The organism is Blastococcus tunisiensis, assembly GCF_900112815.1.
Classification (GTDB): Bacteria; Actinomycetota; Actinomycetes; order Mycobacteriales; family Geodermatophilaceae; genus Blastococcus_B; species Blastococcus_B tunisiensis.
Genome location: NZ_FOND01000022.1, coordinates 1 through 55,859 on the forward strand (window position 1 = coordinate 1; position 55,859 = coordinate 55,859).

56 protein-coding genes (1 of these 56 running past the window's edge) are annotated in these 55,859 nt (G+C 72.7%); 25 read left to right on the forward strand and 31 right to left on the reverse strand.

The features are described 5' to 3' along the window. Positions 1–4: 4 nt before the first annotated feature. From BM142_RS20525 to BM142_RS20535, 3 genes are all read right to left on the reverse strand, one after another. Positions 5–862, reverse strand: a complete 858-nt coding sequence (locus BM142_RS20525) for a restriction endonuclease (RefSeq protein ID WP_092202757.1) — start codon at positions 860–862, stop codon at positions 5–7. Positions 863–992: 130 nt separating this feature from the next. Next, positions 993–1,394: a hypothetical protein gene (locus BM142_RS20530; protein WP_092202759.1), complete on the reverse strand. Its 402-nt coding sequence runs from the start codon at positions 1,392–1,394 to the stop codon at positions 993–995. A 192-nt stretch (positions 1,395–1,586) separates the two neighbouring features. Continuing rightward, the gene (locus BM142_RS20535) at positions 1,587–1,952 is read right to left on the reverse strand and encodes a hypothetical protein (protein WP_092202761.1); all 366 of its coding nucleotides are present in this window, start codon (positions 1,950–1,952) and stop codon (positions 1,587–1,589) included. A gap of 305 nt (positions 1,953–2,257) precedes the next feature. Between BM142_RS20535 and BM142_RS20540 the strand changes: the two genes are divergently transcribed. After that, complete coding sequence (locus BM142_RS20540; RefSeq protein ID WP_092202763.1) at positions 2,258–2,761, forward strand: hypothetical protein; 504 nt, start codon at positions 2,258–2,260, stop codon at positions 2,759–2,761. A gap of 33 nt (positions 2,762–2,794) precedes the next feature. On the opposite strand, the gene BM142_RS20545 is transcribed toward BM142_RS20540, so the two are convergent. Then, positions 2,795–3,256 carry a hypothetical protein gene (locus BM142_RS20545; protein WP_092202765.1) on the reverse strand — a complete coding sequence of 154 codons (462 nt, stop codon included), beginning with the start codon at positions 3,254–3,256 and terminating at the stop codon, positions 2,795–2,797. A gap of 731 nt (positions 3,257–3,987) precedes the next feature. On the opposite strand from BM142_RS20545, the gene BM142_RS20555 reads away from it, so the two are divergent. The 3 genes from BM142_RS20555 (at position 3,988) to BM142_RS20565 (ending at position 5,352) form a co-directional block, all read left to right on the forward strand. Continuing rightward, positions 3,988–4,242, forward strand: coding sequence for a hypothetical protein (locus BM142_RS20555; protein WP_092202769.1), 255 nt, complete (start codon positions 3,988–3,990; stop codon positions 4,240–4,242). After that, positions 4,239–4,649, forward strand: coding sequence for a hypothetical protein (locus BM142_RS20560; protein ID WP_092202771.1), 411 nt, complete (start codon positions 4,239–4,241; stop codon positions 4,647–4,649). Before BM142_RS20555 ends, BM142_RS20560 begins: the two co-directional genes overlap by 4 nt. Positions 4,650–4,935: 286 nt before the next feature. Further along, positions 4,936–5,352 carry a PaaI family thioesterase gene (locus BM142_RS20565; protein WP_092202773.1) on the forward strand — a complete coding sequence of 139 codons (417 nt, stop codon included), beginning with the start codon at positions 4,936–4,938 and terminating at the stop codon, positions 5,350–5,352. A 117-nt stretch (positions 5,353–5,469) separates the two neighbouring features. Here BM142_RS20565 and BM142_RS20570 read toward each other — a convergent pair whose 3' ends face one another. Next, positions 5,470–6,753 (reverse strand): hydroxyacid-oxoacid transhydrogenase, encoded by a 1,284-nt coding sequence (locus tag BM142_RS20570; RefSeq protein WP_092202775.1) that lies wholly within the window; start codon positions 6,751–6,753, stop codon positions 5,470–5,472. Positions 6,754–6,878: 125 nt separating this feature from the next. Here BM142_RS20570 and BM142_RS20575 point away from each other — a divergent pair, with 125 nt between their 5' ends. Next, positions 6,879–8,570: an AMP-binding protein gene (locus BM142_RS20575; RefSeq protein ID WP_254791109.1), complete on the forward strand. Its 1,692-nt coding sequence runs from the start codon at positions 6,879–6,881 to the stop codon at positions 8,568–8,570. Positions 8,571–8,633: 63 nt separating this feature from the next. Here the strand turns inward: BM142_RS20575 and BM142_RS20580 are convergent, their stop codons facing one another. From BM142_RS20580 to BM142_RS20590, 3 genes are all read right to left on the reverse strand, one after another. Further along, positions 8,634–11,441, reverse strand: coding sequence for a hypothetical protein (locus tag BM142_RS20580; protein ID WP_139228972.1), 2,808 nt, complete (start codon positions 11,439–11,441; stop codon positions 8,634–8,636). After that, complete coding sequence (locus tag BM142_RS20585; RefSeq protein ID WP_092202781.1) at positions 11,431–13,212, reverse strand: HSP90 family protein; 1,782 nt, start codon at positions 13,210–13,212, stop codon at positions 11,431–11,433. Before BM142_RS20585 ends, BM142_RS20580 begins: the two co-directional genes overlap by 11 nt. Positions 13,213–13,588: 376 nt before the next feature. Beyond that, a complete protein-coding gene (locus BM142_RS20590; RefSeq protein WP_092202783.1) occupies positions 13,589–14,620 on the reverse strand; it encodes an ion channel in 1,032 nt (343 codons plus the stop codon). A gap of 133 nt (positions 14,621–14,753) precedes the next feature. On the opposite strand from BM142_RS20590, the gene BM142_RS20595 reads away from it, so the two are divergent. Beyond that, positions 14,754–15,938: an acyl-CoA dehydrogenase family protein gene (locus BM142_RS20595; RefSeq protein ID WP_092202872.1), complete on the forward strand. Its 1,185-nt coding sequence runs from the start codon at positions 14,754–14,756 to the stop codon at positions 15,936–15,938. Between the two features lie 12 nt (positions 15,939–15,950). On the opposite strand, the gene BM142_RS20600 is transcribed toward BM142_RS20595, so the two are convergent. After that, on the reverse strand, positions 15,951–16,196 hold the full coding sequence (locus BM142_RS20600) for a hypothetical protein (RefSeq protein WP_254791110.1): 246 nt from the start codon (positions 16,194–16,196) through the stop codon (positions 15,951–15,953). A gap of 149 nt (positions 16,197–16,345) precedes the next feature. Between BM142_RS20600 and BM142_RS20605 the strand changes: the two genes are divergently transcribed. The 6 genes from BM142_RS20605 (at position 16,346) to BM142_RS20630 (ending at position 20,172) form a co-directional block, all read left to right on the forward strand. Beyond that, positions 16,346–16,651: a hypothetical protein gene (locus tag BM142_RS20605; protein WP_092202787.1), complete on the forward strand. Its 306-nt coding sequence runs from the start codon at positions 16,346–16,348 to the stop codon at positions 16,649–16,651. A gap of 29 nt (positions 16,652–16,680) precedes the next feature. Beyond that, positions 16,681–17,424 (forward strand): esterase/lipase family protein, encoded by a 744-nt coding sequence (locus BM142_RS20610; protein WP_092202789.1) that lies wholly within the window; start codon positions 16,681–16,683, stop codon positions 17,422–17,424. A gap of 75 nt (positions 17,425–17,499) precedes the next feature. Then, complete coding sequence (locus BM142_RS20615) at positions 17,500–18,579, forward strand: sigma-70 family RNA polymerase sigma factor (protein WP_254791111.1); 1,080 nt, start codon at positions 17,500–17,502, stop codon at positions 18,577–18,579. After that, on the forward strand, positions 18,576–19,478 hold the full coding sequence (locus BM142_RS20620) for an STAS domain-containing protein (protein ID WP_254791112.1): 903 nt from the start codon (positions 18,576–18,578) through the stop codon (positions 19,476–19,478). The genes BM142_RS20615 and BM142_RS20620 overlap by 4 nt, the downstream gene beginning before the upstream one ends. After that, entirely contained in the window at positions 19,475–19,885 is a 411-nt protein-coding gene (locus BM142_RS20625; RefSeq protein WP_092202793.1) for an STAS domain-containing protein, read from the forward strand. The genes BM142_RS20620 and BM142_RS20625 overlap by 4 nt, the downstream gene beginning before the upstream one ends. Continuing rightward, positions 19,882–20,172, forward strand: a complete 291-nt coding sequence (locus BM142_RS20630) for a phosphatase RsbU N-terminal domain-containing protein (RefSeq protein WP_092202795.1) — start codon at positions 19,882–19,884, stop codon at positions 20,170–20,172. Before BM142_RS20625 ends, BM142_RS20630 begins: the two co-directional genes overlap by 4 nt. A gap of 627 nt (positions 20,173–20,799) precedes the next feature. On the opposite strand, the gene BM142_RS20635 is transcribed toward BM142_RS20630, so the two are convergent. Next, positions 20,800–21,783, reverse strand: a complete 984-nt coding sequence (locus BM142_RS20635; protein WP_092202797.1) for an NAD(P)/FAD-dependent oxidoreductase — start codon at positions 21,781–21,783, stop codon at positions 20,800–20,802. A 77-nt stretch (positions 21,784–21,860) separates the two neighbouring features. On the opposite strand from BM142_RS20635, the gene BM142_RS20640 reads away from it, so the two are divergent. Together BM142_RS20640 and BM142_RS20645 are read left to right on the forward strand one after the other, a co-directional pair. Further along, positions 21,861–22,460 (forward strand): helix-turn-helix domain-containing protein, encoded by a 600-nt coding sequence (locus BM142_RS20640; RefSeq protein WP_092202799.1) that lies wholly within the window; start codon positions 21,861–21,863, stop codon positions 22,458–22,460. A 91-nt stretch (positions 22,461–22,551) separates the two neighbouring features. Then, positions 22,552–23,451, forward strand: coding sequence for a siderophore-interacting protein (locus BM142_RS20645; protein WP_092202801.1), 900 nt, complete (start codon positions 22,552–22,554; stop codon positions 23,449–23,451). 37 nt (positions 23,452–23,488) lie between these two features. Here the strand turns inward: BM142_RS20645 and purU are convergent, their stop codons facing one another. The 13 genes from purU to BM142_RS20710 all read right to left on the reverse strand — a co-directional run bounded on the left by purU (position 23,489) and on the right by BM142_RS20710 (position 36,126). Beyond that, the gene (gene purU / locus BM142_RS20650) at positions 23,489–24,361 is read right to left on the reverse strand and encodes a formyltetrahydrofolate deformylase (RefSeq protein WP_092202803.1); all 873 of its coding nucleotides are present in this window, start codon (positions 24,359–24,361) and stop codon (positions 23,489–23,491) included. A gap of 226 nt (positions 24,362–24,587) precedes the next feature. Next, on the reverse strand, positions 24,588–25,610 hold the full coding sequence (locus tag BM142_RS20655; protein ID WP_092202805.1) for an amidohydrolase family protein: 1,023 nt from the start codon (positions 25,608–25,610) through the stop codon (positions 24,588–24,590). Beyond that, positions 25,607–26,404 (reverse strand): DUF1932 domain-containing protein, encoded by a 798-nt coding sequence (locus BM142_RS20660; RefSeq protein WP_092202807.1) that lies wholly within the window; start codon positions 26,402–26,404, stop codon positions 25,607–25,609. The genes BM142_RS20655 and BM142_RS20660 overlap by 4 nt, the downstream gene beginning before the upstream one ends. Then, positions 26,401–27,357: a VOC family protein gene (locus BM142_RS20665; protein WP_092202809.1), complete on the reverse strand. Its 957-nt coding sequence runs from the start codon at positions 27,355–27,357 to the stop codon at positions 26,401–26,403. Before BM142_RS20665 ends, BM142_RS20660 begins: the two co-directional genes overlap by 4 nt. Before the next feature lie 37 nt (positions 27,358–27,394). Further along, a complete protein-coding gene (locus BM142_RS20670; RefSeq protein ID WP_092202811.1) occupies positions 27,395–28,474 on the reverse strand; it encodes a 4-oxalomesaconate tautomerase in 1,080 nt (359 codons plus the stop codon). After that, positions 28,471–29,175: a 4-carboxy-4-hydroxy-2-oxoadipate aldolase/oxaloacetate decarboxylase gene (locus BM142_RS20675; protein WP_092202813.1), complete on the reverse strand. Its 705-nt coding sequence runs from the start codon at positions 29,173–29,175 to the stop codon at positions 28,471–28,473. The genes BM142_RS20670 and BM142_RS20675 overlap by 4 nt, the downstream gene beginning before the upstream one ends. Beyond that, entirely contained in the window at positions 29,172–29,825 is a 654-nt protein-coding gene (locus BM142_RS20680) for a GntR family transcriptional regulator (RefSeq protein ID WP_092202815.1), read from the reverse strand. The genes BM142_RS20675 and BM142_RS20680 overlap by 4 nt, the downstream gene beginning before the upstream one ends. A 123-nt stretch (positions 29,826–29,948) precedes the next feature. Beyond that, positions 29,949–31,208: an ABC transporter substrate-binding protein gene (locus BM142_RS20685; RefSeq protein ID WP_092202817.1), complete on the reverse strand. Its 1,260-nt coding sequence runs from the start codon at positions 31,206–31,208 to the stop codon at positions 29,949–29,951. Next, positions 31,205–32,332, reverse strand: a complete 1,128-nt coding sequence (locus BM142_RS20690; protein ID WP_092202819.1) for a branched-chain amino acid ABC transporter permease — start codon at positions 32,330–32,332, stop codon at positions 31,205–31,207. Before BM142_RS20690 ends, BM142_RS20685 begins: the two co-directional genes overlap by 4 nt. Then, positions 32,332–33,213: a branched-chain amino acid ABC transporter permease gene (locus tag BM142_RS20695; RefSeq protein WP_092202821.1), complete on the reverse strand. Its 882-nt coding sequence runs from the start codon at positions 33,211–33,213 to the stop codon at positions 32,332–32,334. The genes BM142_RS20690 and BM142_RS20695 overlap by 1 nt, the downstream gene beginning before the upstream one ends. Position 33,214: 1 nt before the next feature. Further along, a complete protein-coding gene (locus tag BM142_RS20700) occupies positions 33,215–33,925 on the reverse strand; it encodes an ABC transporter ATP-binding protein (protein WP_092202823.1) in 711 nt (236 codons plus the stop codon). Continuing rightward, positions 33,912–34,694: an ABC transporter ATP-binding protein gene (locus tag BM142_RS20705; protein ID WP_092202825.1), complete on the reverse strand. Its 783-nt coding sequence runs from the start codon at positions 34,692–34,694 to the stop codon at positions 33,912–33,914. The genes BM142_RS20700 and BM142_RS20705 overlap by 14 nt, the downstream gene beginning before the upstream one ends. A gap of 211 nt (positions 34,695–34,905) precedes the next feature. Continuing rightward, positions 34,906–36,126, reverse strand: a complete 1,221-nt coding sequence (locus BM142_RS20710) for an MFS transporter (RefSeq protein ID WP_092202827.1) — start codon at positions 36,124–36,126, stop codon at positions 34,906–34,908. 320 nt (positions 36,127–36,446) lie between these two features. On the opposite strand from BM142_RS20710, the gene ligM reads away from it, so the two are divergent. Both ligM and BM142_RS20720 read left to right on the forward strand, forming a co-directional pair. Continuing rightward, entirely contained in the window at positions 36,447–37,847 is a 1,401-nt protein-coding gene (gene ligM / locus BM142_RS20715; protein ID WP_092202829.1) for a vanillate/3-O-methylgallate O-demethylase, read from the forward strand. A 265-nt stretch (positions 37,848–38,112) separates the two neighbouring features. Further along, positions 38,113–39,474 (forward strand): aminomethyltransferase family protein, encoded by a 1,362-nt coding sequence (locus BM142_RS20720; protein WP_092202831.1) that lies wholly within the window; start codon positions 38,113–38,115, stop codon positions 39,472–39,474. 133 nt (positions 39,475–39,607) lie between these two features. Here BM142_RS20720 and BM142_RS20725 read toward each other — a convergent pair whose 3' ends face one another. The 7 genes from BM142_RS20725 to BM142_RS20755 all read right to left on the reverse strand — a co-directional run bounded on the left by BM142_RS20725 (position 39,608) and on the right by BM142_RS20755 (position 44,770). Further along, positions 39,608–40,465, reverse strand: coding sequence for a class III extradiol dioxygenase family protein (locus BM142_RS20725; RefSeq protein WP_092202833.1), 858 nt, complete (start codon positions 40,463–40,465; stop codon positions 39,608–39,610). Next, a complete protein-coding gene (ligA, locus tag BM142_RS20730) occupies positions 40,458–40,826 on the reverse strand; it encodes a protocatechuate 4,5-dioxygenase subunit alpha (RefSeq protein ID WP_092202835.1) in 369 nt (122 codons plus the stop codon). The genes BM142_RS20725 and ligA overlap by 8 nt, the downstream gene beginning before the upstream one ends. 56 nt (positions 40,827–40,882) lie before the next feature. Beyond that, positions 40,883–41,161: a muconolactone Delta-isomerase family protein gene (locus tag BM142_RS20735; protein ID WP_092202837.1), complete on the reverse strand. Its 279-nt coding sequence runs from the start codon at positions 41,159–41,161 to the stop codon at positions 40,883–40,885. A gap of 1 nt (position 41,162) precedes the next feature. After that, a complete protein-coding gene (locus BM142_RS20740; protein ID WP_092202839.1) occupies positions 41,163–41,876 on the reverse strand; it encodes an alpha/beta hydrolase in 714 nt (237 codons plus the stop codon). 177 nt (positions 41,877–42,053) lie between these two features. Continuing rightward, the gene (locus BM142_RS20745) at positions 42,054–42,353 is read right to left on the reverse strand and encodes a 2Fe-2S iron-sulfur cluster-binding protein (RefSeq protein WP_092202841.1); all 300 of its coding nucleotides are present in this window, start codon (positions 42,351–42,353) and stop codon (positions 42,054–42,056) included. Positions 42,354–42,515: 162 nt separating this feature from the next. Continuing rightward, entirely contained in the window at positions 42,516–43,178 is a 663-nt protein-coding gene (locus tag BM142_RS20750) for a response regulator (RefSeq protein ID WP_092202843.1), read from the reverse strand. Continuing rightward, positions 43,175–44,770 carry a sensor histidine kinase gene (locus BM142_RS20755; RefSeq protein WP_092202845.1) on the reverse strand — a complete coding sequence of 532 codons (1,596 nt, stop codon included), beginning with the start codon at positions 44,768–44,770 and terminating at the stop codon, positions 43,175–43,177. Before BM142_RS20755 ends, BM142_RS20750 begins: the two co-directional genes overlap by 4 nt. Positions 44,771–45,111: 341 nt before the next feature. Between BM142_RS20755 and BM142_RS20760 the strand changes: the two genes are divergently transcribed. The 4 genes from BM142_RS20760 to BM142_RS20775 all read left to right on the forward strand — a co-directional run bounded on the left by BM142_RS20760 (position 45,112) and on the right by BM142_RS20775 (position 50,452). Beyond that, positions 45,112–45,966 (forward strand): methylenetetrahydrofolate reductase, encoded by an 855-nt coding sequence (locus BM142_RS20760; protein ID WP_254791113.1) that lies wholly within the window; start codon positions 45,112–45,114, stop codon positions 45,964–45,966. 101 nt (positions 45,967–46,067) lie between these two features. Next, positions 46,068–46,928, forward strand: coding sequence for a bifunctional methylenetetrahydrofolate dehydrogenase/methenyltetrahydrofolate cyclohydrolase FolD (folD, locus tag BM142_RS20765; protein ID WP_092202849.1), 861 nt, complete (start codon positions 46,068–46,070; stop codon positions 46,926–46,928). Then, positions 46,928–48,736, forward strand: coding sequence for an aminodeoxychorismate synthase component I (gene pabB, locus BM142_RS20770; protein ID WP_092202851.1), 1,809 nt, complete (start codon positions 46,928–46,930; stop codon positions 48,734–48,736). The genes folD and pabB overlap by 1 nt, the downstream gene beginning before the upstream one ends. A gap of 219 nt (positions 48,737–48,955) precedes the next feature. After that, a complete protein-coding gene (locus BM142_RS20775; RefSeq protein ID WP_092202876.1) occupies positions 48,956–50,452 on the forward strand; it encodes an aldehyde dehydrogenase family protein in 1,497 nt (498 codons plus the stop codon). 51 nt (positions 50,453–50,503) lie between these two features. On the opposite strand, the gene BM142_RS20780 is transcribed toward BM142_RS20775, so the two are convergent. Further along, positions 50,504–51,100, reverse strand: a complete 597-nt coding sequence (locus BM142_RS20780) for a 5-formyltetrahydrofolate cyclo-ligase (RefSeq protein ID WP_254791114.1) — start codon at positions 51,098–51,100, stop codon at positions 50,504–50,506. Between the two features lie 197 nt (positions 51,101–51,297). Between BM142_RS20780 and BM142_RS20785 the strand changes: the two genes are divergently transcribed. The 5 genes from BM142_RS20785 to BM142_RS20805 all read left to right on the forward strand — a co-directional run. Beyond that, on the forward strand, positions 51,298–51,942 hold the full coding sequence (locus tag BM142_RS20785) for a cyclodeaminase/cyclohydrolase family protein (protein WP_254791115.1): 645 nt from the start codon (positions 51,298–51,300) through the stop codon (positions 51,940–51,942). Positions 51,943–51,988: 46 nt separating this feature from the next. Further along, positions 51,989–52,918, forward strand: coding sequence for an oxygenase MpaB family protein (locus BM142_RS20790; protein WP_092202853.1), 930 nt, complete (start codon positions 51,989–51,991; stop codon positions 52,916–52,918). Between the two features lie 104 nt (positions 52,919–53,022). After that, positions 53,023–53,964, forward strand: coding sequence for an NAD(P)H-binding protein (locus BM142_RS20795; protein ID WP_092202855.1), 942 nt, complete (start codon positions 53,023–53,025; stop codon positions 53,962–53,964). Continuing rightward, complete coding sequence (locus BM142_RS20800) at positions 53,961–54,725, forward strand: CPBP family intramembrane glutamic endopeptidase (RefSeq protein ID WP_092202857.1); 765 nt, start codon at positions 53,961–53,963, stop codon at positions 54,723–54,725. Before BM142_RS20795 ends, BM142_RS20800 begins: the two co-directional genes overlap by 4 nt. A 210-nt stretch (positions 54,726–54,935) precedes the next feature. After that, on the forward strand, positions 54,936–55,859 hold the 5' portion of the coding sequence (locus tag BM142_RS20805) for a site-specific integrase (protein ID WP_092202858.1). 219 nt of this gene lie beyond the right edge of the window; the window shows 924 of its 1,143 coding nt (coding positions 1–924); it begins with the start codon at positions 54,936–54,938; its stop codon lies off the right edge, out of view.

The window sequence follows — 55,859 nt, forward strand, 5'->3', positions numbered from 1 at the left end:
CCGCTCACGCAGCTCGTCGGGGTACTTCCTCGGTGCCGCCATGACTCTCATCCTCACGTGGATTGAGAGCCTCCATCAAACCCGGGGCGAGACAGCGGCTGGTGGTGATGAAGACGCCCCTGTCGGCCTGGGCCCCGTGCAAGGCACCGACGAAGCCCTGGATGTCTGGCCGTCCGACCGTGCGCTCAGCGGCGTATCGCTTCGCCTGCACGTAGATGCGGTCCAGCCCGAGCGGGTCCTGCTTGATCACGCCGTCCAGGCCCTCATCGCCGGAACGGCCCAGCCGCTCAGCGGATCCGGCTGCGCCGCCGTAGCCCATTGCCGTCAGGACTTGGAGGACCAGGACTTCGAGGAAAGCCGGGTCCCGCTCACGGATCCGCATGAGGATGTCCGAGGCAACGGCGGCGTTGTTCTCCTTGATGGCGGTGGTGATGGTCTCGCGGGGCGCGCCCACCGATGCGGCCGCCTCAGCCGATGACGCGGGCTGGGCAGCGTCATCCTTCGCCTGCTGCTGCGTCCGGGCTCGGGACTTGAACTCGCGGAACTCCTCGAACTGCGTGAGTACGCGGTTGTCCACTCGGGCGGGATGGTCGCGGAGCACTTGCAGGCCGCGTTCAGTGATCTGGTTGATCGCCCGCCTCGGGCGGCGGATGAGACCCGCTTGCACCATGTAGGTGATCGCCCAGCCCACGCGGTTGTCGAAGACGGGGATGCCGCTCTTGATCAGCTCCTGCCGGTCTTCTTCGGTGATGCCCATCTCGGCGGCCACGACCTCGCGGATTTCACTGGCGGGGCGCGGTTGGCCATCTTGCAGCGCGCGGAGGACGGGGGCCATGAAGGTCTGGTACTCCGGGACTGCCATGCCCTACTTCCTGCGTCGCTGACTGGAAACGATCGCACCCTAACTGCGCCGACGGGCCGACGCCGGGACACACGGGATCCTTGGCTACCGCGCGGGCCAGCCGACGGACTCGACGCTCCAACGAGCAGCATCACGCCGTCTCGGCAGCTCGCTCCGCTCGCCGTGCAGCCTGGCGCTGTTTCGCCTCCTCGTTGAACTGGTCGAACTGCGTCTCCAGCGCACGTAGCCGTCTCTTATACGTAAGTCGGGTGCGGCGCGGGTGCCACAGGTAGTCGTAGAGCAGTGCGCTGTGGCCCTTCGACCAGTCATCGAGGGCCTCCCACTCGCCGACCAGCAGGTCAGCGCCCTTGATGCGGTAGACGGTTGACCAACCCCGCGCTGCGCGAACGAACTGGTCGGTCAGCTTGCGAGGGACCCCTGCCGCGAGGCACTCGATGTGCACAGACCGGACTGCTTGCTCCCAGGCTTCGGAGTCGAACGCCTTCTCCTTCTCGACGAGCGACCACTGCGGTAGAAGGCTCTCCAGCTTCATAGCGGCTTCGCGCACCTGCGACCTTGCCCGCCTACGGCCAGGAGCCGCAGATACGAGGTTCGAGACGACACCCCCCAAACCACCAGCTGACGCGAGCCCGGCGATGGTCGACCACTCCATGCCGCCAAGGCTCGCACGGCGTGGTCCTCAGACAGCGATGACGGGGTCGTGCCGGGCGGCGGCGGAGTAGGTCTAGTGGACGGGCGAGACCCGCCCCTCGGCATCGACGGTGTACAGGTCGATGCGCAGTCGGCCACGCACCCATGCGGGGACGCGTTGCGCCTTGGTCACTGCTTCGTCCGGCACGACCACGGCGTAGCGGACTTCGGGCGCGTCCTCAGTCTCCATGCGGCGCAATAGCTGTCCGTACAGGATGTCCAGGGCCGTCCCGGTGTCCGGCCCGGCTCGCCCCTTCACTTCCGCGTACATCGTCTGCCCGTCCCGCTGGGCTACGACGTCCACCCACTTGACCCCGGTCTCGACGGCCCAGCCGTCAGCCTTGAGGTAGTCGCAGAACGCGGTCACCACCCGGGCCTCGTCGCCCTTCATGGCATCCATCCCCTCGGTCCGTGTTCGGCCAAGGACCCGAGCGGTGCCCCGAGCCGGCAGCCGCTGAACGTCCGCGTGGTCGGCCGTGACCGGCAGCGGTCAGTCGCAGAGTGCGAGACTGCGTCCGTCAGGTCGCTCATGTCCCGGACCTTCTCAGACCCGTTGACGCGCCCGCCGTCGGTTCCTTCCGGCAGCGGTAGGCCGTCCGCCTGGGGTCGTCAGCCTGTGATGAGGTCGGTGGCATCTACCCCGGCCCGGACGTTCTGCAAGAAGTCGGTCGCGTCACCATCGCGGGATCTCGACTCGACCTACAGATGGGACTCCTCTGGCATCACCTCGACCGCAGCACCCCGTTCGAGGAGACGCGTCGGAAGGGCGGCGGGGAACAGGACCGGCAGGTGCGGAAGCTGGCGAAGGCGCGGCTGACCGGGCCGCTACAGGACCGGGTGCTGGCCGCTGCGAAGCTGGCCGACGCAGCACGGAGACGACGCAACGAGATCGTCCACCAGGACTGGCTGCTACGCGGACGCGAGGCCATGCGTCCGGTGTCCGAGTGGCTTCGGGTCGCGCCGGATGACCAGGCCGCCTACTTGGAACAGTGGGATCGCGAATCCGTGGACTCCAACGCGTGGCAGCGGGTCCCTAGTCGGGAGACCAGCGTGGAGCCTGCGCAGTCGCTCGATGAGCTGATCGCGGTCGAGCGGGCGCTGTCCGAGGCCACAGATCTGATCAGCGAGCTGACGTACGCCGTCGCCAGCTCGCGCGAGACGGGCATCCCTCCGGGCTACGTGCAGCCGAATGATGCCGCCCAGGCGTAGCTGTGCCGCTGCGGTGACGCGAACGACGTGCGTCTACAGGCTGCGTTCGAGGTCCTCGGGACCCAGTTTCACAGTCTTGCTGTAGACCTTGCGGCCGTCGGGCAAGCAGATCCCGGCCTGCGCCCGGACGGAGCGTTCCTTCGTGACACCCATCTGCGCCGCTATGGTGACCGGGTACTCCCAGTGGTCAGAGTGGTACCCCTCGATGGTCTTGGCTCCGACGGTGTTGCTCGGGATGAAGACGTCCTTCTGACCGCGCACCTTCCAGTGCGGGTTGCTCACCTCGACCTTCGCCAGACCGGTGTTGGTGACCGTCAGGCTCAGTATCTTGGCGAGCGGGGCGAAGGTGCCGTCCCACTTACTGATGGCTTTTCCCTTGCTGACGCTCACGCGTACCCGCACCCCGGCGCGCCGGAATGTGCGCACAGCAAGGAGGAAGCCCGCGATCGCCACGGCGAGGGAGATGCAGGACAGGACGAAGGCGGCTACGAGCACGAAGCGAACGCTCCCACGGCGACATCGCTCGACGTCAGCGAGGCCCGGAATTGCCATCTGGCCTGCTGTTATGCGTGGGTCCCCCGGGCGGATCTTGTGCCATACGTCTAACTGACGTTGACGGGTCTCTACGTCGCCCGATGTGTCCCGAAGCGGTCCATAAGGCTGTTCGAGCCCCGCGCGCGGGGCCGCACCGCAGCTAACATCCGCGATATGAGAGCCCTGGTCGTCGGCGCCCTCATCTCCACGGGGGCCCTGTGGATCGGCTCACTACTCCAAACGTGGGTGTCGATGCGCGGTCTGCGGAGCATCATCTCGGATCACCTTCGTGGCGCGATCCCCATCGTTCCTGCTGCGCCGTTCACGAACCGGTATGCCTACTTGCTCCTTCGCATCACGTTCTATCCGCCGTGGAGACGGGGTGACGTCCCTACCGCGATCCAGCAGGCCCAAGGCTGGCTGTGGGTCACGATCGGCGCTTCGGTTGCGTTCGGAACCGCCCTCGCGGCCGGGACGGGATGGACACGCTGGGTATGGATCGTTCCCGCAGGGTCGGTCCCCCTCGTTCTTTGGTCGTGCGCGTCCTACTTGTTCGATGATCGAGGGGAGATGCGCTCGTTCTTTAGGCCCTAGGCCCGGCTGCGACTGAAGCCTTGAACCGACCTCGTGGTCCCGGGCCAGAGCAGGCGCCACATGGGTGCCATGTAGGGCTGACCACATAGGCTCGTGTCATGGCTGGAACGCAGATCACCGTCGAGGAGCTTGCGGAGTTCATGCAGCGTCAGCTGCCCTTGACCTACAACCTGTTCGACGAGAACCGCCACGAGGACAGCCAAGTCAACACGGCGTCGTGGGCGCGCGGTCGGATCGACGCCTTCCTGCAAATCATGGCGATCATCGACAAGGACCGTGAGGCGATGCTCCGCGCCGACTGGGTACGGGTCGTGACCGGCAAGGGATTCATGGAGGGGGACGACGAGGCGTGATCAACGCGCAGCGCATCACCCCAGGCGAGCAGACCGTCGATGCCATGAACGGCCTCATCGCTCGTGATCCGGAGCTCGCTGCCCTATGGGGAATGACGCTTCAGGTCTTGGCCGGTCGTGCCGGGTGGGCCCTGTATCACGGTGAGGATGACGACTACGCCTGGCTTTTCGGATGGGAGGGCCAGGGACTGCTGGTCGTGAGTGTGGAGCCGTACGGGCTGGATTGCTTTCACTGGCGCGCGGACACCAACACAACAGTCAACTCGGCGCGGGAGCTCTGGGAGTGGGCCAAGGAACTTGAAGACCCGGAGGAGGCCGCCGGAGTCAGTGACCTCATCGAGATGCGAACCTCTTTGCGACGGGCGCAGGACACAGGGCTCGGTGCAAAGCTGCCTCGCAGCCAGTAGGCAATTCTTCGCTCGGCATCACCGTCCTCCACGTACGTCCCCCCGGAGTGGTGTGCGGTGCAGACCCCGACGGGCCGGATGACTCTGGCTAGACGGTTGTGCTCGGGGTCGCTAGACCCACGCCGACCTGCCCATATGCCCTAGACCCGGGGACTGGATGCATTTCGGACCCACGCGACCTGCGTTTCCGCAGGTAAGCACAGTTGTCAGACCGTGAGTGCTCATAATCCCTGGGTCGTGGGTTCGAGCCCCACCCGCCCCACCACCTGCCCACGAGAGGGTGCCCGTGCCGTCCGACAGCGTCCTCGCCAGCCGCGTGCGGGCAGTGCTCGACATCCCGCTGCACCGGTTCCTCGGGATGCAGCTCCGGGATCCCGCCGAACCGGCGGCAGGCATCTGGTTCCCGGTCGCCGCGCCGACGCAGAACCAGGCGGCCGTCCTGCACGGCGGCGTCGTCTACACGCTGATGGACGTCGCCTCGTTCCTGGCGCTCCTGCCCTCGCTCTCCGACGAGGAGCACGCGGTGACCCACGACCTCACGGTGTCGCTGATCCGCCCCGTGGCCGCGGACGCGCGGGTGGACATCACCGGCAGCGTGCTCCGGCGGGGCCGCCAGGTGGCGTTCATGCGGGCCGAGGCCACCGTCGACGGCCAGGTCGTCGCAGCCGCCCAGGTCACCAAGAGCGTCGTCCGGCTGGGTTGATCACCGGCGAACCGAGCCGGCCGGCGGCACACCCCCCGCGGACCTCACCGTCGGGTCGCCGGCCTCAGGTTCCGGCGCGAGGACGGCGACCCGACGGTGAGGCTGGCGCGCACCTGCTCACCACAGCGACATCGAGCGACGGAAGATCCCGGCGATGTCGTCCTCGGTGACCTCCCGCGGGCAGGTCGCGAGCAGCCGCTGCTGCTTCATCGTGCCCTCGACCAGGTCGGGGATGTCGTCCTCGCCGAAGCCCACCGCACCCACCCCGTTCGGGATGTCGATGTCGCGCATCAGGTCGACCAGCACCATCGGCAGGAACTCGGACGCCTCGGTCGGCAGGCCCGCGTTCGGCGCCAGCAGCTGCGCGGCGCGCACGTGCCGCTCCGGCGAGGCCTCGAAGGTGAACCGGAAGGCCTCCGGCGCGGTCAGGGCCACCGACATCCCGTGCGGGACCATCGGCTCGCCGGCCGGGTAGTCCTTCGGGTGGAAGTCCTTCACCTGGCCGGCGATCGGGTAGGCGTTGGCGTGCGGGATGTGCACCCCGGCGTTGCCGAACCCCATCCCCGCGAACGTGGCCGCCATCGCCATGTCCGCGCGGGCCTGCTCCTCGTCCCCGTGCCGTACCGCGCGGCGGAATGAGCCGGCCAGCAGGGACAGCGCCTTCTCCGACCACATGTCCGAGATGGGGTTGGACCCGCAGTAGGGCACCCGCTGCTCCGGCGTCTTGTGCTCGTAGGTCGTGTACCAGCGCGCCGTGTAGCTCTCCAGCGCGTGGCAGAGGATGTCCATGCCCGAGGCCGCGGTCACGCCGGGCGGCTGGGTGAGCGTGAGCGCAGGATCGATCACCGCGAGCGTCGGGCGCAGCCGGGCGTGGCTGATCCCGGTCTTCACCCGCGCCGAGATCACGTCCATCACGCAGATGGTCGTGCTCTCCGCCCCGGTACCCGTCGTCGTCGGGACGGCGACCAGCGGCTTGAGCGGCTGCGGCGGCGCCTCCCCCTTGCCGACCGGCACGTTGACGTAGTCCATGAGCTCGCCGGGGTTGGTGATGAGCAGGTTGATCGCCTTGGCCGTGTCGATGCTCGAGCCACCGCCCACCGCGACGAAGGCATCCCACGGGCCGGTCGAGCGCGCCTCCTCGATGGCCGCGATCAGGCTCTGGTCGGTGGGCTCGACGTGCACCCCGTCGTAGACCCGCGCCTCGATGCCGAACTGCGCCATCTGGTCGGCCACCCGCTGCGGGATCCCGGTGGCCGCCAGCCCCGCGTCGGTGACCACCAGCACCCGCTCGACGCCGTAGCGGCTGAGGTCGTAGCCGATCTCGTCGGAGGCCCCGGTGCCGAACTTCAGCTGGGGCGCACCGTAGGTGAACACGGACTCGGGATTCGCGGGCGTGGTCATCGCAACGTGCCTCTCGACGGTCGTTCCACGGCGGTCGGTTGCACCGAATGTTGCACGCGGTTGTGGCCGGCACCACACCGGGGAGATAGTCCCGGAACCGCCCGTCCGCGCCCCTGGAGGTCACCGTGACCGATGCCGGTCGACCCGCTCCTCATGACGTGGCGCGCCCGGTGAGCGCCTACGACGAGCGGCCCTGGCTGGCGCGCTACGGCGACCAGCCCGCCGACTACGACATCGAGTTCGACGACGCCCTCGACATGTTCCGGGCGGGCGTGGCGAAGGACCCCTCGGCCGTCGCGCTGCGGTACTTCGACGGCGTCATCACCCGCCAGGAGCTCGACGAACTCAGCGACGGGCTGGCCGCCGGCCTGGTCGCCGGCGGGTTCTCCCCTGGCGACCGCCTGGCGGTGTACCTGCAGAACGTGCCGCAGTTCGTCATCTCCATGGTGGCCGCCTGGAAGGCCGGCGGCGTCATGGTGTCGATCAACCCGATGAGCCGGGCCCGCGAGCTGTCCTACCTCCTGAGGGACTCCGGCGCGACCGTGCTGGTGTCCCTGGAGTCGCTGTACGGGGAGGTGGCCGAGGGCGTCGTCGCGGACACCGACGTGCGCCTGGTGCTGACCACCAGCGAGCTGGAGTTCCAGTCGCGCGACGACGACCGGCTCTTCGCCGGCGTGCAGCGGCACCGGCACGAGGGGACGACGGACTTCTCGGAGTTCGTCGCCGAGCACCGCGGCACCGTGCCGCCGCCGGTCGACCTGGGGGCGGACGACGTCGCGTTCCTGACCTACACGTCGGGGACGACGGGGGTGCCCAAGGGGGCCATGAACACCCACCGCAACGTCGTCTTCACCGCCCAGGTCTACCGCGACTGGGTGCACGCCGGGCGGGACGGCGCGATCTTCGGCATCGCGCCGCTGTTCCACATCACCGGGCTGATCGGGCACATCGCGGTGAGCCTGCTGGCCCCGGCGCCGCTGGTGCTGGCCTACCGGTTCGAGCCGCGGGTGGTGCTGGATGCGTTCGCCGAACACCGGCCGGCGTTCACGATCGGTGCCATCACCGCGTTCAGCGCGCTGCTGGACGCACCCGGGTTCACCGAGGACGCCTTCGCCTCGTTCACCTCGATCTACTCGGGCGGGGCGGCCATCTCCCCCACGGCGGAGCAGGCGTTCCTCGCGGCGACCGGCAAGCAGGTGCACAACGCCTACGGCCTCACCGAGACGACCTCGCCGATGACGGTGACGCCCTTCGGCTCGCCGTCGCCGGTGGACCCGACGTCGGGCGCCCTCTCGGTGGGCGTGCCGGCACCGAACACCGTCGTGCGCATCCAGGACGACGACGGGAACGACCTGCCGCTCGGGGAGGTCGGCGAGATCGTCGCCGAGGGGCCGCAGGTGGTGGCCGGCTACTGGGGCAAGCCCGAGGAGACTGCGGCGAACCTGCCCGGCGGGGCGCTGAAGAGCGGCGACGTGGGGTTCATGAACCCCGAGGGCTGGGTGTTCATCGTCGACCGCAAGAAGGACATGATCAACGCGTCCGGCTACAAGGTGTGGCCGCGCGAGGTCGAGGACGTGCTGGCCGAACACCCTGGCGTCCGGGAGTCCGCGGTCGTCGGCGTCCCGGACGAGAAGCGCGGCGAGACGGTGAAGGCCTTCGTCAGCCTGAGGCCGGGCGCCTCGGTGACCGAGGACGAGCTGATCGCGCACTGCAAGGAGCGGATGGCCGCCTACAAGTACCCGCGCAGCGTCGTCCTCGTTGACGAGCTGCCCAAGACGGTCACCGGCAAGATCCTCCGCCGCGAGCTGCGCACCTGACCGCCGTGCGCCGGTCATGGTCCCACTCGGGAGAGGCCACGACCCGCGCAGCCTGCGTGCGGCTCAGCGGCGCCGCCAGCGCGAACGACCGCGGCGGAGCGCGGCGTCGCGCTGCGCGGCCAGCTGCTCGAGCTGTTCCGGGGGCGCACCCGCGTCCTCGTAGGCCGTCAGCGCGACGGCGTAGCGCTGCGCGTCCGGCTCGTCGTGCGCGGCCAGCGCCCACAGTGCCTCGGCGCGAAGCCCCGGCGCGTCCTCGGCCGCGCCCACGGAGAACGCACGCCGCGCAGCGGCCAGCGCGTCGTCACGCCGGCCGAGCGCGGCGAACGCGTCCGCGCGGGCCAGGTCCACCGCCGCTGCGGCAACGTCCTCGCCGACCGTCCGGTAGCCGGCCTCCGCTACGTCGAACAGTTCCAGCGACCGCTCCGCCATCCCCGCCCGCACGAGCCGCTCGCCGTGCTCGTGGCGCACCTCGGAGGCGAACGGCAGGTCCTCGTCCTCGTCCAGGTGGGACAGGCACGAGACGCCGGCCGCCACCGCCTGGGGCAGCTCGTCGCGGGCCTCGTGCACCTGCGCGAGGGTGCGGTAGGCCCGCGCCCGGCCGCCGGGATGCTCCGTGCCGAACACCCGGATCGCCCGCTCGGCCAGCGTCAGCGCCTCGTCGAGCAGACCGAACTCCCCGTTGAGCATGGCGAGGTCATGAGCGACCGCGCCCTCCAGCTCGGGGTCGCCGTCCTCGGCAGCCTGTTCCAGCAGCTCGTCGAGGAGGTCGGCGGCGTTCTGGTCCCGGTCCAGGTCGCGGAAGATCCGCGCCGCCGTCAGGCGACCCCAGGCGGCGCAGTCGCGCTCCCCGGCCGCGAGGTGCAGGTCGATGCCGGCGAAGGCCGCTGCCAGTCCCTCCTCGGCGCGGTCGCTCCCGACCAACAGCTCGGCCCGGGCGAGCGCGGAACGGGCCGCCTCGCCGAGGTCGCCGAGCTGCTCGTCCGCCCGCTGGGCGATCGCGAGCACGTCGATGGCCCGGTCGTGCGCCTCCTCCGCCACCAGGAGCGGGACCAGCACCTCCGCCGCGGCGCGGAGGTCGACGTCGCGACCGGACTCCGTGGCCAGCCGCCAGGCCGCCTCGGCCGCCCGGCGTGCGCCCGTCAGGTCGCCGGCGACCGAGCGGGCCCACGCCTCGGTCTCCCACGCCTGCGCCACGTCCTCGGGGTCGTCGGCCAGCAGGCGACGGGCCTCGGCGAAGCGCTCGACCGTGTCGTCGGGCGGCAGCTCCCCCTCGGCTTCCGCGCATGCCAGCACGGCCCACTCGGCCTCCAGCAGCAGCACCCGACCACGGGCCTGGTCACCGGCCGGGTCCGCAGCTGCCGCGGCGCGGACCACGGCCAGGAAGTGCTGCGCCTCCTCCCCGGCCGGTTCGCCGGTGCGCCCCACGGCCACGCGTGCCCGTGACAGCGCCGCCAGCAGCAGCTGGTGCGGGTCCTCCGCCAGCTCCTCGATGGCACGCTCGAACGTCGCGGCGGCTTCCTCCACCCGGTCCAACCGGAGCAGCCCCTCGGCGACCACCCGTCGCGCGCGAGCGGTACCGGCACGGTCCCCGGCCCGCTCGAACGCCGCCAGGGCGCGTTCGGCGAACTCGTGCCGCTGGGCCGCGCTGCCCCGCGGCTCGCGCGCCCGGGTCAGGAGGGCCACCGGGTCGTCTTCGCCCGGGTCGTCGGCGCCGGGGAGCGGCTCCGCGGCGAACGGCGCGGCCGCCGTGCGCACGGGGGACGGTACGACGACGCTCATGGGCGAGGCGGGCAGCGGATCGACGACCGCCGTCGGACGGGTGGCCAGACGTTCCTCGACGGAGCGGCCGACGTGCTCGGTGCCGTTGCGACGGTCGAAGGCAGCGGCCACCTCGCGGGCCTCGGCGGCGAGAGCGGCGGCCAGCGCCGCGGCGTCCCCCGCACGGTCCGCCGGCCGTCGCGACAGCTCGCCTGCTCCCGCCTCGTCCCACGCCGTCAGGACGGCGGCCGCCGCCGACACGGCATCCAGCCGGGCCATCACGTCGAAGAGCCCGCGGTCGCAGACGTCGACGAGCTCGACGACGAGGTCCAGTGCCTCCGGCAGGCGACCGGTGCGCAGCAGGTGCAGCACGTGCTGGGACTGCGTCGACACGAGCGACGGGTTTCCCCGCGACAGCCGAAGCCCCCAGACGTGCAGCCGCTCCGCCTCCTCGTCGCTCCCCAGTGCGCGCAGCGGCGCCAGCAGCTTGGCCAGCGCCCGCGCCGGCTCCTCCGCGCACTCCAGCCGGCCGGCCAGCAGCGGTCGAGCCAGGTCCAGCGCGCGCTCCGGCCGGCCGGCGTCGAGCGCCAGGGAGATCTCACCCGACACGTCGCAGGCCCGGCAGTCGCTGTACTCGCTCCGTGGCAGCAACCGCCAGGCCCGGTGCGCCTCGACCGCCTCGGCGATGCGGCCGGTGCATTCCGGGATCACCCAGCGGAGCTTGGCGATGGCGTCGGCTCCCTCTCCGATCGCGGCGTACCGGCGCTCGGCCTCCCTGATCACCCGGTCGATCTCCTCCAGGGGCATGTCCGGCAGGTCGACCAGCGTCGTCGGCAACCACTTGAGCGCCCAGTAGGTGCCGTGCCGGTCGAACCGATCAGGGTGCGCGTCCAACTGCGCGAGGCACCACGTGACGGCGACCAGGGCCTTCTGCGGCTCCCCGCCGTGCATGGCCGCCGAGGCCAGCGCCTCGCGAGCGGCGAAGGAACCGTCGAGGTCGTTGGCCGCGTCGGCCACCCGCACGGCCTCCTCCGCGACGGCCGTCTTGGCGAAGCCGAACGGCATCTCCTCCACCTGGGAGAGCAGCTTCCGTACCGATCTGTCACGCGCCATGGAGGCTCCCTTCGATGAGGCGCCCCAGCGCCCCCGACAGCAACGTCGTCTCGCGGCCGCGCAGCGGATGCCGGCCGAGCAGCAGTGCCTGCAGGTAAAGGACCTCCACCGCGGTGCGCAGCGCGTCGCCGCCCACCTGCCCGGCGAGCCGTCGCACCACGGGGTGTCGCCAGTTGAGGACCAGCGTCGCCTCGCGGGAGACCGGCTGGGCCGCTGCGATCCGTCCGAGCATCGGCCCCCAGAAGGAGTCGGCCACCTGCCGGGTCTCGTCCAGCTCGCGGGCGAAACGGGCGCCGTCACCGGCGGTGTAGAGCGAAGGCAGCGACGCCGGGCTGAACTCCCGGACCTCGACGTCGCAGGAGAACGGCGCCAGCACCGTCCGGCAGCGGGCGACCAGCGCGGCAGCCCCTGCCTGGTCGGCCGCAATCACCGGGCGCAGCACCGCCGCCAGGTCTTCCGGGTCGACGCGCTCGACGTCCACACCGGGCAGCACGTCGGGCAGCCGCAGCAGCAGCTCCTCGTCGTAGGTGTAGCCGGCGTTGACCAGGCAGATCGACTCCGCGGTGGCCACCTGGGCCATCTGGCTGAAGTCCTCCGCCGTGCCCGCGTACCGCACCGGCCCCCGGGCCATCACCTCGGTGAGCGTCATCCGGCCGAGGCTGGTGTCGACCGGCAGCCACGGCGCGAAAAGCCGGAGGAGCTCGTCGTCGTGCACCGCCAGCGCCTTGAGCGCCAGGGCATGCACCCGCACCAGCCTCTGCAGCCGTTGGGGATCGCGGTCGGCCAGTCCGGCGAGCCAGCTGCGCAACGCCGTTCCGAGGCCCTCTCGAACGGCGGCCAGCGTCGCGTCCTCGTACAAGCCCTCCCTCGACGCGAGCGGCTGCAACGCGCTGGTGTCGACGACGACGCGAACGAAGAACGCCCAGTCGGGGAGCAGCCCGTCGACGGCGTCGGAGAGCAGCATCCGCTTGAGGTGCACCCGGTGCCGCTGACGCGACGACGGGCTCGGGCTGGTCGACAGGACGAACGCCACCCCGGTCAGGCCGGCCGCCGGCAGTCCCAGAGGGACGGCATCGAGGAACCGCTCGCCGAGCTCGGCCTCCCCCCAGGCCAGGAGGCGCTCCGTGTCCTGTCCCGCCCACGGCAGCGGCCGGCCGGCCAGCCGCTCCTCCCCCGCCGAGGTCCGCAGGAGGATCGGCCGCGCGAGCAGTCCTGCGTAGCGCCGGACGAGCTGCCGGACGGTCGCCGCGTGCAGCCGGTCCTCCAGCCCCGGACGTGCGGTGACCCACACGGTCGTCCCCGGCGTCGCGCGGCCCTCGCCGTCGGCCAGCTCGCGCAGCTCGTACGTTCCGTCGCTGTGTCCGCGCCAGGACACGCCCGGTCCCCCACGGACGGACCGGGAGACGACGCGGATGTCGTCGCTGACCAGGAAGCAGGAGAGCAGGCCGATCCCGAAGCGCCCGAGGTAGTCGACATCCGGTCCCAGCAATCCGTCCCGCTTGGACGACGAGCCGATGGTCGCCAGCAGCTCGTGGACCTCCGGAACGGTGAGTCCCACCCCCTCGTCCTCGACCGACAGCAGCGGAGGACCGCCCGGCCGTTCGTGGCACTCAATGACCACGGGGCGGTCGTCGGCCTCCGGCCCGCGCGCGGCCAGCGCATCCACAGCGTTCTGGACCAACTCCCGCACATAGACGTCGGGTGAGCTGTAGAGGTGCGCGGACAGCAGGTCGACGACCCCACGCAGATCGACCTGGAAGGAGTGGCGCACCGGGGCAGGTTAGGGCGCGGCTCCGACGGCCGGCCGGTTCCGTGGCCGAGTCGCCCCTGTGGCCGACCCGGTGTCCCCCACCGCCCCACCTGCCACGCGGCCCTCCGTCCGAGGAGCCTGTCGGACCCGGAGCGCCGTGCTGCGGTGGAGGCGCACCGGACCCTCATCGACCTGCGGTCGCTGCCGTCCTGCGGAAGGCTGCCCGCATGACCCCAGCCGGAGCCGAGGACCCGCAGCCGCGCGACATCGCCGTCGAGCAGGAGAGCCCCGAACTCGAGGCCGACCTGGAGGCGCAGAGCGATCCGGAGCCCACGGACGAGCCGTAGGCACACGGTCGGGACCGGCCGGCCGGCGGCACCTGCCCGGGATCAGGAGCTCAGCGCCTCCCGGCGAGCCGCGCGACCTCGATCCGCTCGCGGGCGACGTAGTACAGGGTCGCCCCTTCCGGGACGGTGGTGTCCCACGGCGGGCTCACCACGAGGTCGTCCGGTCCCCGGAACGCGAGCACCGTCGCCCCGAAGGTCTGGCCGAAGTGCGTCTGGCACTCCCCGAACGTCCGGTGCGGGAACCCGGCGGGCACGCGCATCGAGTACGTGTTGCCACGGCCGGCGCTGCTCATGAGGTCGTTGTAGATCTGGGTGATCCCCGGGTCGGTGGCCTCCTCGGTGAGCAGGAACGGCATGTGCCACTGGACGACCTGCACACCGGCGTTGACGTAGCGCAGGCTGTCCCGGCGGCCGAGGTCGCGCACGGCGGCGACCAGGTGGACGTCGGGGTTGGCGTGGTCGACGGCCACCGCGATCGCCAGGGTCTCGTTGTCGTCGCGACCGTCGATGACCACCGTCCGCGCACGCGGTACGCAGGCCCGCGTCATCACGTCCTCGTGGGTCAGGTCGCCGCGGACGAAGTGCACCGCCGGCCGGTCCGGCAGGGGGTTCTCCGGGACGTCGTCCCAGGCGCAGAGCGCCACGTGCGCGCGGCCCTCGGCGGTGAGCTCGGCGACGATCCGCTCGGTGCGCCCCGGCCAGTAGCCGAGGAGGACGACGTGGTCGGACAGCTCCAGGGGAACCACACCTCTCAGTCTCCGGCCGCGGAGCGACTGCAGGGCGCCGGCCAGCTGGGTGAACAGGATCGTGAGCGTGACGATGCCACCGACGATCACGTACGCGCCGACGACCCTGCCGCCGGTCGACGCGGGGAAGACGTCGCCGTACCCGACGGTGGCCGCGGTGACCAGGAAGTACCACCAGTAGGTCCGCGGGTCGGCGATGTCGCTCCCCGCTGGCTCGAGCAGCGCCATGGCCGCCCAGCTGGAGGCGAAGACCACCACGGCGACGGCCAGCGGCAGCCGCCATCCGTGCAGGCGCAGCCGCACGAACCGCGACAGGCGGTGGATCAGGAACGGCACCGCGCACTCCTCCCCGTCGTCGGACCGAGAGCGCAAGCTACCGCGGCACGGTCCCCCCGGGCGCCGGCACGGTGGGTGGCGGCCGTGGGCGTACGCCGGGCGGTGGCCCTCGCGGCGCCGTAGCGTGCGGGAGGTGACCGTCGACAGCCCCGACTTCTACGCCCTGGACGAGCTCCTCGAGCCGGAGGAGATCGAGATCCGCGACCGGGTCCGCGCCTTCTGCGCGGCCGAGGTGACGCCGTCGATCAACGAGTACTGGGACCGGGCGGAGTTCCCGTTCGGGCTCGTGCCGAAGCTGGCGGAGCTGGGCATCGTCGGGGGCACCATCGAGGGCTACGGCTGCCCGGGCATGAGCGCCGTCTCCGCGGGCCTGGTCGCCGCCGAGCTGGCTCGCGCCGACGGCAGCGTGGGCACCTTCAACGGCGTGCACAGCTTCCTGGCAATGCAGTCGATCGCGCTGCTCGGGGACGAGGAGCAGCGCGAGCGCTGGCTGCCCGAGATGGCCCGGCTGGAGAAGATCGGCGCCTTCGGGCTCACCGAGCCCGAGCACGGGTCCGACGCCGTCGGCCTGGAGACCTCGGCCCGCCGGGACGGCGACTCCTTCGTGCTGAACGGCCGGAAGAAGTGGATCGGCAACGGTTCCATCGCCGACTACGTGCTCATCTGGGCCCGCGGTGCGGACGGTGCGGTCGGCGGCTACGTCGTCGAGAAGGGGACGCCCGGCTACGACGCCGTCGTCATGACCGGCAAGACGGCGCTGCGTGCGGTCTGGCAGGCCGAGATCACCCTGACCGACGTGCGTGTGCCGGCCGAGAACAAGCTGGCGAACTGCGCCTCGTTCAAGGACGTCTCCCAGGTCCTCGACCGCACCCGCTACACCGTCGCCTGGCGTGCGCTGGGCCTGGCCACCGCCTCCTACGAGCTGGCCCTCGCGCACGCGCTGCGGCGGGAGCAGTTCGGGCAGCCGATCGCCGGCTTCCAGCTGGTCCAGGACAAGCTGGCCCGGATGCTCGCCGAGATCACATCCATGCAGCTCATGTGCTGGCGGCTGTCGCGGCTGGCCGACGCGGGGCGGATGACCGCCGCCATGGCGTCCCTGGCGAAGATGAACCACGCGGCCAAGGCCCGGGCCATCGTCGCCGACGCCCGCGACATCCTCGGCGGCGACGGGATCCTGCTGGAGAACCACGTGGCCCGGCACCACGCCGACATGGAGGCGGTCTTCACGTTCGAGGGCACCGACTCGGTGCAGGCGCTCATCGTCGGCCGGGAGATCACCGGCCTGTCGGCCATCAGCGGCCGCAAGCCCGCTCGCTGAGCGGGCCGGAGGTCAGCGGGAGGAGCTGACCGGCTCGGGCACGGCGGCGAGCCGCCGGCACTCGGGGCACGCGGTCCGGCCGGCGCCCACCCGGGCCCACTTCTGCGAGCCCCAGACCTGGACGATGGCGCCGCACACGGCCAGTTCCACCTCGCCGTCCAGCTCGGCGGCCGGGCGGTGCGCCTCGACCGCGTGCCACGGGAAGTCCTGCTCGGCCGACCGCCCGCGCGACCAGCGATCCGGTCTGGCGAACCCCACCGCATACACGTCCACACCGGTCCTGTGCCCCACCTCACCGGTGATCAATCACCGCGACCGGGTGAATCGGACGCATCCGGCCCGCTCGTCGCGCGGGCACCACCGGGCCGCACACCGCGTTACCGTCGTGTCGACGGAAGGGGACGGGCATGGATCCGATCAGCCTGCTGGTGGGCGGAGCGCTGCTGGCGGTCGGCTTCGTCGGTGGTCGGTTCGGACGCCGTCGTGCGGCACCGCCCCCGCCGGTGACCCCGCTGTGCGGCTGCGGGCACACGCTGAGCCAGCACGACCGGCAGACGGACACCTGCTACGCCGAGCTGCGCCGCGACACCTTCGACAAGCGCGGTCGCTGGGCCGGCGTGGCCTGGGTGCCGTGCACCTGCCGGCAGTACGTGGGCCCCCGGCCGATCGACGAGGTCTTCGCCCCCCGGCTCCTCCCGCCGGCCGTCGACTGACCGGGCCCGGTCCGGGGCATGGGCCCGTCATGCCGCTGCACCCCGACGCGCGTGCCGCCCGTCGTCGCGCGCTCCTCCTCGCCGCGACCGAGCCCGCGCGCACGCTGCTCAGCGCCGGCGGCACCGCGGCCACCGCGCTGCCGTTGCTCCGGCTCGCGCCGCGGGGAGAACCGCACCCGGTGCTGGTGCTGCCCGGGCTGCTGGCCTCCGACGCCTCCACGCGCGTGCTGCGCTCGTGGCTGGGGCGGCTGGGCTATCCGGTCGTCGGCTGGGCGCTGGGCCGCAACCGGGGCCCCAGCCAGGAGATCGACGACGAGCTGCCCCGGCTGGTGGACCGGCTGGCCGGTGAGCACCGGACGGCCGTGAGCATCGTCGGCTGGAGCCTGGGCGGCATCTTCGCGCGGCGGCTGGCTCGCCGCGCCCCCCGCCAGGTGCGGCAGGTCGTCTCGCTGGGCTCCCCGTTCGCCTCGACCCAGCCGTGGGTCACCGGCCCCCGGCGGGCACCCCGCCGCTCCCTGGCCGGGCCCCTCGCGGTCCCGAGCACCGCCGTCTACTCGAGGTGGGACGGCGTCGTCGACTGGCGTGGCTGCCGTCAGGAACCGGGGCCGATCAGCGAGAACGTCGCCGTCCGCAGCAGCCACCTGGGCATGGGCCACGACCCGGCCGTGCTCTGGGTCGTGGCCGACCGGCTGGCCCAGCCCCGCCACGACTGGCGGCCGTTCCGGCGGCCGGACAGGTTCGGCCTCGGCGCGCTCTTCCCACCCGAGGACTGACACCGGGCCGGACGAGATCGCATGACCGGCTGCGGAGCCGAGGTGAGCGGCACACAGCGGGCGTACCGTCCTCCTGTGGAGGCTGCCGAGACGGCCGATCCGCCGGTCGCAGCAGATGTGCACGCGGCCCTGGCGGCGATCGTGCCCATCGTGCGGCGCATCGTGGCCGCACGGGTGCCCGACCGCAGCACCGCAGACGACCTCGTCCAGGAGACCCTGGTACGCGTGCTCGCTGCGGCGGACCGCATCGAGCCGGGGATGCTGGAGCCCTACGCCATCGTGACGGCACGCAACGTGGTCGCCTCGCTGTGGCGGGAGCAGGACCGGCATCGCCGGAACGAGCACCGCATGGTGGATCTCCTGGCCCCCGAGTCACCCGATGCCGACCTGCTGGCCCGGGAGGAGCAGTCTGCGGTCGCGCAGGCGCTCGCCCGCCTGTCCGACCGGGAGCGGGCGACGTTGCTCGCGCACGAGGTGTCCGGTCAGGACACCCGGTCCCTCGCCGCCGAACTCGGCTCGACCGCCGGCGCGGTCGCCGCCCAGCTGAACCGGGCACGAGCACGGTTGCGGGTGGAGTACCTCCTGGCCAGCGAGCGGGTCGAGCCGCCGACCGACCGATGCCGTCCCGTGCTCCTGGCGTTGTCCGGCGGGGATCGCCGACGGCAGCGGGAGGTCGACGCCGCCCGTCATCTGCTCGAGTGCGACCTCTGCGCCCGGCTGAGCCAGCCGCTGCTCCAGCGGGCCGCGACGCGCGAGGACCGGATCCGCATCGCCATCGGCTCCGACGGGGACATCGTGGCCGCCCGGCAGGCCGCGCGGGAACTGGCGTCCCGCCTGGGCTTCGGCCGGACCGACCTCACGCTCATCGCGACCGCGGTGTCGGAGGTGGCCCGGAACATCGTCCGCTTCGCCGGGTCCGGAGAAGTGGTGGTCGAGTTGCTGGACCACCCGCGCCGCGGCGTGCAGGTTGTCGCTCGGGACACCGGGCCGGGGATCTCCGATGTGGAGCAGGCGCTGACGGACGGCTACAGCACGTATTCCGGGCTCGGGCTCGGACTGCCCGGCGCCCGACGGTTGATGGACGAGTTCGCGGTCGCGTCCGAGGTCGGGCAGGGCACGACGGCGACGATGACGAAATGGTGTGGTGAACGATGAACGGTGACGAGACCTCGGTGACGACGGCGGATCTCCCCGCCCCGGACGACGCGGACGGGAACCAGCTGCTCCCCCAGCTCGTCGCCCACCTGCGCGAGCACCGGACCCGACTGCGGCACGAGTGGTCGCAGCGCATCCAGCAGGCGGGACTGCTGCACGCCATGACGCCGCAGGAGATGGCCGCCGAGACCACCTCGGTCTACGACAACTACGTCGAGGTGCTCGAGACCGGCAGCGTGGAGGCCCTCCAGCGCTACGCCCGCGACCTGTCCGAACGGATCATCCCGCGGGGGGTGGAGACCCACGAGGTCGTCGGCATCGTCCTCCTGTTGCGCGACGTCCTCGCCCGATCGCTGTTCGAGAAGTACCAGCGCGACTTCGCGCTGCTCAACCGCGTGCTCGACGCGTACGAGCCGGCAGCCAACCGGATCGCCAACACCGTCGCCGTCTCCTTCGTGGACGAGCGGGAGCGGGTCATCCGGCAGCAGCAGGACTCCATCCGCGAGCTGTCCACCCCGGTGCTCCCGGTCCGGGAGCGGCTGCTGATCCTGCCGATCATCGGGGTGCTCGACAGCGAACGCGCTCGTCAGCTGACCGAGCAGCTGCTGACGGGCATCCGGACCCACCGGGCCAAGGTCGTCGTCATCGACATCACCGGCGTCCCTGACGTGGACGAGGCGGTGGCCAACCACCTCGTCCAGACCGTCGACGCCTCACGGCTCATGGGCGCCAGCGTCATCATCACGGGCCTGTCACCCGACATCGCCCAGACCCTCGTCACGATCGGGGTGGACCTCAGCAAGATGGACACGATCGGCGACCTCCAGGGCGGCCTCGAGGAGGCCGAGCGGCTGCTCGGCTACGCGGTCGGCCGCGCCGACGGTTCCGGCGTGCCGTGACGTCCGGGCCGAAGCTCGTCTCCATCCTGCGGCAGGGTTCCTACCTGATCGCGTCGATCCACACTGCTCTCGACGACACCCAGATGGACCGGTTCCGCGAGGACCTCATCGAGCAGATCGGCCGCCACCGCTCGCGGGGCGTGGTCATCGACGTCGCGGCGCTCGACGTCCTCGACTCGTTCGGCACCAGGACCCTCCGCACCATCGGCGAGGTGGCCCGGTTGCGCGGGGCGCTGACCGTGGTCGTCGGGATCCAGCCCGACGTAGCCCTGGCGATGGTGGCGCTCGGGATGTCCACCGGTGCCATCGCCACCGCCCTCGACCTCGAGGAGGGGCTGGAGTACCTCAACGGGCGTCTGGCCGGAGGGGCCGTGAGCCGCCCCGCAGGACGTGTCCCGCCGCCATGAGTGCACTGGACGACCTGACGCGCGACTACCGGGTCGCGTTCCTCCAGTACCTCCCCCGCCGCGCGGAAGCGGCCCTGCACCGCGGCTACGAACTGGGGCGGACGGCGGTGACGGAGGGGCTCAGCATCCTGGAACTGGTCCGGATCCACCACGAGGTCTTCCTGGAGGTCCTGCGCGAGACCCCCGCCGCAGATCTGCCGGAGGTGGCGACGGCGGCGTCCGAGTTCCTCCTGGAGGTGCTGGCCACCTTCGACATGACGCAGCGGGGCTTCCTCGACCGGAGATGAGGGGCGTGGACCGGACCCGATCGAGGAGCGGGTTCACGGCTCCCCGACCGGGCGCACGACCGGTGCGGCCGCGCACCCGTGAAGAGGCCGTGACCGCCTTCCCATGACGCCCGGCCCGAAGGGTCCCCGATGCCGGACGGGAGCCCGCCCGATGACGCCGACCTGCACCGGCGCCGGTTCGGGCCGGAACGTCACCGCGGACCGGGCGGAGATCGCGGCCCGCATCCGCGTCATGCGCCCGAGGTCTCTGCGTCCCCGTGCGGAGCCGCAGGTCAGGTCGCCATTCCCGACCCACGCCCGGCACGGACTCGTTCCGTCGAGCCGTCGCAAGCCTCGTCAGCGTCGCCGTCATCGCCGAGGTCCAGCCCGCGTCCTACGAGTGCGATGCCGCCGTGATGCAGGACCTGCCCGTGGTATTCCGCTGGGGATGGTTCCACCGCGCCACCGCAGTGCCCCGGCCCTCGGCTGCCGGGGCACGGCGCTGCCCGGGCGCCCGTCGTCGGCTCGCGTGCGGCGGCGCGGGCGGACCGGCCGGCCGGCTGCGGCCCACCCGTTGTCGACATGTCGTGGTGTCGGCACCACGACGTGCCGACACCACGACGTGCCAACACCACGACGTGCCAGGGCTCAGCGCGGCCGACCCGCCGCCGCGACGGCGTCGTCCGATCCGGAGAACGCGGCGACCGCGAGGCGGGTGTCCTCGCTGATCAGGTCGGCGTTGAGCTGCCCGGCCGCGTTCAGCCCCGCGGCGGCCGACGTGATCACCTGGGCGTTCAGCGTGGTCACGTTGCCGGCCACCCACACGCCCGGGACGGCGGTCGCGCCCGTCGGCTCCGAGGGGACGTAGCTGCCGATCACCGAGCCGAACATCTCCATGTCGACCGGTTCGAGGCCGAGCGAGCGCAGTACGGCGGAGTTCGCGGTGAACCGCGGCGCGACGACCACCGCGTCACGGGCCACGATCTCGCCCGACGCCAGCCGGACGCCGGTCAGCCGCCCGGCGTCGCTCTCCAGCCCGGCCACCTCCCCCTCGACGACCCGAACCCCGCGGGCGGCCAGCTGCTCGCCTTCCTCGCCGGTGAGCTCGGGGCCGGTGTGCCGGAACAGGGTGACGTCGGCGCTCCACTGCCGCCACAGGAGGGACGCGTGGACGCCGAAGGGCCCGCCGAGGATCCCGATGGCCCGGTCGCGGACCTCCCAGCCGTGGCAGTACGGGCAGTGCAGGACGCCGCTCCCCCACTGCTCGCGCACGCCGGGGAGGTCGGGCAGCTCGTCGGTGAGGCCGGTGGTCACCAGCAACCGCCGGGCGTGCACGGAGCGTCCGTCGGCCAGCTCCACCCGGAAGCCGCCGTCGGCGCGCTCCGCCGCCACCACCTCCCCGGGCACCAGCTCGGCGCCGTAGCCGGTGACCTCCTCGCGGCCGATCGCCAGCAGCTCGGCCGGCGGTGTGCCCTCCCGCCCCAGGTAGTTGTGCACCTGGCCGGCCGGTGCGTTCCGCGGTGCACCCGCGTCGACCACCAGCACCCGGCGGCGCGCCCGCGAGAGGGCCAGGGCCCCGCTCAGCCCGGCCGCTCCGCCGCCCACCACCAGCACGTCGTACCGCTCGTCCATCGCCGTTCTCCTCTGCTCGGGTGTCCTGCGGCGACAGTGCGCCCCGCGCGACGGGATCGACAACTATCGTTGCCGCTATGGCAAAGGATGCGGATCCCGATCTCGGTGCGGTGCTGACGGCGGTCGGGCCCCGGCTCCGGGCGCTCCGGATGCAGCGGGGGGCGACGCTGAGCCAGCTGTCGGCGGCCACCGGCATCTCGGTGAGCACGCTCTCCCGGCTGGAGTCGGGCCAGCGGCGGCCGACCCTGGAGCTCCTGCTCCCGCTGGCCCGCGCCCACCAGGTCCCCCTCGACGAGCTGGTCGACGCACCCGAGACCGGCGACCCGCGGATCCACCAGCGGGCGATCGAGCGCCACGGCATCACCATGATCCCGCTGACCCGCCGGCCCGGGGGGCTGCAGGCCTACAAGCTGGTCTACCCGCCGCGCTACCCGGTGGGCGAGCTGGAGCAGCAGTCCCACGAGGGGCACGAGTGGCTCTACGTGCTGAACGGCCGGCTGCGGCTGCTGCTCGGCGACCACGACTTCTTCCTCTCGGCCGGCGAGGTGGCGGAGTTCGACACCCGCACCCCGCACGTGGTGGCCAACCCCGGACCCGCTCCGGCCGAGGTGCTGGCCCTCTTCGGCCCGCAGGGCGAGCGGATCCACGTGCGCGCACGGCCCGCGCGCAGGGACTGACCGGGCGCCCGACCTCCTCACGGACCTCGCCGTCTAAGGTAAGCCTTACTTGTTCGTGTGCCGTCCGCGCCGCGAGCCGGAGGAGGAACGCATGAGCGAGCAGTCCGTGGCCGAGGGCCGCGCCGCAGCGCCCGGAGGGGACCGCGGGCGAGGCGGGCCCCGGAAGCGCACCCCGAGGGTCGCCGAGGTGGTCCGGACCGAGCGGATCACCCCGCACATGATCCGTGTGGTCCTGGGTGGCGACGGGCTGGCCGGTTTCCCGGTCGGCGAGTTCACCGACCACTACGTCAAGCTGCTCTTCGCCCCCGCCGGCGCCGGCTACAGCGCCCCCTTCGACGTCGAGCAGATCGAGGCGGAGCTGCCCCGCGAGCTGTGGCCGGTCACCCGCACGTACACGGTGCGCGCCTGGGACGCCACGGCCGGCGAGCTGACCATCGACTTCGTCCACCACGGCGACGAGGGCCTGGCCGGCCCGTGGGCCGCCGCCGCCCGCCCGGGCGATGTGATCCAGCTGCTGGGGCCCGGTGGCGCGTACGCACCGGCCCCGGAGGCCGACTGGCACCTGCTCGCCGGTGACGAGTCGGCGCTCCCGGCCATCGCCGCCACCCTCGAGGCGCTGCCCGCCGGCGCCCGCGCCCTGGTCTTCGTCGAGGTGACGGGGCCGGCCGAGGAGCAGGGCGACCTCGCCGTGCGGCCGGGCGTGGAGCTGGTGTGGCTGCACCGCGGCACCGCCGCACCCGGGGCCGCGCTGGTCGCCACCGTCACCGGTCAGCGCCTGCCCGAGGGCCGTGGGCACGTCTTCGTGCACGGCGAGGCGGCCGCCGTCCGGGACCTGCGCCGGCACCTGCGTGCCGAGCGCGGACTGGACCCGGCGCTGACGTCCATCTCCGGCTACTGGCGCTCCGGCGACACCGAGGACCGCTGGCAGGCGGCCAAGCGCGAGTGGAACGCCGCCATCGAAGCGGAGGATGCGGCGACGACCGCCTCCTGAGACCCGGCGGCGGCCCGGAGCGGCCGCCGCCGGCCGGTCACTCGAAGACGACGGTCCGGGTGCCGTGGACGACGACGCGGTTCTCCGTGTGCCACCGCACCGCGTGCGCGAGGGCCCGGGTCTCGGCCTCCCGGCCGCGCGCGGCCAGTCGCTCGGGGCTCAGGGAGTGGTCCACGCGGATCATCTCCTGCTCGATGATCGGGCCCTCGTCCAGGTCCGCGGTCACGTAGTGCGCGGTGGCCCCGATGAACTTGACGCCGCGGGCGTGGGCCTGGTGGTAGGGCCGGGCACCCTTGAAGCTCGGCAGCATCGAGTGGTGGATGTTGATCGCCCGGCCCTCCAGCTCCCGGCAGAGCCCGTCGGACAGGATCTGCATGTAGCGGGCCAGGACCACCAGCTCCACGCGCTTCTCGCGGACGATGTCGAGCAACGCCGCCTCCGCCTCCGGCTTCGTCTCCTTGGTGACCGGGATGTGGGTGAAGGGGATGCCGTAGAAGTCGGCGATGTGCTGAAGGTCGGGATGGTTGGACACGATCGCGACCACGTCGAGGTTGAGCTCGCCGATCGAGTTCCGGAAGAGCAGGTCGTTGAGGCAGTGCGCGTACTGGCTGACCATGATGAGCACGCGCTGGCGCTCGGCGGCGTCGGCCATCCGCCAGGTCATCCCGAAGCGCTCGGCGATGCTCTCGAACGCCGCGCAGAGGCGGGAGAAGTCCAGCGGCCCCCCGTCGACGTCGGCGAACTCGACCCGCATGTAGAACATGCCACTCTCGCCGCTGTCGAACTGGTGGCTCTCCACGATGGTGCAGTGCTCCTGGACGAGCAGTCCGGACACTGCGTGCACGATGCCGGGCGCGTCCTGGCAGGACAGCACCAGGACGCCGTGCTGGACGTCGGCGGACCGCGTCATTGCGCCTCCTACCAGTGGTCGGTCTCCGGACCGGTCGATCGGCCGCGGACGGCTCGTTCCCGCCGCCTGGCGGACACCCCTCGGGGCAGGTCCTCGACGACGGAGCCGACAGGAACCCTATTCCGCGGTCCGACGTGGGTGGAATGCCGCAGATGACCTCTCTCGGGTGACAGGGGGAGTCATCGCGGCCGCGACAATCGACGTAGGCGCCCGGCGCGCCCGGCCGTCAACGGCGCAGCGCCGCGTCGAGCCGCGGGTAGACCCGCCGGACGTTGCCCTCGAACACCGCCGTCCGCCCCTCGTCGTCGAGCGCCCCCCTCTCGACGGCGGCCTCGACGTACCGGCGGGTGTCGTCGAAGTGGTGCCCGGTGCGGGGATCGATCCCGCGGACCGCACCCACCATCTCCGAGCCGAAGAGCACGTTGCCGGTGTCGATCACGTCCAGCAGCAGGTCGATGCCCGGCTGGTGGTAGACGCAGGTGTCGAAGAAGACGTTGCCCATCACGTTCGTCTCGACCGGCGGCTGCTTCAGCATGTCGGCCAGCCCGCGGTACCGGCCCCAGTGGTAGGGCACGGCTCCCCCGCCGTGCGGGATCACCAGGCGCAGCTCCGGCAGGTCGGTGAACAGCGAGCCCTGGAGCAGCTGCATGAACGCGGTCGTGTCGGCGTTGATGTAGTAGGCGCCGGTGGCGTGGAAGGCCGGCACCGCGGATGCGGAGACGTGCACCATCGCCGGGACGTCGAGCTCCACCATCGTCTCGTAGAAGGAGTACCAGCTCCGGTCGGTCAGGGGCGGGGAGTCCCAGTGGCCGCCGCTGGGGTCGGGGTTGAGGTTGCAGCCGACGAAGCCGAGCTCCTCGACGCAGCGCCGCAGCTCGGCGACGGAGTTCTCCAGCCCGGACCCGGGCGACTGCGGCAGCTGGGCGACGCCGATGAACCGTTCCGGGTAGAGGTCGACCACCCGGGCGATGAGGTCGTTGCAACGGCGGGCCCACTCGAGGCTGACCGCGGCGTCGCCGACGTGGTGGGCCATCGCCGAGGCTCGCGGGGAGAAGATCGTGAGGTCGATGCCGCGTTCGTCCATGAGCCGCAGCTGGCTGGTCTCGATCGTCTCGCGGATCTCGTCGTCGCTGATGGACGGGTAGGGCGGGGGCGTCGTCCCCGCCTCCCGGGCCGCCACCTGCTGTTCGCGCCACGCGGTGTGCGCGGCCGGCGCGGTCGTGTAGTGCCCGTGGCAGTCGATGATCATCGTCGCTCCGTCCCCCGGTCGCCCGGTGCCGCGTCGCGGAGCTCGACGAGGAGGTCCCGGGCGGCCGGCGCGATGCGCGCGGCCACCCCCAGCTCCTCCAGCTGCTCCGTCGCCGCGCTCATCTCGTCCGCCCGCCGCCGGGCGTGGGTGTGCGTGCCGTCGACCAGCCGCTCGACGGTCCGCTCGTCGAAGCCGGCCAGCTCGGCGGCGATGTTGTCCCGCAGCCAGTCCGCGCAACCGGCCGCCTCGGCGCCGCGCATCGCCTCGACCACGGCGGCGGCCAGCCCCTTGTAGAAGACGCTGCGCAGGAGCTTGCGGGAGATCGCCGTCCCGACCGGCCCGTCCTGCACGGCGACGTCGGCGCCCAGGCCGGCGAGCAGCTCGCGGAAGCGCTCGGCGGCATCGCCGGAGACCAGCATCGGCGTGTGCAGCCCCTTGCCGGGGACCGGCGACATGAGCGCCACGTCGACCACGGGGACGTCCCGCTCGGCGGCCCGCGCCGAGAGCGCCACCTTCAGCCCCGGGCTGGCGGTGTTGAGGTCGGCCCAGAGCGTGCCGGCCCGGAGCCCGGGCAGGGCGTTCTCCAGCGCCGCCATCGCGTCGTGCGAGCTGTTGACGCTCAGCACCACGTCCGCGTCGGCGACCGCCTCGGCCTCCGAGCCCCGCTGCTGGACGCCGTCCACGACGACCGGCAACGGGTCGTACCCGCGCACGTCGGCACCGGCGGCCACCAGGTCGCGGGCGATCTCCGCGCCGGCCTCCCCGAGGCCCAGGACGGCGATCGACGAGGTCACTCGCGGACCTCGACCGGCGGCGTCCCGTGGGTGTGGAAGGTGGAGATCGTCTGCAACCCCCACGCCTGCCCCTTGGCGCGCTCGGCCTCCGACCAGTCGATCGGCTGCCAGTCGGGGGCGAACACCAGCCGGGCGGCCGGGTTGTCCAGCTCGATCCGGTTGCCGGCCGGCTCCCAGACGTAGAGGAAGAAGCTCTGCTGGATCGTGTGCTTGTGCGGCCCGGTCTCGATGTGCACGCCGTGCTCGAGGGCGAGGTCGGCGGCCCGGATGATGTCGTCCCGGCTGTCGACGGCGAAGGAGATGTGGTGCAGCCGGCCCGGCGTGCCGGTCTTGTCCTTGGTCCAGACGGCGTTGTAGCCCTGGTTGGTGAAGGTGGTCCAGGTGCCGGCGATCTCACCGCTGTCCAGCACGATCTGCTCGGTGGTCATCGCCCCGAGGGTGTCGACGAAGAAGTCGCGGTTCTCCTGCGGGTTCACGCCGAGGTAGTTGATGTGGTCGATCCGCCGGACGCTCACGCCGCGGCCGGGGTAGGCCTGCGCCTGGTTCTTCAGCGCGGGCTTCAGGTCGCCCTCCGGCCGGTACCACTCGGTCTCGTAGTAGACGCCCATCTCGTGGCCGTCGGGGTCGGTGAACACGTACACCGGGCCGTAACCGGGGTCGCCGTCCTGCCAGCCCTTGCCCAGCCCGGTCGCCTCGATGGCGGCCACCCGGCGCTGCAGCGCCTCGGGGGTGCTCGCCCGGAAGTTGGTCCGGCCCACGCCCGGCTGCGCGGCGGCGGTGAGCTTGATCGTCGTGTTCTCGTAGTCGTCCCAGGCCCGCAGGAACACCGAGTCGCCGGACGAGCCGTTCTCCGTCATCCCGAGGTAGCGGACGAAGAAGTCCAGGCTCTCCTCGGGCTTGTGCGTCAGCAGCTCGATGTGGGCGAGGTGGGCGATGTCGTGCAGCGGGGGCACGGGGTCTCCTGGGGTCGAGGGGCGGTGCCGGACAGGTTCAGGCGCGCGGGAACGCGGTCCCGTCGAACAGCTTGCGGGCGGTGCGGACGACGCCCGAGCGGACGACGCGGGGCGGGGTGGTGGAGGGGTCGACGGCGACGTCGACGAGCAGGTGCCCGGTCGGGTGCTCCACGTCCACGCGGGAGGTGTCGGCCGGCCAGTCGGCGGTCAGCTCGTGGCCGACGGCGTCGGGCAGCAGCATCCCGGTTACGACGCTGACCGCACCGAGGACGCCGATGGAGGTGTGCGGGCGCACCGGGATGAACGACCGGGTGCAGACCTGCCCGCCGTCGCGCGCGGGTGCGAGCAGCGCCGTCTTCGGCACCGAGGCCGACGACACGTCGCCCATGCCCATCAGCTCCGCGGCCTTGCGGCGGAACGCGTCGATCCGCTGCAGCAGCGCGGTGTCGGCGGCCAGCTCCTCGTGCGACTCGTAGCCCGTCAGGCCGAACGACGTGGCCAGCGCGAGGACGACGGGCATGCCGTTGTCGACGCAGGTGGCCTCGACGCCCTCGATGGTGTCGCGCACGTGGCCGGTGGGCAGCAGGCTGCCGGTCGCCGACCCCTCGGTGTCGGTGAAGGCGAGGACCACCGGCGCCGCGGTCCCCGGCACGCCGGCGATCTCGATGTCGCCGCGGTACTCCACGAGGCCGCCGGGGGTGGGAAAGGTGGCGACGGCGACGCTGTCGGAGTTGACCATGCGGATCCGCACCGCCGTCTCCTCGTCCCCGGCCGGGACCATTCCGCGCTCGACGGCGAAGGGCCCGACGCCGGCCAGGATGTTGCCGCAGTTCTGCCGGTCGCTGACCGTCGCCTCGTCCACCCCCAGCTGCAGGAACAGGTAGTCGACGTCGACCTCGGGGTCGGCCGACGGCGAGACGACCGCGACCTTGCTGGTGAGCGTCGTGGCCCCGCCCAGCCCGTCGATCTGCAGCGGGTCGGGCGTGCCCATCAGCCGCAGCAGCAGGTCGTCGCGCTCGGCCGGGTCGGCGGGCAGGTCCTCCGCCTCGAAGTACAGGCCGCGCGAGGTGCCGCCCCGCAGCATCGTGGCGCGGACACCGGAGTCGTCGTAGCTCATGCGTCCTCCTCCGCGTACGTCGAGTAGGGGACGTACTCGATGCCGAAGTCGCCGAGCCGGTCGCGCAGGCCGTAGCGGTCGAGGCCCAGCTCCCCCTGCTCGAAGGCGGCCCGGCTGGCGGCCTCCTTGTCGATCCGAGCCTGCGAGGCGGTCAGCGCCCGCGGCACGTCGGTGCGCGGCACGACCATCACGCCGTCGTCGTCGGCGACCACGACGTCGCCGGGGTGGATCAGCTGGCCGCCGAGCACGATCGGCACGTTCACCGCCCCGGCGGTGGCCTTCACCGACCCCTGCGCGCTGACCGCCCGGGACCAGGCCGGGAAGCCCATCTCGCGCAGCTCGGCGACGTCGCGCACCCCGCAGCCGAGGATCACGCCGCGCACCCCGCGCTGCGCCAGGGCGGTGGCGAACAGCTCGCCGAAGAGCCCGTCGGTGGAGGGCGAGTTGGTCGCGACGACGAGCACGTCACCGGGCCGGCACTGCTCGACGGCCACGTGGATCATCAGGTTGTCCCCGGGCCAGCACAGCACGGTGACGGCGGTGCCCCCGATCCGCGCCCCGGCCCAGGCGGGCCGGAACTCCGGGCCCAGGTAGCCGACCCGGCCCAGGGCCTCGTGCACGGTGGCGGTGCCGAAGCCGCCGAGCTGCTCGGCGTCCCCCGCGTCGGCGCGCGGTGGGTCGGTGACGACGACGGTCCTCATGCTGGATCTCCGGTCTGCTGGACGGGCTCGGACAGCGCGTCGACGATGCTTCGGACGTGGGCGACGGCGGCCGCCTCGGCCCGCTCGGGGTCGCGGGCGGTGACGGCGTCCACCAGGGCGGTCAGCTCGGCCAGGCTCACCCGGGGGCGTCCGGGGCGGAGCGAGAGCTGGAACTGGTGGCGGACCAGCTGGGCCTGCAGCCGTCCGACCAGCCCCGCCGCGATGGGGTGGCGTGCGGCGTCGTGCACCATGCCGTGCAGCTGCTGGATCAGGTCGGAGTACTTGAGCAGGTCACCGCCGTCGACCGCGTCCGTCATGACCCGCAGGTGGCCGCGCAGGGGGACGATCTCGGCCGGTGTGATGCGCTCGGCGGCCTTGCGGGCCAGGAGGCCCTCCAGGGCCATCCGGCACTCGGTGATCGCGACCGCCTCCGCGGTGGACACGATGCGCACCCGGGCGCCCCGGTGCGGGATCCGCTCGACCAGGCCCTCGGCGATCAGCGCGTCGATCGCCAGCCGCACGGCACTGCGGCTGACCCCGGTCAGGGCGACCAGCTCGGCCTCGACCAGCCGGTGCCCCGGCGGCATGTCACCCCGGGAGATCGCGGCACGGAGGGCGCGCTCCGCCGATTCCTGAGCCGCCGACGCCATGGCAGCACCGTAACCGGGCCGGCGCCGATTGCCAACAATCCTGTCGACGATCCGCACGGTCGCCCGGACGCAGAAAGGGGCGGCCCGTCCGAAGACGAGCCGCCCCTCCGGGTCAGGCCGGGGTCACCCGAAGGATTCCACCGTGTCGTAGCCCTGACCGTTGTACTTCTGCACGTTCACCGTCGACACCGCGGGCTGGTTGTCCTCGGTGGTGGTCACCGAGGTGCCCTCCAGCATGAGCGGCGCCTGGTAGCCCTCGATCGAACGGAGGGCCTCCATGAAGTTCTCCCGGGTCGGCTCGGTCATCTCCTGGAAGGCCTGGTCGAGCGTCGCGCCGACCATCCAGCTCCACTGGCAGTGCGGGAACGCCGGCGGGTCCTGGTAGTCGCCGTACTCCTTGAGGGCCGCGAGGTAGGCCTGCACGTCCTCGTCCTCGGCGAAGGCGGGGCTCTGCGGCGCCTTGGCGAAGGACACGGAGTAGATGCCGGGGAAGGCCTCGGCACCGCCCGGCTGGAGGATCGCCCCCGGGCTCGAGGTGTTCGAGGGCAGGAACCAGCTGGGCAGCCAGTTCAGCTGCTGCGCCTTCTGCAGCGCCGAGATCACCAGCGGGGTGATGGACATGGCGTTGAAGAAGACGTCGGCACCGCTGTTGGCGAGCTCGGTGATCTGCGCGTCGACGGAGGTGTCGGTCGCCTCGTACGTGAGCTCCTCGACGATCTCGATGTTGTCCGCGCCCTCGACGGCGGACTTGAAGCCCTCGACGTAGCCCTCGCCGTAGTCGTCGTTCTGCGACAGGATCGCGACCTTGTGCTCCTCGCCCGATTCCGCGAGCAGCTCGCCGAACGCCTCGCCCTCGTTCTGGTAGATCGGCACGAACCCGAGCTGCCAGGGGCTCTGCTCGGTGTCGCTGAACAGCGGGTCACCGGTCATGATCAGCACCTGCGGCACCTCGTCGGCGATCGCCGCATCGCGCCAGGCGCGGTTGGTCGGCGTGCCCAGGCCGGCGGTCATCGCGAAGACGTCGTTCTTCAGCTGGTCGTAGTTCGCCGCCGCCTGCTGCGGGTCGTAGCCGTCGTCGAGGGCCTCGATCTCGACGGTGCGGGTCTGCCCGTCGCCGAACTCGACGCCGCCCTCGGCGTTCTTCGCGCCGAAGTAGGCCTGGATGCCGGCCACCGTGCAGGTGCCCGGGCCCGCCGTCGCCCCGCTGAGGGGGGTGGTGATGCCGAGCGTGACCGAGTCGTCGGTGATGCCGGGGCTGGGTGCGCCCTCGGCCGCGTCGCCGCCTCGCCCGGCGTCGTTCCCGCCGCAGGCGGTGAGCGTCAGCGCGAGCGCCGACGCCGCGGCGATGCCGACCGCCCGTCGCGATCGAAAGTGCCTGTTCATACGTGACCTTGCCTCTCTGTCTCTGGATTCTCCGTCGCGGAGCCCGACCCAGCGGTCGGCGACGGAGTGGTCGGTGGTGCGGCGGAGCCGCGACCGGCGGTGGAGCGCCGCAGCCCGCGCATGACCGCGCGGGGCAGCGACACGAGGCCACCGGGGAGCACGAACAGGACGGCGAGCAGGAGCGCGCCCTGCAGCAGCGCCGTCAGGCTCGGGTCGATGGCGTTCGTGATGTCGGGGACGACCACGTAGAACGCGCCACCGAGGATCGAGCCCACGATGCTGCCGGCGCCGCCGATCACCATCGCGACGAGCAGCTCGATCGAGTGCCCGAAGCTCATCGTCTCCGGCGACGTGTACTGGACGACGACCATGTACAGGAAGCCGCTGACCCCGCCGATCAGCGACGCGATGGTGAAAGCCAGCACCTTGTAGCGGTAGGGCGAGATCCCCATGGACGACGCCACGTTCTCGTTGCCCTTGACGATCGCGAAGGCCCGGCCGTACTTGCCGCGGACGAGGAGGGACGTCAGCAGGAAGACGATGCCGCCGACGACCAGCACGATGTAGAGCTGCCACTGGTCGTCGTAGAGCCCGCTGCCCTCCGGCGCCTCGACGAAGCGCGCGGACAGGCCCTGCGAACCGCCGGTGTAGTCGCTCAGCCGTTTCGCCAGCGGCACGCCGACGATGGGCAGTGCGACCGTGACCATCGCGATCGCGAGGCCACCCAGGCGGGCGGCGGCGAGGGCCACGACCAGTCCCGCGACAGCGGGGATGAGGCAGGTGAGCGCGAAGACCAGGACGATGTTCCATTCCTGCGAGACGCCGTACGCGGTGACGTACGCGCCGAGACCCAGGAAGAAGATCTGGCCGAGCGAGACCTGCCCGGTGTACCCCATCACCACGTTGAGCCCCAGCACGGCGACGGCGAAGACGCCGATGCGGGCGAGCGTGTCGTTGGTGCTCTCCGTCATCACGAGCGGCAGGACGGCGAGTCCGACCAGGAGCAGCAGCGGAGCTCCCCAGCGCACCCAGGGGCGCTGCTTGAACGACAGGGCGGACGACGACGGGGCGGACGACGTCGAGGCGGACGCCGCCGGGCCGGACGTCTTCGAGGAGGAGGCCATCACACGCGCACCACGGTCTTCCGGCCGAACAGGCCCTGGGGTCGGACGAGGAGGACGACGAAGATGAGGATGAACGGCACGGCGACCTTGAGATCGAAGCCGATGAACGGCACGTACACCGCGGCCAGGTTCTCCAGGACGCCGATGAGCCACGCTGCGATGACGACGCCGAACGGGCTGGTCAGACCGCCGAGGATGACGGCGGCCAGCGCGTACACGAGTGCGTTGTCGAGCATCCCGGGGGTCAGCGTGAGCCGCGGCGCCACGAGCGCGCCGGCGACGGCCCCGAGCACCGCGGCCAGGCCCCAGCCGACCATGAGCAGGCGCCCCACGGGCAGCCCCGAGAAGGCTGCGGACTGCGGGTTGATCGCGACCGCCCGCAGCGCCAGGCCGAGCTTCGTGCGGACGAACAGCAGCTGCAGCAGGATCATCGCCGCGACGATCACCAGCGTGGTGCCGATCGAGCGGACGCTGACCGACACTCCCAGGAACGAGACGGTGTCGAGCGGGAACAGCGACTCGAACTGCTGGTTGTTGTAGCTCCACAGCCACCCGGCGATGCCGGTGATCAGCGTCAGCAGGCCGACGGTGACGACGATGGCGGTGTCGGGGTCGCCACGCTCGAACCTCCGCATCAGCCAGCGCTCGACCGCGGCACCCAGGACGAAGGAGAAGACGATGGACAGCAGGATGGCGACGATCAGGGGCAGGCCCTGGTTCGTCAGCCACCACGCGAAGTACGCGGCGAGCACCGCCATGCCACCCTGCGCGAAGTTGATCAGACCGGTCGCCGAGTGGACGAGCACGATCGCGAGAGCGAGCGCGGCGTAGACCGAGCCGGTGGACAGGCCGTCGACGACGAGTTGGACGAATTTCTCCATGTCAGCCTCCCAGGTAGGCGCGGCGGATCTCGTCCATGCCCCTGAGCTCCGCGGACGTGCCGGTGAGCACGTTCCGCCCGGTCTCCAGGACCGTGGCGCTGTCGACCAGGGTGAAGGCGAGGTTGGCGTTCTGCTCGACCACGAGCATGGCGATGCCGGACTCCGTGCGCAGGCGGTGGATGGCGTCGTAGACGTTCCGCGCGGTGCTCGGCGCGAGGCCGAGCGAGGCCTCGTCGAGGAGCAGCAGCCGCGGCTTGGACATGATCCCCCGGGCCACGGCGAGCATCTGCTGCTCACCACCGGACAGGGCCGACGCGTTCGACGTGATGCGGTCCTGCAGGTTCGGGAACAGGTCGAGGCAGTACTCGATGTCGGTGTCGACCGCCTTGCGGTCCTTGCGCAGGTAGGCGCCGACGCGCAGGTTGTCGCGGACGGTGAGGTCACCGAGCGTGCCGCGCCCCTCGGGGACGTGCGCGATGCCGAGCGCGGCCACCTGGTCGGGCCGCATGCCGCGGATGTCCTTGCCGTCGAAGACGATCCGGCCACCCGTGCGGACGGTGCCGCTGATCGCGCGCAGCGTGGTGGTCTTGCCCGCGCCGTTGGCGCCCAGGATGCCGACGGCCCCCTGGTCCGGGACGCTCAGCGACACCCCGTCGAGCACCTGCACGGACTCGTAGAACGCGGTGACGTCCTCGAGCTCAAGCAGCGTCATCCGCGCCGTCCTTCCCGATGTAGGCCTCGATGACCCGGGGGTCGGACTGCGCCTCGGCGGCCGTCCCCTCCATGAGCTTGGCGCCGTTGTCGAGCACGACGACGTGGTCCGTGAGCGCGGCGATGAGCCCCATGTGGTGCTCCACGATGACGACGGTGATGTCGTCCTCGGCGCGCAGCCGCCGGACGGTGGCGATCAGGTGCTCCACCTCGGCGTGCGGCAGGCCGGCGGCGGGCTCGTCGAGGAGCAGCAGCTGCGGCTTCATCAGCAGCGCGCGGCACAGCTCGACACCCTTGTGCAGACCGTGCGACAGCTCGTCGGCCGGTAGGTGCGCGGCCCAGCCCAGCTCGTTGCGCTCGAGGAGCTCGAGCGCCTCAGCCCGCAGCTCCTTCTCCGCGCGCCGGGTCCGCGGTGTGCGCACCGACCACTCCAGCGCTCCACCGGGCAGCCGGGTGTGCGCACCGAGCAGCACGTTCTCGAGCACCGTCGCGTGCAGCTGCAGCGCCGGGTGCTGGAACGTCCGGGCCAGGCCGTGCCGGGCCAGCGTGGCCGGACGCGCGCCCTGGACCTCGTTGCCGTCGATCCGCACGGTGCCCGACGTGGGCGTGTAGTGCCCGCTGATGCAGTTGAACAACGAGGTCTTGCCCGCACCGTTGGGCCCCACGAGCCCGAAGATCGAGCCCGGCTCGACGGTGAAGCTCACCTCCCGCAGCACCTTGATGCCGCCAAACTGCAGGCTGACGTCCTGCAAGGCCAGCTGAGCCGCCATCGACTGCCTCTCCCGCCGTTGCCACGTTGCTCCGGTGCGCGGACCCCCGGCCCGCCGAGGGACCGTACCCCCCGCCGGAGATCCCGACGACGCGGGCGCAGGAGCGTTGCCGAGCCGTGACCTGGCCGCCCCGGGACCGTGCCGTCGCCCCTCTCCGCCCCGCCCGCCGGCTCCACGGGTGCGCGGCCCGACCCGGGTTGCCCCGCCCACGTCAGCGGATCCGCTCGCCGCGCGGCAGCACCACGGCACCGACCGCGATGAGCCCGGCGAGGCCGGCGAGCAGGGCGGACTGGGCGGTCCCGGCGCCGGCGGCGGCGCCCACCGCCACCACCAGCGGCGGGCCGAGCAGCTGCCCCACGGCCGACCCCTGGGTCACCAGGCCGATGGCCGCACCGGCCGATCCGGTGCCCGCCGACACCGCGGCCAGGCCGGCGAAGAGGGCGGACGGGACAAGTCCCGAGACGAACGAGAACGCGAGCGCCGAGGCGACCCGCACGGCCAGCGGGAGCGCCGGATCGAGGACGCCCCAGACGGTTGCGGCCATGCCGGCAGCCCCTGCGGGGATGAGCCACCGCAGCGGCGCCCCCCGGTGCAGCAGGTAGGCCCCGAGCAGGTTGCCGGGCGCGTTCACGAGGAACACCACGGCGCCGACCAGCCCCGCGGCGCCGACGGACAGCCCGTCGCCGGCCACCAGCGTCGCCGGCAGCAGCCCGACCACGGCCAGGTACTGACCGGCGTAGAGGCAGAAGACGGCGGTGATGATCACGACGGACGGTGAGCGCAACGCCCCCAGGAGCCCACCGATCGACGGCCGCCCCCGGCCCGCGGGGGACGGCACCCGGCGCAGGACCACGAGCAGGACGAGCGCCGCCAGCCCGGCGTCGACCACGGACGCGCCCCGCCAGCCCACGAGCCCGATCGCGGACGGCACGAGCAGTGCCGCCAGGCCCGAGCCCACCGGCATGTAGGCGCCCCAGGTCCCGGCCACGAGCCGCCGGTGCGTCGGCGCGGACACCTCCGCCAGCAGTGGCGGCGCGGCGAGGATGACCATCACCAGGCCAAGCCCCTCCGCGACCCGGGCGACCAGCAGGCCCGTCAGGGAGCCGACCACCGCACCGCCGAGGTCGGCGGCGACGATCGCCAGCAGCCCCAACCGGACCTGGCGGCCGAACCCGAGGGTCTGGCCCAGCCAGCCCAGCAGGACGCCGCCGGCGGCTCCGAGCGCGCTGACCGTCGACAGGTACCAGGCGGCGGTGGACGGACTCAGCCCGAAGTCGTCCTGGAGGACCGGCAGCGCGGCCGCGGCGCCGCCGATCTGCGCGGCGGCGACCACCCCGGCGCCCATGAGGCCGGCCACGGCGCCCCACGACGTCCGGCCCGGCCCGGTCCCGGCCGGGGACCGGGTGCCCTGACCGGCGGCTCGACGCGCCATCCCTGCCCCTTCCGTGGTCCGCCCGCGCCACTCTCACCGACCGGGGCGCCGGCGTCGCGCCGGGACCCCCGGGTCACCCCCGAGATACGTCAAATGACGCAGCTGTCCCGTCATCCGACGCACGTCCGGACGGCCGCAATGGCCGCGTCAGGGTGACGGATGGCCGTGTGCCGGAACGCGGCGGCCGCTCTACGCTGCAGGACGAGGAGTGGCGTGGGCCACTGGACCGTTCACCCCACCCGCAAGCCGGCCGCTTCCCGGCCCCAGCCGTCTCCCACGGGGGCGGACCGAAGAAGAAATCCACTCGAGGACGGATGCACATGACCGCGAAGAACCTGCAGGAGCTGCTCGACCAGACCGGTGACACCGTCGGCATGCTGCGCGACTCCCAGCTGGGCACCTACATCTACCCGGTCGTGCCCTCGGAGTTCACCAACTGGCGCCGGGAGCAGAAGGCATGGCAGCAGACCGCCGTGCTCTTCGACCAGACCCACCACATGTTCAACCTGTTCATGCGCGGCCCGGACGCGATCAAGCTGATCTCCGACACCGGCATCAACAGCGTGGCCAACTTCCCGGTGAACATGGCCAAGCAGTTCGTCCCCGTCACCCCCGCGGGCAACGTGATCGGCGACGGCATCCTCTTCCGCCTCGACGAGGAGGAGTACGTCTACGTCGGCCGCGCCCCCGGCGCCAACTGGCTGCAGTTCCAGGGCCAGACCGGCGGCTACGACGTCGAGATCCGCAACGACCCCCGGTCGCCGTCGCGGCCGTACGGCAAGGCCGTCACCCGTGACCTGTGGCGCTTCCAGATCCAGGGCCCGAACGCCTGGCCGATCATCGAGAAGCTCCACGGCGGCGAGCTCGAGCAGCTGAAGTTCTTCCGGATGAGCACCATGAACATCGCCGGCGAGACCGTGCGCACGCTGCGGCACGGCATGGCCGGTGCGCCGGGCCTGGAGATCTGGGGCCCCTACGAGAGCTACGACCGGATCCGCGAGGCCATCCTCGAGGCCGGCCAGGAGTTCGGCATCGAGCCCGTGGGCTCCCGCGCCTACTCCACCAACACGCTCGAGTCCGGCTGGATCCCCTCGCCGCTGCCGGCCATCTACACCGGTGAGGAGATGCGCCCGTACCGCGAGTGGCTGGGCGCCGACAGCTACGAGGCGACCAACGCCATCGCCGGCAGCTTCGTGTCCGACGACATCGAGGACTACTACACCAACCCGTGGAACCTCGGGTACGGCTCCTTCGTGAAGTTCGACCACGACTTCATCGGCCGGGACGCCCTCGAGGCCCTGGACAAGGATGCCCAGCGCCGCAAGGTCACCCTGGAGTGGAACTCCGACGACCTCGCCACGCTGCTGTCCTCCCCCGTCGAGGGGGCGAAGTACCAGTTCTTCGACCTGCCCAACGCCAACTACGGGTCGTCGAACTTCGACAAGGTCGTCGACGCCGACGGCACGCTGCTGGGCATGTCGATGTTCACCGGCATCTCGGCCAACGAGCAGAAGGGCCTGTCCCTGGCCACGATCAGCCCCGACGTGCCGCACGGCGCCGAGGTGAAGGTCGTCTGGGGCGAGCCCGACGGCGGCAGCAAGAAGACGACCGTCGAGCCGCACGAGCAGTTCGAGGTCCGCGCGATCGTCAGCCCGGTCCCCTACGCGAAGATGGCCCGGGAGACCTACCAGGGCGGCTGGCGCACCGTCGGCAAGGCCTGACACCTGCATCGCGGCCGTGGCCGGGCGAGGGAACTCCTCGCCCGGCCACAGCCGTCTCCGGCCCCCGGACCGGCCCGCGATAGGTCAGATGTCGCGCACCGGCTCCGCCCCGGTGGCCCGGGAAGCCGGTCATCCGCGTGATCCGCGGCACAGCCGGACCCCATAGCGTCGGGTCGACCGCCGCAGCAGGCCCGTCCGGCCGCGCGGTGCTCCCCCACGGTCAGGCAGCCGCCTGACCACCCCGCGTCGAGAGGCCCCGTCCGTCATGTCCTCCGAGAGTCTGGCCGCGGCGCTCGCCCGCGCCGGCAGCCCCGTCGAACTGCTGCGGAACCTCAGCTTCCCGCCGAGCACGTTCCCGGTGCAGCCCGAGTTCACCAACTGGCGCTCCGAGCAGCGGGCGTGGGTGGAGACCTGCGCCCTGCTGGACCAGTCGCACCACATGACCGACCTCTTCCTCGAGGGCCCGGACGCCCTGCGCCTGCTCAGCGACGTCGGCGTCAACAGCTTCGCCGGGTTCGGCGTCGGCAAGGCCAAGCAGTTCGTCGCGGTGAACCCCGACGGCCACCTGATGGGCGACGCCATCCTCTTCCACCTCGAGGAGGAGCTGTTCGACCTCGTGGGGCACCCGATGGTCCTGGACTGGGTCACCTTCAACCTCGAGCGCGGCGACTACGCGGTCACCGCCGAGCGCGACGACAACTCCGCCGTCCGCGCGTCCGGCCCTCCGCGGCTCTACCGCTACGAGCTGCAGGGGCCGACCGCCGCCGCACTCATGGAAGCGGTCACCGGCGCCCCGCTGCCGGACGTGAAGTTCTTCCACATGGCCGAGTTCAGCATCGCCGGACGCCGCGTGCGCGGCCTGCGGCACGGCATGGCCGGCCAGCCGGGCTTCGAGCTGTTCGGCCCCTGGGAGGACGGCGACACGATCCTCGACGCCCTGCTCACCGCGGGCGCCGACCACGGCCTCGTGCGGGTGGGCGCCAAGGCGTACTCGACCGCGAACCTCGAGTCCGGCTGGGTCCCGGCGCCGCTGCCCGCGCTCTTCTCCGACGACCCGCTCATGCAGGAGTACCGGGAGTGGCTCCCGGCCGCGAAGGTGGGCTCCATCGGCGGCAGCCACGACTCCGCCGACATCGGCGACTACTACCTGACGCCCTACGACATCGGGTACGGCAAGACGATCCGGTTCGACCACGACTTCATCGGCCGGGCGGCGCTCGAGCGGCTGGCCGAGGCACCGAAGCGGCAGAAGGTCACGCTGGTCTGGAACGCCGACGACGTGACCGCGGCGGTCGGTTCGCTGTACCGGCCCGGCCCGGGTGCGAAGTACATCGAGATGCCCAAGGCCCGCTACGCCACCCACCACGAGGACGCGGTGCTCGTGGACGGGCGCCCGGTCGGCATCTCCCTGGACTGCGGCTACCTGGCCAACGCGCGGGTCATGGCCTCGCTGGCCACCCTCGACGCCGAATACGCCGCGCCCGGGACCGAGGTCACCGTGGTGTGGGGCGAGCATCCCGTCTCGGCCAAGCCGGCGGTCGAGCCGCACGAGCAGGTGCAGATCCGGGCCACCGTGGCGCCCGTCCCGTTCGTCGACTTCGCCCGGGAGAACTACCGGACCGGCTGACCCGCGCCACCGGCCGATCGCCGCGGCCCGCTCCTCCCCCGGGGGCGGGCCGCCGCGGGTCCGGGCGCTGCACTCCCCCGCAGCAACGCCGAGGCCCCGGGAGGAACTCCTCCCGGGGCCTCGACGGCGGTGCTCAGGCGCGCTGCGGGAGCCGGTTGTCGAACAGCGCGATACCGGCCGCGGTGTTGGACGCCGGCACGAAGTAGTCCGAGTGGATCCTGGTGACCTGCTCGTTCATCGCGCCCCGCATGATCAGCCACATGATCAGCTCGATGCCCTCCGAGCCGGCCTGGCGGATGAGCTCCTCGCGGGACATCCCGGCGAGGGCGTCCGGATCCGTCTCGATCTTCTCCATCCACAGGGCGTCGAAGTCGGGGTTGATGAAGCCGGCACGGGCGCCGGCGAGCTGGTGGGACATGCCCCCGGTGCCCAGGACGCCGACCGTGATGTCCTTCGGGTAGCTCCGGATCGCCCGGCCGAGCGCCTTGCCGAGGGCGAAGCACCGGGCGGCCGTCGGCTGCGGGTACTGGATGACGTTGACCAGCAGCGGGATGACCGGGCAGGGCCAGGAGTCCCCCGGATCCGGCGTCCAGACCGACAGCGGCACGGTGAACCCGTGGTCGACGTGCAGTTCCTGGAAGACCGTGAGGTCGAACTCCTCGTCCACCAGGCTCTCCACCAGGTGGAAGGAGAACTCGGGATCGCCGACGACGTCGGGCACCGGCCGGCGCCCGAACCCTTCGTCCGCCACCTCGTACCGCTCGGCGGTGCCCAGCCCGAAGGTCGGGACGAAGTCCAGGTCGATGCCGTTGGCGTGGTCGTTGTAGACCACGATCGCGACGTCCGGCCGGTGCTCGGCCAGCCACGCCCGCGCCGGCGCGTAGCCGTCGAACAGCGCCTTCCACGCCGGGTCGTCGGCCTTCCCCCGGTCCATCGCCGCACCGATCGACGGCACGTGCGAGGTCGCCAGACCCCAGATCACCTCAGCCATCCCGGCGTCCCCCAGCGCGCATCGCGGCGAGGAACTCGTCCTCGCCCATCCCGGTGAACACGCCACCCAGGTACTGCATCGACCGGCCGTCCATCATCGCCAGCTTGTACACGTAGAAGATGCTGCCCCCGAGGTCGATCATCGCCTGCCAGTCGCGGTCCAGGACCGCCTGCTGCTGCTCCGGCGTCAGCCCGAACTCCTGGCAGTAGGCGGCCTCGTCGGCCAGGAAGCGCTCCCGGTTCTGCGCGGTGCGCAGGCTCATGAACAACTTGTTCATGCGCAGCCCCCGGCGGCTGGTCTGCCCGTCGAAGACCGGGGTGCCCGGCAGGTCGAATCGGCTGGGAGGGGTCTCCGAGCTCATGGCTGGCTGTTCCCTTCTGGCATCCCGGGAGGCAGCGAGAGTGCCGCCCGGCGCGGTCACGTGCGCTCCTGGGGGTGGGTGGCGAGCGCCTCGACGTGGACGTCGAGCCACGGGGCCATCGGCAGCGACATCAGGGCGTCGTGCAGCGCGGCGGGGTCCGCGGCCTCGTAGAGGCCGATGGTCGCGTTCCGGCCGGGCACCCGCCACAGCCGCTTGAGCACCCCGTCGGCGCGCAGCTCCATCGCCCGGGCGCGCTCGCCGGCCCGCAGCTCCTCCCGCCGCTCGGCCGGGGTGTCGGCCGGCAGCCGGTTCTCCGACCGGACCAGGAACTCCATCTCAGATCCCTTCGCTCGCGATGTCCACCAGCACCGCGGCCAGCTCGGCCGGCGCGGTGACCATGGCCTCGTGCCCGGTCTCCAGCTCGTGCACCGGCCACTGCCGCGCCCGGGCGCGGTCGGCCTGAGCGGCGAAGACCCGCATCCAGCTGACGCACTCGACGAACGCGGCGGGCACGTCGTCGACCGCGCCGGTCAGCCGCAGCGGGTCGGTGTAGGTCTTCCAGGGGTGCGGGGTGAGCTTCGGGCTCAGCCAGTCCAGGTCGGCCTGCTCGGTCACGCCCAGCACGGACAGCTTGCGGACCGGCACCAGCCAGCCGAACCCCTGCCCGGCCGCGGACTCCGCCCAGTGGTGCTCGACGGTCTCGGGCAGCAGGTCCCGCGCCGCCTCGCCGTCGGCGCCCACGAACGCGTCCAGGTAGACCCGGCGGGCGATCGCCCCGGGACGGCGGTCGGCGACCGCGGTCACGACCTGCCCGGCGTAGCTGTGCCCCACCAGGACGACGTCGGTGAGCCCGAGGACGTCGATCAGCCGGACCACGTCCTCGACGTGGGTCTCCAGGCCGACGAGCGGTGAGAGCAGGTGCGCCCGTTCCGACAGCCCGGTGAGCGTCGGCGCGTGCACCTCGTGGCCGGCGTCCCGCAGCCGGGGGGCCACCCGGTCCCAGCACCATCCGCCGTGCCAGGCACCGTGCACGAGGACGAACGTGGCCATGTCTCTCCTCCTCGGGCAGCGCAGGGGTCGGCGTGGCACCTCTGTGCCCAGCCACCCGTCACGCTAGGCATGGCCGCGGCGGGCGGGATCGGCCCGATGTCACGACGCCGCGTCCGATGCTGCAGCACCCCCCTACGTCATCCGTCGTGACCCCCACCCCCCAGGGTGAGGTCCGGCTCAGAGGTCGAGGACGAGCCGCCGCGTCGTCGCCCGGGACACGCAGATCATCATCGTCTCCCCGACCAGGCGCTCCTCCCCCGTCAGGACGCCGTCCCGGTGGTCGGGCTCGCCTTCGTAGACCCGCGTCTCGCAGGCGCCGCAGCGGCCGTCGGCGCAGGCGGACGGCACCTCGAGGCCCGTCCGTCGCACGGCCTCGAGGATCGAGGTGTCGGCCGGGACGGCCAGGACGATCCCGGCGGCGGCGCAGACGACCTGCAGCGGGGTGACGTCCGGAGCGGGCTCAGGAGCAGCGGGCACGCGGGCCTCCCTCTGTCGTGCGGGCGGACCGCGGACGAGGACGTCGGCGCCCGACCGACAGCCACGCTAGGGCGACGGGCACACCGGCGGAACGCGCGGACGACCCGGCCGGCGGACGCCGGTGTCGCGCGCCGGGCGCGACGAATGACGGGGCGCCCGGGCTCACCGGGGCTGGACGAGGCCCTCCTTGACGGCCAGCAGCGCCGCCTGCGTCCGGGAGGAGAGCCCCATCTTGGTGAGCAGGTGGCTGACGTGCGTGCGGGCGGTCCGCTCGCTGATCACCAGGTGCTCGGCGATGTCCTTGTTCGACCGGCCCTCCGCGATGAGGACGAGCACCTCCTTCTCGCGGGCGGTGAGCACGCCGAGCCCCGTGCGGGGGGCGCGCATCTCCTGGGTCAGCCGGCGGGTCACCGCGGCGTCGAGGAAGACCTCGTCGCGGACGGCTGCCCGCAGCGCGGCGTCCACCTCGGCGGGGCCGGCGTCCTTGAGCAGGTACCCGGAGGCCCCGCTCTCCAGCGCGGCGTGCACCCGCTCGGTCTCCCCGAAGCTGGTCAGGATGACCACCTTCAGCTGCGGGAAGCGGCGCAGCACCTCGCCGGTGGCGGTCACCCCGTCCATGCCGGGCATCTGCAGGTCCATCAGCACGACGTGCGGCAGTTCGTCGTGCGCGGCGGACCGGGCCAGCACGTCCAGGGCCTCCTGCCCGTCGCCGGCCTCGGCCGCCACGTCGACGTCCTCCAGCGCCTCGAGGTAGGCGACCACCCCGCGGCGCACGACCGCGTGGTCGTCCACCACGAGGACGCGGATCGGGTGCGGAACGGTCACGGCGCGACCTCCAGGCCGGTCCCGGGCGTCGCCGGGAGGGAGGTGGGAAGGGGAAGGGTCAGCCGCACGCTGGTGCCACCGGCGGCCGGCTGACGCACCCGGACGGTGCCGCCCCACCGGGCCGCCCGCTCGCGCATGACGGTCATCCCGAGCCCGCTCGACCCGGAGTCGGCGGCCCGGCCGGCGACGTCCTCCTCGTCCATCCCCCGGCCGTCGTCGCCGACCTCGGCGACCAGCCGGCGGCGGCGGCCGTGCGGGGTCACCCGCAGCCGGACGTCGATCCTGGCCGCGTCGGCGTGCTTGACGCTGTTGTGCAGCGCCTCCGCCACGATGCGGTAGACGTCCTCGAGCAGGTCGGCGTCGAGCCCGGACAGCTCGCCCGGGTCCTCGACGTCCAGGGCCGCGGTCACGCCGCTGCGGGCGGTGGTCGTGTCCACGAGCGACCGCAGCGCCGAGACGAGGCCGCCCGCCGTCGTCGCCGCGGGCCGCAGCTCGACCACCATGCCGCGGAGGTCGGCCAGCACGGCCTCGGCACTGCTGCTCAGGTCGTCGGCCACCTGGGCGACGCGCTCGGGTGCGGGGGTCAGCCCCCGTTCGACCAGCACGCCGAGCGAGCGGGCCTGCATCATCATCGAGAAGACCTGCTGCACGACCGAGTCGTGCAGGTCGCGGGCCAGCTTCTGCCGCTCCTCCCGCCGGGCGACGTCCCGTTCCCGCTCCAGCAGCGCGGCGTTGTCCACCGCCATCGCTGCCTGCTCGGCCATGGCCAGGAGGAACTCCAGCTCGGTGTCGCCGACGACCTGGCCGGGCGCGAAGAAGGCGTTCAGGATGCCGACCGTCTCCCCCCGGGCCAGCAGCGGCACGCTGACGAACCAGTCCCACCGCGGCCGGCGCATGAGCTCGTGCAACGGGGCCCAGGCGGGATCGCGCATGACGGCCTCGTACCGGTGCGGCACGACGAGCGGCTCCCGGCTCTCCAGCGCGTCCAGGGTCATCAGGCGGGCACCCAGCGCCCGGCACTCCATGAGCTTGTCGAAGAAGTTGACCTCGCGGCTGAACCCGGCGGCACCCATGACGTGCAGCCGGTCGCCCGTCGAGTTCATCGTGAGGATCTGGACCCCGGCGAGCGCATCCGTGCGGGCGACCTCCTGCGCCAGCACCTCCAGCCGGCCGACCAGCGACCGCCTCGACGCGACGCTGGAGGCCGCGGTCGCGATCGCCGCCAGCCGCCGTTCGCGCAAGCGGCTCAGCGTCACGTCGCGGAAGGAGACGATCCACCGCTGCCGGCCGGGGACCGGGGCGAGGGTGTAGGCGAACTCGCGCCGGCCGCCGCCCACCGGCGTCCAGGCGACGGTCAGCTCACCGGCCCGGGCGGCCGGCGCGTCGTCGCCCGGCGGGGGGAACGGTGACGGCGCGCCCGGCACGGCGTGCGGGTCCAGCCCGCACAGCAGCACGGCCGCGGGATTGGCCTCCACGAAGCGCGCCTCGGCGTCGATGACCGCCAGCCCGTCGGGGGCGTGCCGCACCACCTCGTCGTCCGAGGTGGCCGCGAGGGTCGACGAACCGCCACGGGCCCGTGTTCCGTGCTCCACCCCGCCCCCTCCCTCTCCGACGTCGACCGGGCGGTCCGCGCCCCGGCTCAAGATTAGGCGGATGCTGGCACGCCTCGGACCGCGGAGGGGCGGGCACCGGGCGGTTCCACCCGGCCGGGCGGTCCGCCGCCCGCGGCACCGCGACGATTGACCTACGGGAGCCCACCGATCCGGTGGAACAGATGCCGTCATGTTCCCGTCACGGACGAGGGGTGGTCCAGGTCACGATGGTGGGTAGTGGACGGGCGTCCGCCACACCGCCGCCGGCGACCGCCTCCGAGCGGGACTCCGCCGGACGGATCCAGCCCGACGAACGCAGAGGGAGACACCAGGTGAAGCGCGTGCTGACCGTCCGTGACGGAGCCACGCGGGAGTCGCTGAAGCGCGCGGTCGACGACCTCGGCTTCGAGGTCATCCCGTTCAAGAAGACCGAGCAGGCCGTCCTCGAGCACGTCCCGACCGACGTCCGGCTGACGGTGACCGCCTCCCCCGCCAAGGGGCAGGACGCCACCATCGACCTCACCGTCGCCCTGGTCGGGCACGGCTACTCCGTGGCCCCGCACCTGTCGGCCCAGCAGGTCCGCGACCGGGCGCACCTGGCCGACATCGTCGCCCGCTGCCGCGAGGCCGGCATCACCGACGTCTTCGTCGTGGGCGGCGACCCGACCGACGAGCCCACCGGTTTCGCCGACGCGCACGCGCTGCTGGTCGCCCTGCACGAGCTGGACCACGGCTTCACCGACATCGGCATCGGCGGCCACCCGGAGGGCCACCCGAGCGCCCCGACGGACGTCCTCTTCCAGGCGCTGAAGGACAAGGCGCCGCTGGCCACCCACATCAAGACCCAGATCGTGTTCGACCCGAAGATCATCCTGGACTGGGCGCGGGAGCTGAAGCGCCGCGGCATCGACCTCCCGGTGCACGTCGGCGTGCCCGGCGCCGTCACCCGCCAGAAGCTGATGCGGGTCTCCGGCGGGCTGGGCATCGGCGAGTCGGCGAAGTTCCTCAAGAAGCAGCAGAACCTGTTCTGGCGGTTCTTCATCCCGGGCGGCTACAGCCCCAACAAGATCATCAAGGGGCTCGCCCCGCACATCGGCAAGCCCGACAACGCCATCGAGGGTTTCCACGTCTTCACCTTCAACGACCTCGGTCCCACCGAGGCGTGGCGGCAGCAGATGCTGAAGGACCTCGCCTGACGTCCCCCGCCGCGGACCGCCGCACGACCGCCAGAGGGATGATCACCTCGACCCCGCCCCGCACCCGGCCGCCCGGCCGTCGTCCCCCCGAGGAGTCTCCGATGACCGCACAGCTGATCGACGGCAAGGCCGTGGCCCGCCGGGTTCGCGAGGAGGTCGGGCGTGGCGTCGAGAAGCTCGTCGCCGACGGCGGGACCGCGCCGGGCCTCGCGACGGTGCTCATCGGGGAGGACCCCGCGTCGGAGGTCTACGTCCGCAACAAGCGTCGCCTCTGCGTGGAGGCGGGCATGCAGGACCTGCACCGCCACCTGCCGGGCGACGTCGACCAGGACGCGGTGGCGGCACTGCTCGACGAGCTCGCCGCCGACCCGGCGGTCTCCGGGATCCTGCTGCAGCTGCCCGCGCCCGACCACCTGGACTCCGAGGCGCTGATCACCCGGATCCCCGCGGAGAAGGACGTCGACGGGCTGACCACCGCCAACGCCGGGCTGCTCGCGCAGGGCCGGCCGGGGTTGCGCCCGTGCACGCCGGCCGGGGTCATGGAACTGCTGGCCGAGCACGGCGTCGAGCTGTCGGGGGCCGAGGCGGTCGTGGTCGGCCGCTCGGTGCTGGTCGGCAAGCCGATGGCCCAGCTGCTGCTGGCGAAGAACGCCACGGTGACCATGGCGCACTCGCGCACCCGGGACCTCGCCGCGGTCTGCCGTCGCGCCGACGTGCTCGTCGTCGCCGCGGGCATCCAGGGCCTGGTGGGGGCCGACGCGGTCAAGCCCGGCGCGACCGTCATCGACGTCGGCATCCACCGCGGCGAGGACGGCCTGCGGGGGGACGTCGAGTTCGACGCGGTCGCCGAGGTGGCGGGCGCGATCACCCCGGTGCCGGGCGGGGTCGGCCCCATGACGATCGCCATGCTGCTCGCCAACACGCTCACGGCGGCCAAGGTCCAGCAGGGCTTCGGGGACTGATGGCCGGGCCGTGGGCGCGGTTCGACGACCTGCGCGCGGGCGGATCGCTGCTCTGCCCCTCCCCGTCCCGGGTGCTCACCGCGCGCACGCCGGCCGAGGTCGCCGGTGTCCTGCAGGAGGTGCACGACGCCACCGAGGCGGGGAGCTGGGCCTACGGCTACGTGGCCTACGAGGCCGCGTCCGGCCTGGACCCGCTGCTGCCCGGTGGGTCGACGGCTCCGGATGAGCCGCCGCTGGTCTGGTTCGGGCTGTGCGACGAGCCCACGCGCGTCGACCCGCCGGCGCCGCCGGCCGGTGCGCCGGGCGGCGGATGGCGACCGGACTGGACCGACGACGAGCACGCCCGGGCCGTCGCCGGCGTCCGGGAGCGCATCGCGGCGGGCGAGACCTACCAGTGCAACCTGACCGACCGTCTGCGGTCCACGGTCGCGGGGGATCCGCACGAGCTCTACGCCCGCCTGGCGCTCGCCCAGCGCGGCGCCTACAACGCCTACCTCGACCTGGGCCGGCACGTGGTGGCCAGCGCCAGCCCCGAGCTGTTCTTCGAGTGGTCCGGGGACGTCGTCCGGACGCGTCCGATGAAGGGCACCGCCCCCCGCGGCCGGACCAGCGAGGAGGACCGGGAGCAGAGCCGCCGGTTGCGGTCCAGCAGCAAGGAGCAGGCCGAGAACCTGATGATCGTGGACCTGCTCCGCAACGACCTCGGCCGCGTGGCCGAGGTGGGCAGCGTGGTCACCGACGAGCTGTTCGCGCTGGAGCGCTACCCGACCGTCTGGCAGCTGACCTCGCAGGTGAGCGCCCGGATCCCGGCCGGCGTGGGGCTGCTGGACCTCTTCCGCGCGCTGTTCCCGTGCGGGTCCGTGACCGGCGCCCCCAAGCGCCGCACGATGCAGCTCATCGACGAGCTCGAACCGACCCCGCGGGGCATCTACTGCGGCGCGGTCGGGCTGGTCGGTCCCCCGTCGGCACCGGTCCGGGCACGGTTCAACGTCGCGATCCGGACCGCGGTCGTCGACCGCACGACCGGCGAGGCCGTGTACGGCGCGGGCGGGGGCATCACCTGGGGCTCGGTGGCCCGGGCCGAACGTGCCGAGCTGCACGCCAAGGCCGCCGTCCTGGCCCACGACGTCACCGAGCACCGGCTCCTCGAGACGCTGGCGTTCCTCCCCGACCAGGGCCTGCGCAACCTCGACGGCCACCTCGACCGGATGGCCGGCTCCGCCGACTGGGCCGGCTTCCGCTTCGACCGCGCCGGCGTCCTGGCCGCCGTGCGGCAGGCCGTCGCCGGGCGGGCCGAGCCGGCCCGGGTCCGGCTGCTGCTGTCCCGGGCGGGCGACGTCGAGGTGGAGCTGCAGCCCCTCCCCCCTGCCGCGGCCACGCCGGTCCGGCTGGTGCTGGACGACGACCCGGTGGACGCCGCGAACCCGTGGCTGCAGCACAAGTCCACCCGCCGGGACGTCTACCTGACGCGGGCGCTGCGGCACCCCGAGGCCGACGACGTCGTCCTGGTCAACCAGCACGGCGAGCTGACCGAGACCACCACCGCCAACCTGGCCGTGCGGCTCGGCGGGCGGTGGTGGACCCCGCCCACGAGCTGCGGCTGCCTGCCCGGCGTCGAGCGGGCCCGCCTGCTGGCCGCCGGCCGGCTGCACGAGCGCGTCCTGACCGCCGACGACCTGCACCGGGCCGAGAGCCTGGCGGTGCTCAGCTCCCTGCGGGGCTGGCGGGAGGCCCGGCTGCACTCCGTGGAGGCGCTGCGCTCCGGGCGCCCCGCCACGATCGACGGCTCGCCGGTGGGGGGCGCATGAGCGCCGGTCGCGGCCGGGGCGCCGCCGCGGCCCTCCCGCCCTCTTCCCCCGCCGCGGTGCGCGGTGCGATGCTGCCGATCCCGCCGGGCGGCGACGAGTTCGCCCTCGGCCCGGCGTCCGCGGCCCGGGCACCACACCCCACTCACCACGCCCGATGACGGACCAGGATGCCGCCAGGCATCCACGGCACACGGAACACACACAGAGGTGGAGATCCGCATGACGAGCACGATCAGCACGGCCCCGGTGACGACGGGGCTCTACATCGGCGGGCAGCAGCGTTCGACCCAGGACGTGCTGGAGGTCGTCGACCCGGCCCGGCCGGGTGTCGTCATCGGCACCGCGGCGGCCGCGTCGACCGACGACGTGGCGGATGCCGTCGCGGCGGCGAAGGAGGCCTACCCGGCCTGGTCGGCGCTGCCCGCCACCGAGCGCGCGGCCCGGATGGCCACCGCCATCGAGGGGATCGCGGACGCGCGCGACGAGGACGCGCGAGTCCTCTCGCTGGAGAACGGCAAGATCGTCCACGAGGCCTGGGTGGACGCCCTGGTCTTCGAGATCCGGTGGCAGCTCGCCCTCTCCCTCGCCGACGAGGTGGACACGACCAAGGTCCTGCCGCCGGCACCGGGGATCCCGGTCGAGACCACCGTGGCCTACCAGCCGCTGGGCGTGGTGACCGTGATCGTGCCGTTCAACTGGCCGATCGCGATCCTCGCCGCCGCGCTCCCGCACGCGCTGCTGGCCGGGAACACCGTGATCGTCAAGCCGCCGCCGTCGACGCCGCTGGCCACCACCCTCCTGGTGCAGCGCGTCGCCGAGAAGCTGCCCCCGGGCGTGCTCAACGTGGTGACCGGCCGCGACAGCGAGATGGCCGGCCTGATCGAGAACCCCGACGTCGCCAAGGTCTGCTTCACCGGCAGCGTCAACGGCGGCAAGCGGATCATGGAGATGGCCTCGCGCAGCCTCACCCGGGTCACCCTGGAGCTGGGCGGGAACGACCCGGCGATCATCCGCGAGGACGCCGTCCTGGACGACGAGCACCTGGACCGCCTGTTCGGCGCCATCTACGACACGACCGGTCAGATCTGCATGAACGCCAAGCGGGTGTACGTGCACCGGTCGCGCAAGGACGAGCTGGTGGCCGGGCTCACCGCACGGCTGGAGAAGGTCGTCCTCGGGCACGGCCTGGCCGAGGGCACCACGATGGGTCCGCTGCACCAGCCGGCCCAGAAGGCGTTCGTCTCCGAGATCATCCAGGAGGCCAAGGACGCCGGCGCCACGGTGCTGGAGTTCGGCGAGCTGCCGGGCGGGGAGTTCGCCGAGGGCAACTTCCTGCGGCCGGCCCTGGTGGTCGACCCCGACCCGTCGCTGCGGGTCGTCACCCAGGAGCAGTTCGGCCCGGTGATCCCGGTGCTGGCCTTCGACGACGACGCCGACGCGGTGCGGCAGGCCAACGACACGTGGGCCGGCCTGTGCGCCTCGGTGTGGACGGCGGACTCCGACTCCGCCAACCGGATCGGCGGCCAGCTGCAGTGCGGCTACGTCTGGGTCAACGACCACGGCGCCGCGCGACTGGACCTGCGCGCTCCCTTCGGCGGCATGAAGGCCTCCGGCATGGGCCGCGAGCAGGGCATCGAGGGTGTCCGCGCCTTCCAGGACACCCGCTCCATCGCCCACGGCGCCGACGCCGGGGCGCAGGCCGGGGCCGCGCACTGAGGCACGCCGCCGGGGCCGGCGGGAGAACGCTCCCGCCGGCCCCGGCGGCCCTCACCCGGTGCGGGCAGCGAGCTCCTGCCAGCCGCCCGACGGCGTCACCACCGCCGTCACCGGCCGGTCGTGGGGCTCGCTCGGGAGCTCGTCGACCCGTTCGTCGTCGAACACCACGGTGACGAGCACGGCGTCGGGACGGGCGTGGAGCAGGGCCCGGTCGTAGTACCCGCCGCCCCGGCCCAGCCGGATGCCGGACCGGTCCACCGCGAGCGCCGGGACGACGACGGCCTCGGCCGCCGCGAGGGCCGTGGGCCCCAGTCGCGGGCCCGAGGGCTGGGACAGACCGAACCGGCCCGTCTCGAGCTCCCCGGTGCTGAGGGCCCAGTCCAGGACCCGGCCCCGCTCCGGGATCACCGGGAGCAGGACCTGCGCGCCGAGCTCGGCGTACCCGTCGGGCAACCGGCCGGAGCCCGGCTCCTCGGCGTCGGGCACGAAGGCGGCCAGCGTGCCGACACCCCGGAGCCCGGCCAGCAGCGCGGCGGTGACCGCCTCGGCGGCCGCGGCGCGCTCGGTCGCCGGGCGGGTCCGCCGTCGCAGGAGCAGACGTCGGCGCAGCTCGTCCTTGGCGGCGGCCGACATCCCGGGATCGATCACCTGGTGAGCCTAGGAGGGCGCGCCGGTCCGTGCAGCGGGCGGTCGAGTCGACCCCGGGCCGGTCGGTGTCGGGCGGGTGCGGGTCGGCACCGGTGGCCGGAACGGCCCGGACGACCGACGATGACAGCTCCGCCCCTCTCGACCGGCGCCCGTGGGCGCCCCTCCCCCACCGCCGCGACGACCCCCTGGACGGAACCGTGACGACTGCCGAGTCCCCCGCCACCGACGAGCTCGACGGCCAGTCGCTCGGCGAGTTCCTCGACCAGCTGGCCGCCCGGATGGCCGCGCCCGGCGCGGGGGCCACGGCGGGGGTCGAGGCCGCGCTCGCCGCGTCGCTGGTCGCGATGGTCGGCCGCTTCACCACCGACGACGAGCACGCGGAGCTGGTACGGGAGGTCGTGGCGGAGGCCGACCGGCAGCGCGAGGCCTGCGTGGCCGCGGCGGCGGCGGACCAGCAGGCGTTCACCGCGGTGGCGCAGGCGATGAAGCTCCCCCGGGGGACGCAGGAGGAGCAGGAGTCGCGGCGCCGCGCGCTGTCCGCGGCCCGGCTGGACGCCGCACGGCCGCCACGGGCGATCATCGACGTGGCGGTGCGGCTGACCTCCCTCGCCGAGCGGCTGCTCCCGGTCGCCAACCGCAACCTGGTCAGCGACATCGCCGCGGCGACGGCCGCCGCCCGGGCCGCGGCCGCCACGGCGCGGCTCGCCGTCGAGACCAACCTCCCGGGGATCGACGACGAGCGGGCGCGCGCCGAGCTGAGCGCCGCCGTCGAGGTCGTCGACGAGCTGGCCCGGCGCGCCGACGCGGTCGAGGCAGAGGTCCGGGCACTCATCCGCCGCTGATCGCGACGTGCGAACGGTCGACGTCCCACCAGGTCGAGGATGAACCGTGGCCTTCCTGCTCCACCACCTGACCACCCGCACCCGGACGGCGTTCCGCGCCCGGGTCTCCGGTGACCCCACCGGCGCGCCGGACTGGGTGCGCGACATCGCCCGCGTCGGCGGAGGGCCGGGCTGGTTCGAGCCCGACGGCGTCGTCTGGCGGGTGCACGGCGACCTCTCCACGCTGGTCGGCGGGGTCGCCGCACTCCTCGGGCAGGGCGCGCACCCCCTGGCGCTGGCCGGGGTGCAACAGCACTCGGCCTACCGCGAGGACCCCTGGAAGCGGCTGGCCGGCACCGCCCGCTGGCTGGTGGTCAGCACGTTCGGATCGGCCGAGCTGGCGGAACGGGAGGCGGCCCGGGTGCGCGGCATGCACCGCCGGGTCCGCGGCAGCACCGACGACGGCCGCCCCTACTCGGCCGGCGACGCGGAGCTCCTGCGGTGGGTGCACCTGGCCTTCACCGACGCCTTCCTGGCCGCGCAGGCCGAGGTCGGCCGGGACATGGGCCGCTTCGGCTCCCGCTGGGGCGATGCCTACGTGCGCGAGTGGGCCCGCAGCGCCGAGGCGCTCGGGGCCACCGACCTGCCCACCACGCGGTCGGACCTCGCCGGAGCACTGGCGGAGTACGCCCCCGTGCTGGAGCCCGTTCCGGCGGACCTGCTGGCCTTCCTCTCGGCCCCGCCGGGGCTCAGCGCCCCGGAGCGCGTCGTCTACTCCGGGTTCACCGGCGCGGCCGCGCTCCTGGTCTCCCCCACCATCGCGCCGCTCGCCGGCGTGCCGGGCCGGGCCCGGCGGGCGCTGGCCGACCGCGGCCAGCTCGCCGTGACCCGGCTGCAGCTGCGGGCGATGAGCCTGGCCCTCGGTGGGTCCAGCCCCTCGGAGCAGGCCGCCCGATGGCGGCTCGGGCTGGGCCCGGCGCCCGACTGGGTCCGCTGACCGGGTCCGCCGCACGGAGTGCGGTGCGCGACGGCCGGCCGGAGCCCGCCGGTCGTCGCGCGGCCCCCGGGGTTGCGGTGGACCCGCCCGGGTAGCTCCCTGCTGTGCACCTCCTCCTCACCGGCGCGTCCGGCTTCGTCGGCGGCCGGCTGGCGACGGCCCTGGTCGAGGCCGGCCACGACGTGCGCGCCATGACCCGGCGGCCCGACGACTACACCGGGGCCGGCACGCCGGTCGCCGGCGACGTCACTGACGAGGCGTCGCTGCGGGACGCGTTGCGCGACTGCGAGGCGGCCTACTACCTGGTGCACTCCCTGGGGGACGCCGCCTTCCAGCGCAAGGACGCCGAAGCGGCCAGAACCTTCGCCCGGGCGGCTGCTGACGCGGGCGTCGAGCGGATCGTCTACCTCGGCGGCCTGGGCCGCGACGGCGACCAGCTCTCCGCGCACCTGCGCAGCCGCCGCGAGGTCGAGCAGCTGCTCGCCTCGACCGGGGTGCCGGTCACCGTGCTGCGCGCGGGCATCATCGTCGGGCACGGCGGCGTCTCCTGGGAGATGACCCGCCAGCTCGTCGCGCACCTGCCGGCGATGGTCACCCCGCGCTGGGTGCACACCCGCACGCAGCCGATCGCGATCGCCGACGTCGTCCGGTACCTGGCCGGTGTGCTCGAGGCTCCGGAGACCGTCGGGCGGGTGTACGAGGTCGGCGGCCCGGACGTGCTCACCTACCTCGAGATGATGGGCCGGGTCGCCGACATCCAGGGCCGACGGCTGTTCGTCGTCCCCGTGCCGCTGCTGACGCCGAGCCTGTCCTCGCGCTGGCTGGCGCTGGTCACCGACGTGGACGTGGGCACCGGCCGGTCGCTGGTGGACTCGATGATCAACGAGGTGGTCGTGACCGACCCCGCGATCCGATCCGTGCTGCCGTTCGAGCCGATGGACTACGACCAGATGGTGCTGACGGCGCTGGGCGAGCCCGCGGCCGACCGCCGGCGAACGGCCCGCAGCCGCCGCTCGGGGCTGCTCGCCCGCGGCTCCCGCTCGTGAGCCGACGGCGCCGCGGCGTGCCGGCGCGGGTGGCCCGCCGGCTGCCGGGCCGGCTGGTCGAGCCGGTCCCCCGCGACCACCGGGAGTCCGATGCGGCCTTCCGCCGACGGCGACGGGTGACCGCGGCGGTCGCGGTGGGCGGAGCGGGGCTGCTGGGGGTCTCGCTGTCGACGCCGCCCGGCTCGCCGAGGTTCTACGGCCTCACGATGGCGGTGGCGGGCACCTGGGTCGCCGGCGGGCTGGCGTCGGGTCCGCTGCACCTGGGCTGGATGCTGACCCCCGACCACCAGCTGCGCCGCCCGGTGGTCACGCCGGTGGTCACCGGCGTCGGGGCGTTCGGCGCGTTCTACGGCGCGGCCCTGGTCGCCCGCCGGATCCCCGTCCTCGACCGTGCGGTCACGAAGATCATGCGCTACGCGCAGCAGGGCTCGACCCCGCTCGTGGCGACCACGGCGCTGGCCAACGGGGTCGCCGAGGAGGTCTTCTTCCGCGGCGCGCTGTACGCCGCCGCGGGGGCCGACCGGCCGGTGGTCACCTCCACCGCGGTCTACGTGCTGGCCACCGCGGCGACCCGCAACCCGGCGCTGGTGCTGGCGTCCGTGGCCATGGGCACGATCTTCGGGATGCAGCGCCGGCTCACCGGCGGCATCCAGGCCCCGATCCTCACCCACGTCACGTGGTCGGCGCTGATGCTGCGCTTCCTGCCGCCGCTGTTCGCCGACCGGAGCGACGTCCACGACCCCCGGCCCGCGCTCCCCTGAGACCGGGGGCGCCTCGCCTCTGCTCCCCCGACTGGACTTGAACCAGTAACCCTGCGATTGCCTGGTGGTACTTTACCTCCGCTGCCTCCTGGACTCCGCACATGCCCGATGAGCTGCGCGTTTGCTCATGGTCACTGACCGGTGGAGTCCTTTGCACACCCGAGCTGACCTTTGAATTGTGCGGGTAAAGTGTGGGTAGAATGCGGGTTCATGGGACGCCCGCAGCTCGCGCTCGGCACATACGGCAGCATCCGTGTCTACAAGACCGACGCCGGGTACCGCGCCTGCACCAAGGCCCGGGACTACGACGGCAAGACGCGTTCCATCGAGCGGTGGGCCAAGACCAAGGCCGCCGCCGAGCGATCCCTCAAACTGGCCCTGCGCGACCGGTCCCGGACCCAGGCCGACGGCGACGTCACCGCTGAGACTCGGGTCTCGATGCTGGCCGAGGTTTGGTACGCCGGGCTGAAGGACCTCTCCCCCGTCACCATGCAGGCCTACCGCGACCGACTCGACCGGCAGATCCTTCCCGGCCTGGGACAGCTGCGCGTGCGCGAGCTCAGCATCGGCGTCCTCGACCGGCACCTGCGGCTGATCGTCGACAAGCACGGCACGTCGACGGCCAAGATGTGCCGGTCGGTGCTTTCCGGGATGTGCACGCTGGCTGCCCGCCACGACGCCCTCGAGCGCAATCCGGTGCGAGCGTTGGGACCGGTCAGCGCGAAGGCCAAGAAGGCGGCGCGGGCGTTGACCGTGCCGGAGCTGCGGCAGCTGCGCGCCGCACTGACCTACGACGAGCAGGCCATCGGCCGGGACCTGGCCGATCTCGTCAGCTTCATGATGGCCACGGGCTTGCGCATCGGGGAAACGACCGGCCTGGCCTGGGACGCCGTCGACCTCGAACTGGGCACCGTCGACGTGCGCGCCGCAGCGATCCGAGTCAAGGGCCAGGGACTGGTCATCAAGACGACGAAGACCGACGCCGGCACCAGGACGCTGGTCCTCCCCCGGTGGTGCGTCACGATGCTCCGGCACCGGGCTGTTGCCGCGACCCGTTCTGAGGCGGACCGGGAGGGACGTCCCGTGTTCCCGGCTCCCCTGGGCGGCTGGCGCGATCCTTCGAACACCCAGGCC

What these genes read in the sequence shown, in the direction of transcription:
- BM142_RS20725 (WP_092202833.1), bottom strand. Translation starts at nt 40,465, where the DNA reads ATGGCTGAGGTGATCTGGGGTCTGGCGACCTCGCACGTGCCGTCGATC.
- BM142_RS20605 (WP_092202787.1), top strand. Translation starts at nt 16,346, where the DNA reads ATGGATCCGATCAGCCTGCTGGTGGGCGGAGCGCTGCTGGCGGTCGGC.
- BM142_RS20645 (WP_092202801.1), top strand. Translation starts at nt 22,552, where the DNA reads ATGAGCGAGCAGTCCGTGGCCGAGGGCCGCGCCGCAGCGCCCGGAGGG.
- ligM (WP_092202829.1), top strand. Translation starts at nt 36,447, where the DNA reads ATGACCGCGAAGAACCTGCAGGAGCTGCTCGACCAGACCGGTGACACC.
- BM142_RS20580 (WP_139228972.1), bottom strand. Translation starts at nt 11,441, where the DNA reads ATGGCGCGTGACAGATCGGTACGGAAGCTGCTCTCCCAGGTGGAGGAG.
- BM142_RS20720 (WP_092202831.1), top strand. Translation starts at nt 38,113, where the DNA reads ATGTCCTCCGAGAGTCTGGCCGCGGCGCTCGCCCGCGCCGGCAGCCCC.
- BM142_RS20530 (WP_092202759.1), bottom strand. Translation starts at nt 1,394, where the DNA reads ATGAAGCTGGAGAGCCTTCTACCGCAGTGGTCGCTCGTCGAGAAGGAG.
- BM142_RS20635 (WP_092202797.1), bottom strand. Translation starts at nt 21,783, where the DNA reads ATGGACGAGCGGTACGACGTGCTGGTGGTGGGCGGCGGAGCGGCCGGG.
- folD (WP_092202849.1), top strand. Translation starts at nt 46,068, where the DNA reads ATGACCGCACAGCTGATCGACGGCAAGGCCGTGGCCCGCCGGGTTCGC.
- BM142_RS20700 (WP_092202823.1), bottom strand. Translation starts at nt 33,925, where the DNA reads ATGACGCTGCTTGAGCTCGAGGACGTCACCGCGTTCTACGAGTCCGTG.
- BM142_RS20710 (WP_092202827.1), bottom strand. Translation starts at nt 36,126, where the DNA reads ATGGCGCGTCGAGCCGCCGGTCAGGGCACCCGGTCCCCGGCCGGGACC.
- pabB (WP_092202851.1), top strand. Translation starts at nt 46,928, where the DNA reads ATGGCCGGGCCGTGGGCGCGGTTCGACGACCTGCGCGCGGGCGGATCG.
- BM142_RS20640 (WP_092202799.1), top strand. Translation starts at nt 21,861, where the DNA reads ATGGCAAAGGATGCGGATCCCGATCTCGGTGCGGTGCTGACGGCGGTC.
- BM142_RS20695 (WP_092202821.1), bottom strand. Translation starts at nt 33,213, where the DNA reads ATGGAGAAATTCGTCCAACTCGTCGTCGACGGCCTGTCCACCGGCTCG.
- BM142_RS20610 (WP_092202789.1), top strand. Translation starts at nt 16,681, where the DNA reads ATGCCGCTGCACCCCGACGCGCGTGCCGCCCGTCGTCGCGCGCTCCTC.
- BM142_RS20705 (WP_092202825.1), bottom strand. Translation starts at nt 34,694, where the DNA reads ATGGCGGCTCAGCTGGCCTTGCAGGACGTCAGCCTGCAGTTTGGCGGC.
- BM142_RS20630 (WP_092202795.1), top strand. Translation starts at nt 19,882, where the DNA reads ATGAGTGCACTGGACGACCTGACGCGCGACTACCGGGTCGCGTTCCTC.
- BM142_RS20740 (WP_092202839.1), bottom strand. Translation starts at nt 41,876, where the DNA reads ATGGCCACGTTCGTCCTCGTGCACGGTGCCTGGCACGGCGGATGGTGC.
- BM142_RS20655 (WP_092202805.1), bottom strand. Translation starts at nt 25,610, where the DNA reads ATGATCATCGACTGCCACGGGCACTACACGACCGCGCCGGCCGCGCAC.
- BM142_RS20620 (WP_254791112.1), top strand. Translation starts at nt 18,576, where the DNA reads ATGAACGGTGACGAGACCTCGGTGACGACGGCGGATCTCCCCGCCCCG.
- purU (WP_092202803.1), bottom strand. Translation starts at nt 24,361, where the DNA reads ATGACGCGGTCCGCCGACGTCCAGCACGGCGTCCTGGTGCTGTCCTGC.
- BM142_RS20690 (WP_092202819.1), bottom strand. Translation starts at nt 32,332, where the DNA reads ATGGCCTCCTCCTCGAAGACGTCCGGCCCGGCGGCGTCCGCCTCGACG.
- BM142_RS20525 (WP_092202757.1), bottom strand. Translation starts at nt 862, where the DNA reads ATGGCAGTCCCGGAGTACCAGACCTTCATGGCCCCCGTCCTCCGCGCG.
- ligA (WP_092202835.1), bottom strand. Translation starts at nt 40,826, where the DNA reads ATGAGCTCGGAGACCCCTCCCAGCCGATTCGACCTGCCGGGCACCCCG.
- BM142_RS20670 (WP_092202811.1), bottom strand. Translation starts at nt 28,474, where the DNA reads ATGAGCTACGACGACTCCGGTGTCCGCGCCACGATGCTGCGGGGCGGC.
- BM142_RS20555 (WP_092202769.1), top strand. Translation starts at nt 3,988, where the DNA reads ATGGCTGGAACGCAGATCACCGTCGAGGAGCTTGCGGAGTTCATGCAG.
- BM142_RS20775 (WP_092202876.1), top strand. Translation starts at nt 48,956, where the DNA reads ATGACGAGCACGATCAGCACGGCCCCGGTGACGACGGGGCTCTACATC.
- BM142_RS20685 (WP_092202817.1), bottom strand. Translation starts at nt 31,208, where the DNA reads ATGAACAGGCACTTTCGATCGCGACGGGCGGTCGGCATCGCCGCGGCG.
- BM142_RS20570 (WP_092202775.1), bottom strand. Translation starts at nt 6,753, where the DNA reads ATGACCACGCCCGCGAATCCCGAGTCCGTGTTCACCTACGGTGCGCCC.
- BM142_RS20535 (WP_092202761.1), bottom strand. Translation starts at nt 1,952, where the DNA reads ATGGATGCCATGAAGGGCGACGAGGCCCGGGTGGTGACCGCGTTCTGC.
- BM142_RS20680 (WP_092202815.1), bottom strand. Translation starts at nt 29,825, where the DNA reads ATGGCGTCGGCGGCTCAGGAATCGGCGGAGCGCGCCCTCCGTGCCGCG.
- BM142_RS20735 (WP_092202837.1), bottom strand. Translation starts at nt 41,161, where the DNA reads ATGGAGTTCCTGGTCCGGTCGGAGAACCGGCTGCCGGCCGACACCCCG.
- BM142_RS20540 (WP_092202763.1), top strand. Translation starts at nt 2,258, where the DNA reads ATGGGACTCCTCTGGCATCACCTCGACCGCAGCACCCCGTTCGAGGAG.
- BM142_RS20675 (WP_092202813.1), bottom strand. Translation starts at nt 29,175, where the DNA reads ATGAGGACCGTCGTCGTCACCGACCCACCGCGCGCCGACGCGGGGGAC.